Raw genomic sequence first — 48,387 nt, forward strand, 5'->3', positions numbered from 1 at the left:
ATGCGCACACCGTACCGCGTCAGGAGCTGAATTGTCAACCGAGGAATTGCAGAAAGAACAGCAATTCGTCTCACGGCTCTACGAGCGCCTCGACACGCTCCGGGAGCAGGCCGAGGCCGCACTCCAGGCATCCTTTACCCAGGTGGGCAAGGGTCTCCAGGCCCGCCTCGAACGCGATGTGATCGCCACCGAGCGGACCGACCGGCTCTCCGGGCTGAATTCCGTGGAGTCCGGGCTCTGCTTCGGGCGAATCGACTTCGCCGATGGCATACGCCATCACATCGGCCGTATCGGAATCCGGCAGGACGACGCCGACCGGACCCCGCTCGTCGTGGACTGGCGGGCCCCCGTCGCACGTCCTTTCTATCTCGCCACCGGGCATTCCCCGATGGGCCTGCGCCGTCGCCGGCACCTCACCACCGTCGGCCGCACCGTCACCGCACTGCACGACGAGGTCCTGGACCTCACCGACGCGGTGCGCACGGGACACGAGGACCCGCGCGGGGACGCCGTGCTCCTCGCCGCGCTCGGGGCCGCCCGCACGGGCCGGATGGCCGACATCGTGCAGACCATCCAGGCCGAGCAGGACGAGATCATCCGCGCCCCGCACCGGGGCGTGCTCGTCGTCGAGGGCGGGCCCGGCACCGGCAAGACCGCCGTCGCGCTGCACCGCGCGGCGTATCTGCTCTACGCGTACCGCGAGCAGCTGGCCCGCCGCGCGGTGCTGATCGTCGGGCCCAACCCGGCCTTCCTCGGCTATATCGGCGAGGTGCTGCCGTCACTCGGCGAGACCGGTGTGCTGCTGTCGACCGTGGGAGAGCTCTTCCCCGGCGTCGCCGCCACGGGGACGGACGGCCCCGGGGCCGCCGCCGTCAAAGGGCGGGCCGGCATGGCCGATGTCCTCGCGAAGGTGCTGCGCGACCGGCAGACCGTCCCCGACCCGGCCCTTCCCATCCAGCACGAGCGCGAGACGCTGCTGCTGGAGCGGGCCGTCGCCGAGGACGCCCGGCACTGCGCGCGCCAGACCCGGCTGCCGCACAACCTGGCCCGCGCCCACTTCGGCCGCTTCGTCCTCGACGCGCTCACCGCACAGCTCGCCGACCGGCTGGGCACGGACCCGTACGACGGGGAGAACTTCCTCGACCCGGCGGAGGTCGAGCAGCTGGGCCGCGAGCTCAACGACAACCCCGCGGTGCACGCCGCCATCGACGCGTACTGGCCCTACCTCACCCCGCAGCAGCTGGTCGGGGGCTTCCTCGCCGATCCGGTCCAGCTGCCGGACGCGGACGCCGAGTTGATCCGCCGCACCGGCGGCGGCTGGACCGTCGGCGACATCCCGCTGCTGGACGAGGCCGCCGAGCTGCTCGGCGAGGACGACCGGGCAGCACGGGCCGCGGCGGCGCGGGAGCGCGGCGAGCAGGTGGCCTACGCCCAGGGGGTACTGGAACTGTCCTACGGCTCGCGCTCCTTCGAGTTCGAGGACGGGGAGTCCGAGGTGCTGACCGCCCACGACCTCATCGACGCCGAGCGCTTCGCCGACCGGCACGAGGAGACCGACCGCCGCAGCGCCGCGGAACGCGCCGCCGCCGACCGTACCTGGGCCTTCGGCCACATCATCGTGGACGAGGCGCAGGAGCTGTCCGCCATGGCGTGGCGGCTGCTGATGCGCCGCTGCCCGACGCGTTCGCTGACCCTGGTCGGCGACCCCGCCCAGACCGGCGATCCGGCGGGCTGCGACTCCTGGCGGCAGATCCTGGACCCGTACGTCGGGGACCGCTGGAGCCATGTGCGGCTGGGCGTCAACTACCGCACGCCCGCCGAGATCATGGAGCTGGCGGCCGGGGTGGCGAGGGCCGCCGACCCGTCGTACGAGCCGCCGCGCTCGGTGCGTTCGACAGGAGTACGGCCCCGGGTGTGCGTCACGGACGACCTCGTCCGTACGGTCGCGGAGGCCGCCTCCCTGGAGACCCCGGACGACGGCCGGCTCGCGGTGATCGCGCCGCGGGCACTGCACGAGGCACTGGCCGGGAAGCTCCCGGGGGTGATGGCGGGCGAGGAGCCCGATCTGACGCAGTCGCTCGTGCTGCTCGAACCCCGGCAGGCCAAGGGGCTGGAGTTCGACTCGGTGATCGTCGTCGAGCCGGCGCTCATCGTCTCCGGTTCCGCGCGCGGAGCCAGCGATCTCTATGTCGCCCTGACCCGTGCCACCCGGTCACTGGCCGTGGTGCACACCGGCAGCCTTCCGGAGGGCCTGGAGGAGTGACCGCCCGGAAGCGGGGTCGGCCGGGACGTCAGGACGGCAGCCCGGCCAGCAGGGCGTCGGTGGCCGGGCGGAGCAGCCGCGCACCGTCCTCGGTGGCTTCCAGTCCGATGACCAGGGCGAGGCAGATGTCGGCGGCGTCGGCCGGGTCGGGCGGACCCGTGCCCGCTTCGGCGAACACCCCGATCAGCAGGGCGCGCAGGTCGGCGGTGAAGCCGTGGCAGATGTCGCCGAACAGCCGGGCTTTCTCGTCGAGCAGTTCGGCGGTGTGCGGGGAGTCCCCGGCGAGTTCCAGCACCAGGTCGAGTTTGGCCGCCAGGATGCCGCGGATCCGTTCCGGGGCCGGGGCGTCGGCGGCCGCCGCCCGCCGGGCCCGCTCGAGCGCCCGGATGTGCAGGCGCTCGGCGAGCCGGCGGAAGGCGTCGTCCTTGCCGCGGACGTACTGGTAGACCGCCGACCGGGACACCTCCATCGTGGAGGCGATGTCGTCCATGGTGGTGCGCCGTACGCCGTACCTGGTCAGGCAGGTGTAGGTGGCGTCGAGCACCTCGGTCAGCCGGTCGGTGGGCATCGTACGGTCAGCCCAGGGCCTTGAGGAGCTCGGCGGCGAGCGGCACGGACGAGGCCGGGTTCTGACCGGTGATCAGGTTGCGGTCGACGACCACGTACGGCGCCCACGCGTCGCTCTCCTGGAAGTCCGCGCCGATCTCGACGAGCCGGTCCTGGAGCAGCCACTTCGCCTTGTCGGCGAAGCCCGCCTGGGTCTCCTCGACGTTGGTGAAGCCGGTCAGCCGGTAGCCGGCGAACGGCGAGGTGCCGTCGGGGCGGGTGGCGGCGAGCAGCGCGGCAGGGGCGTGGCAGACCACACCGAGCGGCTTGCCGGAGTCCAGGGCGGCGGTCAGCAGCCGGCCCGAGTCGGCGTTGACGGCCAGGTCCTCCATCGGGCCGTGGCCGCCCGGGTAGAAGACCGCGTCGTAGTCGGCCAGTTCGACCTCCTCGAGCTTGACGGGCTTCTTCAGGGCGGTCATCGCGGCGAGCTCGGCGACGATCGCGTCGGCCGCCTCCTGGCCGCCGTTCACCTCCGGCGCGAGGCTTCCCCGGTCGACCGTGGGGACGACTCCGCCGGGGGTGGCGATCACGATCTCGTGGCCGGCACCGGTGAAGGCACGGTAGGGAGCCACGGCCTCCTCGGCCCAGAATCCGGTGGGGTGCTTGGTGCCGTCGGCCAGCGTCCAGTGGTCGGCGCCGGTCATCACGAACAGGATCTTTGCCATGTCACATCTCTCGGTGGGGGCGACGGTCCGACATTCCGTACGTGGAGTGTCAGATCGCTGTCGATCTCGAACGTAGGCCGCCGATCCATCGAAATCCAATAGAATCACCACCATGAGCCATAGGAATCCCGATGGATCGGAGCTACCAGGACCGGGGCCCGTACCCCCTCCCCTGGACCTCACCCTGCTGCGGACCTTCCTGGCCGTGCACCGTGCCGGCTCCTTCACCGCGGGAGCGAGGCTGCTCGGCCTGTCGCAGCCGACGGTGACCGCCCAGGTGCGGGCCCTGGAGGAGCGCCTGGGGCGCCAGCTCTTCGACCGGCTGCCGCGCGGCGTCGCGTCCACAGCGGTCGCCGACCAGCTGGCGGCGGATGTCTCGGCACCGCTGGACGCCCTCGCGGGGATCACCGGCCGGGACCACTCGGACCGGCGGATACCCGCAGAGCCGGTGCATCTGGCCGGGCCCGCCGAGCTGCTCTGCCTCCGGGCGCTCCCGGCGCTGGCTCCGCTGACCGGCGAGGGAGTGCGGCTGCGGATCACCACCGGCCTCACCGACGACCTGCTGGAAGGGCTCCGCGCCGGCCGCTACGACCTCGTCATCTCGACGGTCCGGCCGCGCGGCCGCAGCGTCACCGCCGTCCCGCTCATGGACGAGGAGTTCGTCCTCGTCGCGGCACCCTCCTGGGCGGAGCGGATCGGCTCCGGCGCCGTCGCGGCCGAGGGACCGGCCGCGCTGCGCGCCGCTCCGCTGATCACCTACGCGGAGGACCTGCCGATCGCCCGCCGCTACTGGCGCCATGTGTTCGGCACCCGGCTGTCCGCCCAGGCCGCCATCACCGTCCCGGATCTTCGCGGCGTTCTCGCCGCGGTCGTCGCGGGAGCCGGTGTCACCGTCCTGCCGCGCTACCTCTGCGCCGCCGAACTCGCCTCCGGTGCCCTCGTCGCACTCCTCGAACCCGAGGACCCGCCCATCAACACCGCCTACCTCGCCCAGCGCCCCGGGGCCGGCGAACTCCCGCATGTCGCGCTGGTCCGCGACCAGCTGCTGCGGGCGGGGCGTACCTGGTAGTCACCCAGCAAAGATTGGATGACTTCGCACGTCATGTGCGGGCGAACAGTGGGGAATTGCCGTGGAGCGGCGTGTATCCGGCAACTTCTCTTGACGGTTGTCGTCAACCACCACTAGACATCGGATGAAAGCTTCGCGTTCTGTCATAGCCCTGCCATCGTTCTGTCCTGCGAATGAGCCCTGTCCCCGCATCAACGGAGATGCCCATGAGCCGCTCAGCACGCACCCTCCACCTGGCACTCGCCTTCGTGGTCGCCCTGGTCACAGCCATCAGCCTGACCGGCGGCCCGGCCACCGCCGCCGCGACCCCCACCGCCGCGCCGGCCACCGCCGGCCCCGGCACCAACTACGCCTACGACGACCCCTTCACCAGCGCCCGCACCCAGTGGTGGCGCGACGACCACTTCGGCATGTTCATCCACTACGGCGCCTACTCCCAGCTCCAGGGGACGTACACCCGCCCGGACGGCTCGGTCTGCCGGGACGCCGAGTGGATCGAGCGCGACTGCGCCATACCCAAGGCGCAGTACGAGGACATCGCCGCACAGTTCAACCCGGCGTCCTTCGACGCGAACGCGATCGTGAAACTGGCCAAGGACGCGGGCCAGCGCTACATCGTGCAGACCGCCAAGCACCACGAGGGCTACGCGATGTGGCCGACAAAGGTCAACACCTGGAATCTGCGCGACCACTCGTCGTTCAGCAAGAGCCGCGACATCCTGGCCGAGATGAAGGCCGCCGCCGACTCCCAGGGCATCAAGTTCGGTCTGTACTACTCGATCTGGGACTGGCACAACCCGAACTTCACGGCCGACTTCCCGCAGTACAAGAAGGACATGTACGCCCAGCTCAAGGAGCTCGTCGACAACTACCACCCGGCGGTGCTGTGGTTCGACGGCGAGTGGGCGACCGACAACCCGACGAACCCGTGGTCGACCGCCGACGGCGAGGCGCTGCAGACCTATCTGCACGGCCTGGACCCCAACCTGGTGATCAACAACCGGGTCGACAAGCGCCGGGTCGTGGACGGCGACTACGGCACTCCGGAGCAGGAGATCCCCCCGGCCCCGGTCGGCGGGCAGCTCTGGGAGTCCTGCATGACCCTCAATGACCACTGGGGGTACGCCGGTTACGACACCAACTGGAAGTCCGCGACCACACTGACCCGTAACGTCGTCGACATCGCCTCGCGCGGCGGCAACTACCTCCTCAACATCGGCCCGGACAAGACCGGCGCGGTGCCCTCGGGCGCGGTCGACCGGCTGCGCTCGATGGGCTCCTGGCTCTCCGCCAACGGGCAGGGCGCCGCGGTGTACGGCGCGGGCGCGGCCAGGAACGTGGCCACTCCCGCCTGGGGAGCCGTGGCCTCGGCACCGGGCAACAAGCTGGAGGCGTCGGTCTACACCTGGCCGGGCGCCGGCAAGCCGCTGCATCTGAAGGCCACCGCGCCGCTGACCATCACCGGGGCGCGGGTGCTGGGCAGCAGCCAGCAGGTCACCGTGAAGGCCGCGGGTGACGGCTACGACATCACACCGTCGGGAGCGGCGGTCAACGCGACCGCCACCGTCATCGAGCTGACCTACGCCCCGCCGCAGCCGGCGAACGGTACCGGCACCGGGCTGACCGCACAGTACTGGGACAACACCTCGTTCAGCGGGGCGCCGAAGGTGACGCGGACCGACCGGACGATCAACTTCGCCTGGCGCTACCTCGGTTCACCGGACCCGGCCGTCCCGACCGACAACTTCGCGGCACGGTGGACCGGCTCCGTCCAGCCCCGCTACAGCGAGACGTACACCTTCCTGACCGTCTCCGACGACACGGTGCAGGTCTGGGTCGACGGCAAGCAGATCATCAGCAACACGACACCGCACGATGCCGCCGTCAACACCGGCACCGTGACCCTGCAGGCCGGAAAGAAGCACTCGATCCGTATCGACTTCACCGAGCGCACCGGCGAGGCGGCCATGAAGCTGCTCTGGTACGCGCCCGACGAGGCACAGCGCATCGTGCCGGCAGGTCAGCTCTACCCGTCCTGACCGCACGACCGGGTGCGGCGGGCACCATACCGGTGGCCGCCGCACCCGTCCCGCTCAGTCCTTCGGCGGAATGAACGGGGTACCGGTGCGCGAGGAGACGGCGAGGGTGTGGACCTTGCCGTCGGCACCGATCTCGATGACGGGTACGGCCTTGTCCGTCGGAGAGCCGTCGTTGGCGAAGGAGATGTACCCGCTCGCCCCCATCACCGCGTCGACCCCGTGCAGCGACTGCCAGATCTGGATCATCTGCGAGCCGGTCACCCGGCCATTGGCTCCCGGGGAGCGCCCCACCGTACGGGCACCCTTGACCGCCGCACTGACCGCGTCGTAGCCCATCATCGCCTGGCCGTCGTCGAGCCCCTCCAGCGGGAACGTCGCATGGTAGTAGCCGTGCTTGCCGAGAACGGCGACGTCGTCCCGCACCGCGGCCGAGTACGCGTCGGGGCGCCTCTCCCAGGCCTCGGGGTGGGCGAGACCGGTGTACAGCAGCCGGACGGTGCCACTGCGCAGGGTTTCCTTGATCTCGTCGAAACCGGCGGCCTGGGCGGCCTGCGAGGCATCGTCGCCGGAGAGCACGATGAGCTTGCGGGCGGAGCACGGCCGGTTCTTGAGCGGCGCGAGGAAGCTCGGCAGGTTCACCCCGCGCCCGGCGAAGTAGATGACATCGGGCTTGACCGCGCACAGGTTCGCCATCCGGGTCGCGAACGCGGTGGCGACACCTTCCTGCGAGGAGTCGTACTGCTCGACCTGGCCGACCAGCCGCTCCTCCGGGAAGGCCGCCAGGAACGCCTTGCCGAGGGTGCGGCTGTACTGGTCGTCCGGCCGGGCGTCCTGTATCACCATCACCTTCAGCGCGGAGTACGGCGGCTGCTTCAGGAACGAGGCGGCGGCCGCCGCCTCGTCGGTGTTGGTCGGGGCGGCGCGCACCAGTCCCGGAATCCCGGCGAGCGTGTCGGCGGAGAGGACGGAGCCGACCGCGCCGAGCTGCAGCCCGCCGGAGTCCGTGTTGCCCGTCACCTTCCCTATCATCCGCGCGGTCGCGTCCGTGCTGGTGCCGAGCCCCGCGACGGCCACGATGTGCTGCGGGCCCACCCGGCTGCGGATCTCCTCCAGCGTGGCGTCCCGCTGCTCGTCGGTACTGCCGCAGTTGGCCAGCAGCAGCCGGATACGGGGGACGTCGCCTCCGCCGAGCGTGTTGTTCTTCTCGTACAGGGCCGCGTACGCGCCCTGGATCTCGTGCCGTACGGAGTCCGGGGTGTTGGTGTCCTTGGGGCCGGGGACCAGGGACATGAGGTAGACGATGCTGACGAAGGAACGGTTGTCCTGGTCGACCGCGGCGTTCTGCGTGTGGATCAGGTCGGAGACCGCCGCCAGGTTGTCGGAGAAGTGGAACGAGCCGTCCGTCACCCCGACGCAGCTGCGGTCGGCCCCGACGTGTCTGACCCCGTCGGCGCACGAGGTGTCCTCCGGCCACAGCGTCCAGGTGAGCGTGCCACCGACGAGTGCGAGCACCAGCACGGCCAGCACCACGTTCCACGGCCACCGCATCCACAGATGACGGCCGGTCACCCAATGGCCCCGGGTCGACATCACGCGCTCCTCCTCAGCAGGGATCGATCGGACGGACCGGCTTCGGTCCTCAGTCGGTGAACCGGGCGGCCTCGTCCAACAGCGTGTCGGTGTCGGCGTCCGCCGCCAGCGCCAGCTGCCGGAACATGGCGCTGATCTTGTAGTTGAGTTCGGGGCGGCCCGGTGGCAGCCGGTTGCGGGGATCGCCCGCGAGCCACAGCGCGGCCGCCAGCTCGGCCAGCGGACGGCCGGTGACCGGATCGGCGTACGCGGCCGGCGCGTGCTCACGGGCCAGCTGTCCCGCGTTGTGCGACGGCTGATCGTCCGTGAGCTGCGCGCGGTGCATCGGCGCCGCGGTGACGTGATAGAGCTCGCGCAGCCAGGGCACCGCGTCGGCGGCACCGAAGCCACGCGCGAAATGCATGACCACCGTGTCGAGTTCGTTGAGTGCGAGCCGGTGGTAGAGGGCGTCCAGCGGACGGCTGAGCCGCTCGTGCCACGCACACAGCGCCTGGTGCGCGTGCTGCCAGGCGGCCGGTCCGCCTACCGGAGCCGGCCGCCCGGCGAGTTCCTCCAGCAGCAGCAGTCGCAGCCACGGGTGCAGGACCGGGCGCTCCTCGGGGGCACCGGGCGCCACCAGATAGCCGGACGGGCCGCGTCCACCGCGGGTGTTGGCGTCCTCGGGGATGGGCGCGAACAGCCACAGCTGGTTGCGCAGTTCCAGCATCACGGTGTCCCGGGCGTGCTCGGACAGCTCGTTGAGCAGCCCGGAGTTGACGGCCGCCGCCGGGGTCCTGGCGGCGGCGACCGGTACGGCGGCGGCCCGCTGGTCGGTGGTCAGCCCGTCGAGCAGGTAGTCGCGGACGACGGCGCCGAGCGGCGGCCTGCGCACCGGATCGCCGCCGTCCCCGGGCACCGGGGTGTCCAGCAGGCCGTACAGATCTCGGTCGGAGACGCCCGCCGCGAGCAGCCCGCCGATGGCGGTGTGCACCTGCTGGACGCTCCAGGGGTGGCCGTAGGTGAGCCGGTGCACCAGCGGGGTGGCACGGGCCAGCCGGGTGGCGTGCACGGGATGGCGTCCCGCCTCGAGCGACACCTCGACCTCGTACAGGTCGCGCAGTCGCACCGGATACCACCAGTCGGCGGGCGGGGCGTCGGTGCGCGGCCGCCAGTCGGCGTACGAGGCGCGGTCGGCGACCTGGATGTACGGGTCGCCGGGCCGTCCGTCGGCGGGGCCGGGCACCGCGCGGGTGGTGGCACTCGTCGCCACGATCAGCAGCGGGTCGTACCTGCCCGGCTGCGACACCGCGTGCTCGGCGCGCAGCCGTACCAGCAGGTCCAGGAAGCGGGTGCCGTGGCTGTGGTCGATGTTGTCGAGCAACACCAGGCAGTTGTGGTCCCGGCGCGCGTGCCCGTACGCGGCGCGCAGATCGGCGAGGAACGCCTCGCACAGCCGCCGGTCCACCGCCTCCCGGTGTTCCTCCGCCGTGCTGCGGCTGCGCAGGTTCAGCTCGACCAGTTCGTCCATCGCGGTGGGCGGCCCGAGCGAGCCGTACCAGTGGTACGTCTGGTTGAGGAAGGTGCGGGTCGGCATGTACTCGAACCCGCGCAGCAGCACACCGATGATCAGGTCGGTGCCGGGGATCGGCGACAGGCCGAGCGAGTCGACGATCGAGCTGATCCCCTCGCCGGCGTCGACCGCGGCGCCGCGGCTGCGGGCCTGGCGTAACGCCTTGCGCAGTTCACGGGTGGCCTGTTCCCGGTCGGTCAGCGACAGTTCGGGCTGCACGGCGAGCAGCCCGAGCAGCAGCCGCGGGAAACGCAGCGGCTTGATACCGGTGTGCTTGCGCGCCAGCAGGAACGCCAGATGCACGGCCACCTCGTACGGCCGCTGTTCGTCCGCCGCCGCGAAGTCGACCCGGGCGGCGGGGGCCCCGCGCGTCACCGCCTCGAAGTGGTCGAGCGCGAACGTCTTGCCACTGCCGGGCCGTCCCAGCAGGGCGATCAGCGGCAGTGCGCGGTCCTGTGCCCGGGGCGGCCGTGACCAGCATTCATGCACCAATGCGTCGATCTCGCCCAGCCCAGGGGGCGGCGCCTGCACCATGCCCGTCCCCCTCGCGGTGCGCGTGATCGCGGAGACAGCATCGTGCCATGAAGAGCCTTGCGGGGCATGGGCTTTGACCGTTCCCGGACACACCCAGTGTCCATCCGGGCACGGCGAGTACGGCAGGGGGCCCGGCAGTCGTCACTGCCGGGCCCCCTGCCGTACGTCTACCTGTGCGGGTACTCGTTGGTCACCTCGTGCGTCACGGCTACCAGCGGTACCAGCGGCCACGGCTGCCGGATGCCCCGGTACCGCGCATCACGAAGCCGAGCAGCCAGACCACCAGGACGATCACCGCGACCCACCAGAGGATCTTCAGGGCGAATCCGGCGCCGAAAAGAATCAGCGCGAGCAGTAGGACCAGAAGCAGTGGACCCATGGTTATCAACCTCCTGACCAGCGCATGCCCCCAGGTGAACCGCTCATGCTTCCGGATTTCCGACCCCTCTCGGAGAAGCCGTGGGCCCTTGGCAGGCATGGGATGCGGGATCCCGGGCAGACGGAGTGTCGTCGGGACCGGCGAACGCGAATCACAGGGAGATACGACCTCATGGGCGCAGCAGCCAGGGCACAAGGCATATCGCGCACCGCCGTCGCGCCGGGTACGGCGCCGGAAACGGTGCCGGAGCTGCCCTGGGTGGAGGACGCCGGCAAGGTCGCCCCGACCGACGCACGGGCGCTCTCGAAGATCTTCTTCGATCAGCTGCAGGTGCTCGAAGAGGGCACACACGAGTACCAGTACGCGCGGAACACCCTGATCGAGCTGAACATGGCCCTGGTGAAGTTCGCCGCCCGGCGCTTCCGCAACCGGTCCGAGCCCTTCGAGGACATCGTCCAGGTCGGGACCATCGGGCTGATCAAGGCCATCGACCGCTTCGACCTGTCACGCGAGGTGGAGTTCCCCACCTTCGCGGTGCCGTACATCATCGGTGAGATCAAGCGGTTCTTCCGCGACACCAGTTGGGCCGTGCACGTTCCGCGCCGGCTGCAGGAACTGCGGCTGTCGCTGGCGAAGGCCATCGACGAGCTGTCCGCCGGGCTGGACCGCTCCCCCACCACCGCCGAGCTGGCCGCCCATCTGGACCTGACGACCGACGAGGTCGTCGACGGCCTGATGGCCAGCAACGGCTACACCGCCGGATCGCTGGACATGCCCGCCTCCGAGGACGATGAGCGGGGCGGCGGCCTCGCCGACCTGATCGGCGATCTCGACCCCGCCATGGCGGGCGTCGAGAACCTGCAGACGCTCAAGCCGCTGGTGGCGCAGCTCAACGAGCGCGACCGCCGCATCCTGCAGATGCGCTTCGGCGACGAGTTGACGCAGGCCCAGATCGGCGCGGAGCTCGGTGTCTCGCAGATGCACGTCTCCCGGCTGCTCAGCTCGGTGCTGGCCAGGCTGCGCGAGGGCATGCTCGCCGGCACCTGCTGAGCCGGGTGCCGCCGGAACATGTCCTTCCGGGCCGCGTCCGTCGCCGACCCGGCCGGCCGAACTCGTGACGCCGGCGCCCCGATGTCGCTCTAGAGTGATCCGATGGGACTCACACACCTCGGCGGGACCGCTGTCGGACGACGCGTCATATCGCTCAGGTCCCGCTCGCGGCGGGCCGCCGCGGTGGCCGCGATCACCGTATGGGCCGTCACCGGCACCCTGCTCGGGTCGGTACCGGCCCACGGTGCGGCCACTCCCCCGCCCCGCTTCCCGGTGCCGGTGACGGTCGGTTCCGCCCACCAGGTGATCAGCGTGCAGGCCCACGGTTCGTACGCGACCGTCATCGCCTGGCAGCAGACCGGCGCCATCTGGATCAAGAAGTACGTGACCACCGCGGCGCGGGTCGGCTCGCACGGCATCACCGACGGCGCCACGCGCAAGCAGGGTACGTACACGACACCCACCGGCACCTACACCCTCACCCAGGGCTTCGGCGTCGACGCCAACCCCGGCACCCGGATGCCGTACCACCGGGTCACCGCGGCGGACTGGTGGGTGGAGGACCCGGACTCCCGCTACTACAACCGGATGCGCCAGGCCGCGCAGGGCGGCTTCCCGCTGACGGAGGCCGGCGACCACGGCAGCGAGCACCTCGTCAACTACCCCGTGCAGTACCGGAATGCGCTGGTGATCAACTTCAACACCAACCCCGCGGTTCCGGGCCGCGGCGCCGGGATCTTCCTGCACGCGCTCGGTCCGAAGGCCGGGCCCACCGCGGGCTGTGTCGCGATTCCGCAGAGCGTCCTCACCAATGTGCTGCGCTGGGCCGACCCGGCGCAGCACCCGGTGATCGCGATCGGGTGACCGGCGGCCTGCTCTGCCGACCGGCGGTTTGCTACTGGCAGGTATAGGTCGGTGTCCCCAGGGTAGGAGAGGCCTCAGTGTTCGGGCCCGCGGGCCATCACGGCGGCAGGAGCGACATGATCGGGATCAAACGGCGTACGCCGGCCATGCCGCCGCCGGTGCAGGCCGCCACCCACCACCGGGCCGCGCACTACGACGGCTCGGTCGGCAGCATCGGCGCCGCCCGCCGGCTGACGGCCGACTTCCTGCACCAGCTCGCCGCCGAGTGGTACGCCCCGGTCGGCGCGGAACAGATGCAGGACATCCTGCTGGTGGTCAGCGAGCTGGCCACCAACGCGGAGCGGCATTCCGGCGGCCCCTACCTGGTGGAGCTGGCCGGCGACGCCGAGTCCGTCCACGTCACCGTGTGGGACAGCGGCAGCACCCTGCCGCGGGTCTTCGCCCCCGATCCGCTGCGGATCGGCGGGCACGGCATGGAGATCGTGCTGCGGCTCTGCGACGGTCTGACGATGGAACTCGTACCGGTGGGCAAGCGCGTCAGCGCCCGGTTCGACCTCACGTAGGCCTGCGTCCCCTCGCCCTGGCACCGCCGGGCCTTCCGGGTCGGCACGGACGGGCGATGAGATGTTGCCGCCCCGATCACCCGAGGAGAGGCTGAGCTCGACGTCACCAGGTCTCCGTGAGCGCGGGCGTGACCGCGCCGGGCGTGGTGGACGGAAGGAGCGAGTCCTATGAGGGTCATGCTGAGGGCGCATCTGGACACCCAGGCCGGGAACGCGGCGTTCAAGAGCGGCAGGCTGGGACAGGTCATGGAGCAGCTGTCGGAACTCCTCAAGCCCGAGGCGGCCTATTTCGGCCCCAGCGAGGGCGACCGGTCGTGCACCTTCGTCTTCGACATGACGGACAGTTCGCTGCTGCCCTCCATCGCGGAACCGCTCTTCGAGGAACTCGGCGCGAGGATCGAGATCCAGCCGGTGATGAACAGCGAGGACCTGCAGAAGGGGCTTGCCGCGGTACGGAAGGGCTGAGCACCCGGGCGGCCGCCCGGACCGGTCCGGGCGGCTCGGGGGCGATGCTCGCGCCTACTGCCCGCGGCGGCGCCGGTAGTAGGAGAGCGTGACCACGCCGAGCAGCGGACCCCACAGCAGCAGGGGCGCGTAGCAGGCGTCCATCACCACGAGGGCGAGTCCCGTCGGCGCTCGCTCCGCGCCTCCGAAGCCCTTCGCGTTGGGGATCAACAGCAGCATCAGGGCGATCGAGCCGAGCGCGGCCGGGATCACCGCCGCGAGCGGCGGGACCCGCCGGCCTCCGACGACCGGGATCCAGCGCGGAACCGTCTCGCCCCAGGGCCTGACCAGTCCCAGGGTGAGCATCGTCAGTCCTTCGATGCCCAGGCCCATCACGACGCACACGACGCTGAACCAGCCGGGGGCTCCCAGGCCGGTGGTGTCGAAGCCCACCGGGATGCCGAACCCCATCGTGATCCGCCATATCCCGGACGGGACGGCGGTGAGCGCCGCGACCTGCGCGGCGACGACCACCCATCGGGCGGGAAGCGGGCTGCGGCGGACGGCTGCGGGAATCTCGTGAGTGACCATGTGACCAGGCTGTCCCGACGGCCGCCGCACCGGATCATGCCCGGGAACGGACCCCGTCCCCCGCGCGGGGGACGGGCGCCTCGTACCCGGCGTCAGGCGGAGGGGCCGGCGCTTCCGGTGGGAGCACCGGAGGGGCGCTGCGGGAGCAGGACCCGGCAGGTCTGGTAGGCCTGGGCCGTCTTGGGGTCCGAGGTGTTGAAGCCGCGCGGGCCGCCGCTGCCCGGGGACGCGGAGGGCAGCACGACGCCGTGGTCCTTCAGACAGCTGGTGAAGGCCTTCATCGCGGTGCTGTCGCCGCCGAAACCGCCCCGGTTCCCGCCCTGACCGCCGGTCTTCGGTCGCAGGGACGCGCAGGCCTGCATCGCCTGCTGCCGGGCCGGATCGGCGGAAGCGCCGCCACCCCCGAAGCCGCCGAAACCGCCACCGGGCCGGCGGCTGCCCCCGCCGGCTCCCGGCGTGCCCTTGCCGCCTCCCGGCCGCGCGCTGCCGCTCGGCCGCGTCGGCAGGGTGACGCCGTGCTGCGCGAGGCACTGGCGGTAGGCGTCCATCCGGGCCGCCCCGGACGCCGACCCGGAGGCGGACGGCTAGGCCGCGGCGCTCGAAGCGGCCGAGGAGGAGCAGGCGGCGAGCAGCAGGACGCCGGAGGCGAGAACGGCGGCCGCCGCGGCGGCCCGGAGGGCCGGTCGCGCGGTGGACGGCCGGGCGGTGGACGGCCCGTCGGTGGTCCAGGTCATGGCCGTTGTCTCCTCGGAGCGTTGGACGGGGTCGGTGGTCTGCGACGTCAGGTCGGGCGCGGGCCGGGGACCCGCGGTGCCGGCGGCCCATGACTGAACCGCACGCAGGTGGGGGCTGCCAGGGGACTGGCTGTGAGTTCCCTGGCAGTCGGCGTCGCTGCGGGGCCGGGGAAGCGCGGATCGCGGTCCGTTCGGTGGGCTATCGTCCCTATCGCGCGGTATGCGGTCGTTCGGGCTCCCAGGGAACTCCCAGACTTCTCCCAGGAATTCAAAGGTGCGGACGGCCAGGATGTGCCGCCATGAAGGTGCTCCCACGACGGCGCAGGGCCGTCCTGATCAACTCGGCGCTCGGCGTTGTGGTCCTCGCGGGTGCCGGTGGCGCCTACGCGACGGTGAACAGCGGCAGCGACACCCCCGCACGGGCCGGCACGCGGACGGTGACGGTCGCCAAGGGCACGGTGCTGGCGACGGTCTCCGGTTCCGGGTCGCTCACCTCGCCCAGCGACGCCGGGGTGAACTTCACCACCGGCGGCCAGCTCACCGAGGTCGACGTCAAACCCGGCGACAAGATACCCAAGGGCAAGGTGCTAGCCAAGGTGGACGCGACAGCGGCCGAAGAGGCACTCGCCCAGGACCAGGCGTCGCTGATCGCGGCGCGGGCCGACCTCACCAAGGTGGAGGAGGGCCAGCCGAGTTCCACCACGACGGGTTCCGGCGGTGGGTCGCCCAGCGGGTCCTCCGGCGGCTCGGGCCGCTCCCAGGGCAACGCGACCCGACACCGGCCCCCACCCCGACGCCCACCGTGGATCCGGCCCAGCTCGCCCAGGCCCAGGCCCAGCTCACCCAGGCGCAGAACACCGTGGACGCGGCGCAGCGCGCGGTCGACGGAACGGTGCTGAGGTCCCCGGTCGACGGCACCGTGGCCTCGGTGTCCGGCAAGACCGGACAGTCGGTGTCCGGCACGGGCAACTCCACGGCGGGCGGCCCGTCCGGCAGTTCCGGCTCGGGCTCCGGGTCGGGATCCGGGTCGGGGAGCAGCAGCGCCACCGGTTCGTCGACCACGCCCACCGGCTTCGTCGTGATCACCAATCCGACCGGTATGCAGGTGACGGCCAACTTCTCGGAGTCCGACACCCTCAAGCTGAAGCCCGGCCAGACGGCCACGGTCACCCTCAACGCCGAGTCGGGCACGGTGCTCAACGCCAAGGTGCTCTCGGTCAGTTCGCTGCCCGTGAGCAGCGGGTCAGGCTCGAGCGGCGGCAGCGGTTCGGGAAGCGCCGTGCAGTACGCGGCGACCCTCTCCATCACCAGCCCGACCGAGGGCCTGCGCACCGGGCTCAGCGCCAACATCCAGGTCGTGACGAGCGAGGCCTCCGGGGCGCTGTACGTGCCGACGGCGGCGGTGTCCGGCACCGGCGCGAACCGCACAGTGACGGTGGTCAGGCCTGACGGCAGCACCCAGCGGACGAGCGTGACGGTCGGTGTGGAGGGCGACACCGAGGACCAGATCGCCTCCGGCCTCACCGAGGGCGAGCAGGTCCAGATCACCACCGTCTCCTCGTCGGGGACCAGCGGTTTCCCGAGCGGCGCGTTCCCCGGCGGTCTCGGCGGTGCCGGGCGGACCCGCACCGGCGGCGCCACCGGCGGTGGCGGTACCGGTGGCGGCGGTACCGGTGGCGGCGGTACCGGTGGCGGCGGGTTCCGCACCGGCGGCGGGGGTGGCCGCGGATGACCCCGGCTCTGGGGCTCCGGCTGCGCCGCCGCGAGGCGGCGGCGGGCGGGCCCGACCCACGTGCGGACGGCCCCTGGGGGCCCGCGCCGGTGATCGAGGTGCGGTCGCTGCTCAAGACGTACGGGCACGGCGACGCGGTCGTGCGCGCGCTCGGCGGCCCGCCGGACCCGGACAGCGGCACGGCGCCCGGCGTCGACCTCGTCGTGCGACAGGGCGACAGGGCGACATGGTGGCCGTGATGGGCAGTTCGGGGTCGGGCAAGTCGACGCTGATGAACATCCTCGGCTGTCTGGACGTGCCCACCTCCGGCCGGTACCTGCTGGACGGGATCGACGTGGGCGGCCTGGACGAGCACCAGCTCTCGCTGGTCCGCAACCGCAAGATCGGGTTCGTCTTCCAGTCCTTCAACCTGGTGCCGCGTACGTCCGCGCTCGCGCAGGTGGAACTGCCGTTGGCGTACGCCGGGGTGAAGACGGCCGAGCGGCGCCGCCGCGCGGTGGCGGCCCTGGAGCTGGTGGGTCTCGCCGACCGGATGGACCACCGCCCCAATGAGCTGTCCGGCGGGCAGCAGCAGCGGGTGGCGGTGGCGCGGGCGCTGGTCACGGCGCCGGCGATGCTGCTGGCGGACGAGCCCACCGGAAACCTGGACAGCCACAGCACCGAGGAGGTGCTCGCCATCGTCGACCGGCTCAACGCCTCGGGGCGCACCGTCGTGCTGATCACTCACGAGGACGAGGTCGCCCGGCACGCCAAGCGGGTGCTGCGGCTGGTCGACGGCCAGGTCGTGGAGGACGTACGGCAGGCGCCGGCGGACGGTCCGCCGCCCGCGCTGCGGGATCCCGCCGCCTTCGCGGCCGCCGCCCCGCACGCACCGCACGCACCGAACTCCTCGTCTTCCTCGCGGGCGCTGACCGGCGGAGGCAGCCGGTGAACCCGTTCGAGACGCTGCGCTTCGCCTTCGGCGGACTCGCAGCGAACAAGGTGCGGTCCGCGCTGACCATGCTCGGGGTGCTGATCGGGGTGGCCGCGGTCATCCTGCTGCTCGCGGTGGGCAACGGCTCCTCGCAGGCGGTGAAGGACTCCATCGAGAAGCTGGGCACCAACTCCCTGACCATCTCGTCGGGCGCCGGATTCGGCGGCGGGCGCTCCTCGTCGACCGTGAAACCGCTGACGGTCGCCGACGCCAAGGCACTCGCCGACCCCGCCCAGGCACCCAGCATCCAGGCCGTCGCGCCGGAGGTCACCACCTCCCAGACGGCGCTGTACCAGGGCACCTCGCACACGGTCGGCCAGGTCGTGGGCACCTACCCGGCGTACTTCGAAGCCTCGAACAGCAAGGTCGTCAAGGGCGACTACTTCAGCGCCGACGATGTGCTCAACTCCCGCAAGGTGGCGGTGATCGGTGCCACCACGGCGACCGACCTGTTCGGGACCGCCAGCCCGATCGGCAGGTCGGTGGTGCTCGGCGGCACACCGTTCACCGTGGTCGGGGAGCTGGCGGCCAAGGGCGGCACCGGATTCCAGGACCCGGACGACGTCGTGATCGCCCCCCTGACGACCGTGCAGAACGCGTTCACCGGCTTCGGCTCGCTGAACCAGATCCTGGTCGAGGCGAAGTCGGCCGACGCCACGACCCCGGCGCAGAACGAGATCACCGCCGTACTGATGGGGCAGCACGGCCTCAAGGACCCGTCGGCGCTCGACTTCCGGGTGAGCAGCCAGGAGTCGCTGCTGACCACCCAGGCGTCGACCAACAAGACCTTCACGGTGCTGCTGGGTGCGATGGCCGCGATCTCGCTGCTGGTCGGCGGGATCGGCATCACCAACATCATGCTGGTGACGGTGACCGAGCGGACCCGGGAGATCGGGATCCGCAAGGCGATCGGCGCCCCGCGGGGCGTCATCCTGGGGCAGTTCCTGGCCGAGTCGACACTGCTGTCGCTGGTCGGCGGCGGGCTCGGGGTGGCGGTGGGGCTCATCGGCTCCCACTTCACGATCGTCGGCATCAAACCGGTGGTCATCCCGGAGTCGGTCGTCGGCGCGTTCGCCATCGCCGTGGCGATCGGGCTGTTCTTCGGCAGCTACCCGGCCAACCGCGCCGCGAGCCTGCGGCCCATCGAGGCCCTGCGGCACGAGTGAGACGGCGGGTGCGACGCCTTCCCGGCGACGATCACTCCCCCGCTCGCCCACCCCGCCTCGATCATTCCCCCTCGACAGCACGGACAGGAGAAGCGGACATGGCCCGACGCCGCACCGATCTCGTGAAGGCCGACGCCCAGGATCCGGCGCCGTCCGACACCTACACCGAGTACGACCCCGGCTTCAGCGACCCGGACGGCACCACCCGTCTGCCGGTGGTCCCCGGCACCTCGGCAGCGGAGCCCTACGGTTTCGCGGAGGCGGGCCGGGCGGAGATCCTCGAGAGCTCCGGTGGCCGGCCGGCGGCCCGGCTCGGGGCCCGGGCTGACGCCCGAGCAGGCGGCCCGGGTCTTCGAGCGCTTCTACCGGGTGGACGCCTCCCGCAGCCGCCAGGAAGGCGGCGGCGCCGGGCTGGGCCTCGCGATCGCCTCCGCGCTGGTGTCGGCCCATCACGGCGAGGTGGAACTGGTGACCTCCCCCGGCGAGGGAGCCGTCTTCCGGGTGCTGCTGCCCTCTGCCGCGGAGCTGTGAGGGCCGCACCCGTACGACGGCCGGCCCGCGGCGGCCGGCTTCCGGCTACTGGACGTCGAACTCGTTGCCCTCCGGGTCGGCCATGGTGACGTGGCTGCCCCCCGGCTCGGACACGACGTTCAGTACGGTGGCGCCGAGCGCTTCCAGCCGCTTGACCTCCGCCTCGCGGGCCTCCGCACCGACGTGCAGGTCGATGTGCAGCCGGTTCTTGCCCTGTTTGGGCTCCGGGACGCCCTGGAAGAGCACCCGCCGGTCCAGGCCCATGCCGGTGGCGGCATCGAACGGGTCCTCCGGGTGGCGCACGGCCGCCAGCGTCGACCAGCCCCGGCGCCCTTCGGTATCGATCAGATCGGCCTCGGCGATCGCGCCGACGCCCAGCAGCCGCTCGATGAGCGCGGTGTGGTCCTCGACCTCGTAGCCCAGTGCCTGTGCCCAGAAACCGGCGAGCCGGTGGGGGTCGGCGCAGTCGATGACGAGTTTCCAGTGCAAGGCCATACGTTCCTCCTTGAGTGGGCGGACCAGGACATGTCCGGTCCCGCTTCGATGTAACCAGTTATGGGATGCGGTGACCGGCCGACGGGCTCACCCTGTCCCGGCTGCGGCATCGGGAGACTGCCAGGCCGCGGCACAGAGCGAGTTCTCCGCCACTTCTGCGTACAGCGCGGCGCCCAGCCAGGCACGGGCGAAGTGGGTCGTGTCGGCCGGGAGCAGACGGCCGAAGGGGTCGCGGGCGCGTTCGGTGGCGGCCTGTTGCAGTGCGGCCAAGAGGTCGGCGGCGGTGGGGAGGGCGGAACGGCGCAGGCGGTGGGCGTCGGACGACAGCGATCCGGGAACGGCGAGAAAGCGCCGCCCTGCCGCGACGGCCTGTTCGAGACGCCGGCGCAGGAGATGGAGCGGAGCCCGGTCCAGCGGTTCGGCGCCGGGGCCGGGCCCGGTCGGCTGCGGTGGCAGGGTGGGGAGGTCGGCGCGCTGGAGGCGGTCCAGGCCCATGTCGATGCGGCGGCCGGGATCGGCGGGGTGCGCGATCGCCAGCAGGTGCAGCCGGGGCTGGGGCGCCGGGACGAGGCGGCCGACGATCCGCAGTCGCGCACCGGGGAGCGCTGCCAGCATCCGGAGGTTGTCCCGGTGGGCCAGTGCGGGGTGGTCATGGGCCGCGGTGAGCCGGAGCGTCAGATCGTCGCACGCGGCGAGTAGGCAGTCCCCGCCGGTCTCGCGGGCTGCTCCCAGGATCGTGACGTCGAGGAAGAGCAGATCGGCGCCCGCGTGCGAGGTCTCCGCGCCGGGGGCGCGTGCGCGGAGGGCGCGGGCGACCTGCTCGGCGGCCGGTACCGCCCACAGCGCCCCGAGGGGTTCCGCCGTCCAGGCGGCTCCCGCCGCCCGCACCGCCTTGACCGCCGCGCCCGCGCCGAGCCGGCCGGTCGGCGAGACGGTGGCCCCCGACAGGGCGAGCCCCGCGTGGGAGAGCTCCCGGTGGGTGAGGGCGGTGTCGCCGAGCCGCACGGTGCGGTCGGCCGCGGCGGCGGCCCGGCCGGGGCCGCCGGGTGCGATGTCCGAGACGGTGTAGAGCCGGCCATCGGCGGCCGCGGCCCAGGTGGTGGCGCCGGCGTAACCGCCCGCGGTGATCAGCGGTTCGGTGAACAGCCCGTACAACCGCAGGGATCCGTCGGGCACATAGGCCTGCCGGGCGGTACCGCGCAGGGCGGCCAGTTCGGAGTCCTTCGCGTCGGGCAACCGGTGGGCGGTGGCCAGCAGTTCCCGTACCGCGGCGGTCAGGTCCCCCAGCCGGTGTGCCGGGTCGGCGGAGCGCGCGGCGCGCAGCCCGTTGACGACCGAGACGGCCGCCGCGGCCGGGCGGGGCAGCCCACCGAGCCGGGCCGCGTGGGCCGCCCGCAGCAACTCGGCCTGCAGGACGGCCCCGGCACCCTCGATACCCGCGTCGAGAACGGCGGCCCCGGCCGCCCACAGGGCGCCGGCGGCAGCCCGTTGCTCGGGCGTCGCAACGTCCTCGGTAGCGGCTTCCGGGGCCGGAGCGGCCCCGCTGTCCGTGGCCGTGTCCTTGGGCGAAGGCGCCGGTTCGTCGTCGGCCACGGGCGCCGCGGACGCGACGGCCGCGCGGTGTAGACAGTCCGGGGCGAGCAGACAACCGCAGCGGATCCCGCCCTGGGTGGTTACCACCCCGGCGGGGGCGTGGAGTTCCAGGCTGATCTCGTCGTCGACCGCGATCCGTACCGTGTCGCCGTCACGGACGGCGGGCCTGGCCGCGATCTTGACCGCGGCGGCGTCGAGGCGTTTGCGCAGCCGGGGCGAGAGGGCGCCGACGATCTCGGCGGTCACGGCGGGTGCGACGGCGGGGAGGTCCTGGCTCATGCGATCTTCTCCCCTACCCAGCGGGCGAGTTCGAGCGGGCTGAGGGCGGCGACCGGCATACCGGCGGCGACGAGCTGGCCGGCTACACCGGTCGAGTACCGGGGACGTCCGGCGTCGTCCAGGCTCGCGCAGCCGAGTACATGGCAGCCGGCCCCGACGAGGGAACGGACTTCGGAGAGCAGTCCGCCGAGCGGATAGCCCTCCTCGAAGTCGCTGATCACGACGACGAGGGTGCGGGACGGCACGGTCACCAGCGTGCGCGCGTGGCGCAGTCCGGCGGCGATGTGGGTGCCGCCGCCGACGCGGACCTCGAGGAGCAGCGAGAGGGGATCGTGCACCTGGTCGGTGAGGTCGATGACCTCGGTGGAGAAGGCCAGGAAGTGGGTGGACAGGGTGGGTACTCCGGCGAGCACCGCGGCTGTGAGGGCCGACCAGATGGTGGAGGACTCCATCGAGCCCGACACATCGGTGACCAGGACCAGCCGCCAGTCGGCGGCACGCCGCGCGCGGGAGCGGAAGACGGGCCGCTCGGGGATGACCTGGACGCTGCCGTCGGGTGCCCGGCGTGCGGTCGCGAGGTTGGCGCGCAGGGTGCGCGCCAGATCGAGCCGTCCGCCGGGGCGCCGGCTGGGGCGGGGCAGCGTCATGCCGGTCATGGCGGGCCGCAGTCGGGTGGCGAGTTGCCGGGTGAGTTGCTCGACGAGCCGGCGCACCAGCGGGCGGAGCGCACCCAGCCGGGCCTCGGGCAGCCCGCCGGCGTGCTGCAGGACGGTCTTGAGCAGATCCACGGAGGGCCGGACACTGCTGGGATCGAGTTCGGTCAGTACATCGCGGCGCCCGGACGCGGCCGCCGCCGCGAGCACTTCCTCGCGGATGCCGGGACCGAACAGCACGGCCAGTTCCTCGGACCATTCCCGGACCCCCGGGTACGGGGTCTGGCGGCCACCGCGGTTGCCCCCGGCACTGCCCGTGAGGTCACCGCGCGAGCCCTCGCCGCGACCGCTGCCGTACAGCTCGTCCAGGGCGGTGGCCAACGGCGCCGCTGACGGCGGCAGTTGATCGGTGCGGCGGCCGAGTACCAGCCGCCATCGGTCGGCCGGGGCCAGGATCCGGTCCTCGGCGGCAGGAAGCGGCGGCGACGGGGCGGCTGGGGCTGCCGGATCCGCCGCCCCGGCCGGGTCGGAGGGTTCGGCGGCTTCGGCCGGTTCGGTGACGGGCGGGGCCGGGAGCGCGGCGGGCAGCAGACCCAGCCGGCCCAGCGTCTCGCGGGCGGTGAGATCGGCCCGGGTCCACCGCGCCAGCGCGGCCGGGTCGATGCCGTCCGTGTCGGTGATGTGGCCCGTGTCGTCCCCGAGTCGTGCCTCCACGGTCGTCAGCAACCGGTCGCGGGCGGCCGGGCTGAGGGTGTCGAAGCCGCCGCGCAGCGCGGGCAGACGGTCCAGGAAGGCGCTGTCGCCGAGGTCCGTGATCCGGCCCAGCAGCGGGTCCAGGACGGGTGCCATGGTCTCCAGGAGCGGGCCCGCCGCGGTGAGCAGGCCGGTGAGACGGGCGGTCAGGGCGCCCCGGCAGCCGGCGTCCGCGGCCGCGTCGACCCAGGACGCGGCGCGGGTGCCGAAGGCGTGCGCGTCCTCGTGTCCGAGCAGAACGCGTACGGCTCCGGCCGCGGCGGACATGAGCGGTGAGCCGTCGGCGGCCAGCCGGGTGAGGGAGTCGGTGAGCCGGATGCCGCCGAAAGCGTCCGCGCGGTGGGCGAGTTCGAGCAGCGCGCGGGCGTCCGCCGGATCGTCGGAACCGGTGAGGCCGTCGACCTGGCGGACCGCGGCGGCGGTCAGCAGTTCGTTGACCGCCGTGGCTCGCTCACCGCGATCCGCGTCCACGCTGAGTCCGGCGACGTGGCCGGCCCTGATGCGGTCCAGCAGCGCGAGTGCGGTGAGCAGTTGGGGCAGTGTGCCGGTGGCGGGCACGCCCTGGCCCAGCTCCTCGAGCCGTTCGTCCGCCAGCCCGGGCAGGCCGCACGAGGCCGCCTCCGCCAGACCGTCGATGGTCTGGTCGGCGGTGGGGCCGCCCGCGTCGTGTTCTGCGCGGCGGCGTTCGCGCAGCAGCCCCTCGGCGGCCTGGCCCGGGGTGACGCCGCGGACACCGGCAGCGGCCAGCATGGCGGCGGTGGCCGGCGTCCAGCGCACCTCCCACCGGGTGGTGACGGCGTCGCTGCCGCCCGCACCCGTCACGGCCGTCGCCGAGGCGTAGGGGATGCCGCAGACCGTCAGCCGGCGCAGCAGCAGTTCCCGGCGGCGGTCGAGGTCCGAGCGCAGCGGGTCCAGCCGCAGATCGCGGGCGGCTGTGGTCCCCGCGTCGCCGGGGCCCGGCAGGCCCAAGCGGGCGACCTCCTCCTCGACGGCCGGTGCCAGACCGCTGCGCGGCGCGTCGGGGGCGGGCCGGCCGGAGCGGGTGCCGACCAGGACCCGTTCCAGCGCTCGGGCGACAGCGCGCCCCCGCCCGAGGGGCTCGCCCTGGGTGAGCACCGTCTGCACGGCCTCGATCAGCTCCCCGCGGCCGGGCGCGGGCAGACCGCGCAGCCTCGCGAGGTCGCCCGCCAGCCGCACGATCTCGCGGGCGTCCGCCGGGCCCGACGGGTGGTCCTGCGCGCGCAGTTCGGCGCAGATCCGCACCGCGGTCCCGAGGAGTGCCTCGTCGATCGCGGCCGGGCTGCCCGCCGCCCGCAGGACGAGGTGCTGCCATTCGGGGTCGCGGATGCCGGCCGGATAGCCGGACCGCTCGTCCAGCAGCGGGTAGGTGTACGGAATGAGCGACGCCGTCCACGCCGGGCCGTCGGGGGCCGGGTCGGCCGACGGGACCGGTTCGGTGTCCGGGCTCAGCAGCGCCGGGGTGTGGAAGGCGCCCACGACGACCGCGGCCCGGCGGCCGGCGGCCAGGACCTCGTCGATCCGGGCTCGCATCCACCGCTCGCGGGCCAGGTCCGACGCCTCCACTCCGCCGCCCCGTTCGGCGTCGTGCCGCAGCGCCCAGCCGGTGAGCAGGGCGGCGCGGCGCAGCGCCTCGGGTGCGGAGCCGGGTGCGGCGGCCTCCACGAGGCGGTCCCAGAGATCCTCTCCGGGACGCCCGGTGAGCCGGGCGTTCAGCGCGTCCCGCAGCCCGGGCCCCTCGCCGTCGGAGCTGCCCCGGCCGCCCGGCGCGCGGCGTTCGTGCCAGGCCGGGTCGGACAGCGGCAGGTCGCACGCGATGACGGGAACGCCGTGGCCCGCGGCCCAGCGCAGGGCGGCGAGCTCGGGAGAGAAGTCGGCGAACGGATAGAAGGCGGGGCCGCGCCCGTCCCCGCCGCCGGCGGCGGGGACGGCGGCCAGCGCGACCGGAGCCAGGGTGTCGGCATGGGCGAGCCAGGGCAGCCACTCCTGCAGGTCCGCGGGCAGCTCGACGAGCAGCACCTCCGGCCTTGCGGCGTCCAGCAGTTCCGGCATGACGGCGGCGAGCGACGGCGCGTGATGGCGGACGCCGATGAGGTACGGGGCGGCGGGGCCGGTCATGGCCGCTACCGCCTCGTCCGGAGTCATGGACGGTGTCAGGGGCGGAGTCATGGGCGGCGGCACGAAATCGGTCGTGGGCGGAACGGTCATGGCGTCAGCTCTCCAGGACCGAGCGCAGGTCCCACAGCGTGCGCCAGGTCGCGGAGCCCTGCTCGGCCCGGCGGCGCACCGCGCCGTCCCAGTAACCCAGCAACCGGGCGGCGTCCGCCGGATCGTCCTTGCGGACGACGCCGAGCAGATGGCCCGGGAGCAGGGACAGCACGTCGCGGTCGCCGGGGAAGTACGCGGCGGCCAGGGCGAGCGAACCGGCCACCGACACGGCCTCCGCGGTGCTCATCACGGTGGAGGGGCGTTCGACCTCCCAGCCCTCGGCCGACCGCCCGTCCCGCAGATCGCGGAAGGCCGTCACGAGGGCTTCGAGGATCGCGTCGTCCACTTGGAAGGGGGCGCCGGCCCGCGTGACGGCCGCGTGGGCCTGGCGGCGCACCAGGGCCGTCTCGGCGTCGAGATCGCCGATGGGGCCGACGGTCTCGAAGTTGAAGCGGCGTTTGAGGGCGGCGGACATCTCGGAGACGCCCTTGTCGCGGAGGTTGGCGGTCGCGATGAGCGTGAAGCCGGGTGCGGCGTGCGCGAGGGCGTCCTCACCGCCGGCCAGCTCCGGGACGGCGATGCGCCGTTCGGACAGCAGCGAGACCAGCGCGTCCTGGACCTCCGGCAGGCAGCGGGTGATCTCCTCGACCCGGGCGACGGCGCCGCGGGTCATGGCGGTGAGCACCGGGGACGGCACCAGGGCCTGCCGGGTGGGGCCCTGGGCCAGCAGCAGCGCGTAGTTCCAGCCGTACTTGAGCTGGTCCTCGGTGGTGCCCGCGGTGCCCTGCACCACCAGGCCGCTGGTGCCGCACACGGCTGCCGAGAGCAGCTCGGAGAGCATGGACTTGGCGGTGCCGGGCTCGCCGACGAGCAGCAGCCCGCGCTCTCCGGCGAGGGTGACGACGCAGCGTTCCACCAGAGCGCGGTCGCCGACGAACTTCTGCTCGACGACCAGTCGGCGCGGGAGCCCTTCGGGCGCCGCGGCGCTCTCCGGCAGCTGCAGGGACTCGCCGTTGCTGCCCATCACGAAGGTGACGACGGCGCGCGGGGTCAGCCGCCAGGAGGGCGGCCGGGGGCCGCTGTCGTAGGCGGCGAGGAAGGCCAGTTCGGTGGCGTGGCGGTCTTCGGGCGGGCTGACCTGGCGGCCCGGCGCTGCGGAGGATGCGGTCTCGGTGCGGATGTCGGTGCGGATGTCGGTGGTCATCGACGGCGGCCCTTCCGGGTGGCACGGGTGGTGAGTTCTTCGAAGGCGGGGGCGTCGCCGTCCTTCACGCGCCCCCAGGCGAGGGCGAACAGGGCGGGCACCGACAACAGCGGCACGGCCCGTACGTGATCGCGCAGCGGGTAGAGCCCTTCCTTCCAGGTCTCCACCGGCAGGGCGGACGACTTGAATTCGTGCCAGCCGCAGGGCAGGAACAGGGTCCGGCCCGCGCGGGACCGCTTGGCCTCCAGGACCAGGTCGGTGGCGGCGAGTTCGGCCCGTGCCTTCTTCAGCCGGGCGGGCTTCCAGCCGGTCCACCGGGCGCAGTCGCGGTCCGTCGGGTCGGGCAGGGCCAGCAGCTGCAGATAGATCACGGCCGCGTCCTCGCTCAGCGCGTGGGCGGCGGCCACCTCGGCGACCAGTCCCGGCACCGACCGGGTGGGGTCCTGCGCGTGTCCGGTGAAGTCGTCGGGTCCGGTTCCGGCGTTGACGGCCTGCTCCAGGTCGCTGCCGAACAGCGCCCGCACCGAGGCGAGCGTGCTGATCCGCCCGGAGCCGAGAAGCCCTTCGAGCAGCCCGAAGACGGGATCGTCGGCGCCGGTGATGCCTGCCGTGCGCACCAGGGTCATCTCGTTGTCGCCGTACCAGGGGCGCAGCACGAGGCTCTCCCCGACGCGGGTGAGACCGTCCGGTCCCGCTCCGCCGGTCGCGGGCAGGCCGTACGCCGTGCGCAGCGCGGCAGCGGTCGGGGTGCCCTTCTCGGTCCACTCCACGTCCAGGTCGAGGACGAGTCCGGGGTCGGTCAGCCGCCGGCGAACGGCGGCGAGTCCGGCGGGCAGATGGGCGCGCAGCGGGTGTCCGTACGGCAGCCCGTAGGCGAGCCCGCTGAGGGCGGCGACGGCACCGGTGAGGTCTCCCCGGCTGGGGAGGGCGGAGGGATCGTCGGGGACGAGATCGCCGTCCTTGTCGCGGCGCATGGCGGTGGTGCGGCTCAGCCACGCGGTCCGCGCGGGGTTGAGGACGGCCTCCGCCGCGTCCGTGCCGACGCCGTGCAGCACGTCCGCCAGATCCTCCGGCAGCCGGACCAGCGACCCCAGGCGCTCGGCCCAGACCCGGGCCGCTGCCTCGATGTCCGGTCCTGTCGCCCACAGTCCGGCCGGGTCTGCCGGGAGCAGTGCGTCCAGCAGCGCCAGCCGGTTGGCACGGCCGAGCGAGTTCAGCCGGTGGTTCGCCCGTTCCGCCTGGCGGGTCTTGAGGCCGATCAGGGAGAGCCCGGCCGTCTCCATCTCGCCGGTGCCGGCCGCGACCAGCAGGGCCGCCTGGACGGGCTCGATGCCGGTGGCGGTGTCGAGCGCGACGGCCGCCTCGGGCCGCCACGGGACGGCGCCCCGCTCACGGACGAGTCGGATCAGCGGCAGCAGGCGCTCGTGCGGGAACGCCGGCTCGTGGCGCTGCTCCTCGTGGAGGGTGAAGTCGGCGATCCGGCCGAACGTCCCCTCCGGGTCGTGGTCGAGGGCGAGCCAGTGCACGCGGCCGTTGCCCCGGTTGACGTTCTGCCGGCCGAGGATCACCACGGTGCGGCCACCGCGGCGCAGCACCTGGCCGACCCGTTCCCGCTTGGTGCCCTCCTCGCACAGGACGACCTGGCGCAGGGCGCCCGAGGGGTCGGCGAGAGGGCCGGTGGAGACCGCTTCGAGCAGCGTGAGCAGCGCCTCCCGGTGCTCGTCGGAGGTGCCGGGGGAAGCCGCGCGGTAGGCGAGCTGCCGCAGGGTGTCCAGGAAGGGCAGCCAGACCATCCCGACAGCGGGCACCGTGTGGGCCTCGCCGCTCCAGCCGTCGCCGAGGACCGGCAGCGGGGTGGGTTCGGGCAGCAGCCTGCCGTCGGCGGGCTTCCCCGACAGGACGTGATTGACCGACAGGATCTGCTGGAGGGCGGTCCACTCCTCGCCCTGTCCCCACCGCATGTAGCCACCGGGCGTGGCGATGCCGGCGGTGGCGGCCCGCAGCGTCGTGTCGTCGCCGTGTGGGGGCCGGTGCTGGGCGTACATGCCCTCGGTCTGCGGTGTCTTCGGCTGCTTGGGCTGCACGGGTGCGACGAACGAGGCGGTGGCGAGCACATGGTTGACGGCGGCCCGCACGATCGCGGTCACTCCCGTGAGCAACCGCGGGTCGGACAGCGCGGGAAGTGCCGCGGCGACGGCCGTCCTGGCCACTTCGTCCGCGGACGGACCGGTGTACTTCTCCTGTCCTGCGGCCGCGGCACGGCGCTCCGCCAGAGCGGTGATGGCCGCGCTGAGCAGGGACGCGATCTCCGCGTCGGTGACCGCGCGCAGACCTGCCGAGCCCTGCTCGTCGCGCGGGCGCAGAGCGTGCCAGAACGCCGGCGGCGGAACGTATCCGGTGCCTGCCGCGTACTCCCCGCCCTGGTCGGAGACGGCGACGGAGCCCAGCACACCCGTGTCGGATGTGGCGTCCGCCGGGTGGAGCTGGATCATGTTGCCGACCAGGGCGGCGACGGGGCCCGCTCCGCCCGGCAGTCGCAGCACGCCCAGCGGTACGGGGTGGTGGCCCTGGCCCGGGGCCACGGGAAGGGTGACGGTGCGCCCGTCGGGTGTTCCGGCGGTGACCCGCCGCTCGTGGTCGCGGCCCTCGGTCCGTACCCAGCGGCCCAGGACGGTGCCGTCGGTGCCGAACGGCGTGTTCTCCAGGCCGGGGAGCAACGGCAGGACCTCGCAGTCCGCGGGCGAGAGCCGGGCGTCCTCCCGGATCCCGGACTGCAGGAAAGCGGGCAGCGAGGCGCGTCCGTGCGTGCCGCCGGCCGGATCGTACTCGACCCAGATGTGCTCGCGGCCCTGCTTGCCCTGGCGCCAGTGTCCGGTCCCGTCGCCCAGCACGGGCCGGGAGGACGGCAGGGTCGTGTCACCCGCGTGCAGGGTCCGGCCGCCGGTGGCGCGGCCGCCGCCGGGCAACGGCAGCGACGGGGTGCCGGCCGACTGCGCGTTCCACCAGTACGGCAGCTGCTCTCCGCCGAGCGTGAACACCTCGGAGGGGCGGGCCGACCAGTAGGCGCGCTGTTTGCTGTCCTCCTGCCAGATGACGAGCAGTTCGCCGTCCGTGTAGCGGAAGTGCGGGCGCCGCCATTGGTCGAGGTCGGCCGGGAGGCGCAGCTCGTGTTCCAGCAGCACCCCTTCGGGGCCGACGACGACGGCCCGGTGCCGGTTCGCGACGATGAGAGCGGGCCACGCCTCGGCGACCACGATCCAGTGGTTCTGGTCGGCCTGACCGGCGTTGAGCTGTTGGTAGGCCTCTTCCAGGGCCGGCCAGCCCAGTTCGTCCACGACGCCCGCGCGCAGGGTGGCGGCGAGGATCGGGGCCAGGTCGTGTCCGGCGACCTGGGCGACGGCCAAGGCGTTGACCTGGGCGGCCACCGGGCGGAACGGTGCGATCCGGCTGAGTGCCGCGCGCGAGCCGGGCAGTCCGGTCGCTCCGGTGAACTCCTCGGCGCGGTCCCGGAGCCAGTCGTGGAGCACGTCGCTCAGGACCGGGTGGCCGGCGATCGCTTCGAGCACGGAGGTCTCCGCCCGGTGACCGTTGAGGCCGCTCAGGGCGTCGTACAGCAGCTCGCGGAAACGGGGGCGGCCCGCGACGGCGGTCAGGTCGCGGCGGCCGGGCACGTCGTCGGAGAGCCAGCCCTCCAGCGGGAGATGGACCGAGGCGCCAGGGGCCGGCTCGGTGAGCGGAATACCCCAGGTCAGGCAGCCGTCGAGCAGGTCGAGGTCGGCGCCCGCGTGCCAGCGCCCCTGGAAGAGGTCGACCGGACGTCCGTCGGAGCGCAGCCGGGCGGCCATCCGCTCCACGAGCGCGAGTGTGGCCGGGCACCGCTGGGAGCTGGACGAACCGTGCTTGCGGTGCAGGGCCCAGCGGCTGAGCCAGTCCGCCGGATCGGCGCCCGCCGTACCGGTCTCCTCGGTGAGCAGGGTGTCGGCGCCCGTCTCGGCGAGCAGCGCGAGCCAGGACTCGTCGGCGGACCGGCCGCTCCCGAGGCCGGTCGGCATGATCTCCAGCAGCCGGGCCCGGACGGCGGGTTCACCGGTGGCGAGCACCACGAGGGTGGCGCGGTAGGCGGTCCAGAACGATGCGGGTGCGCGGACGATGCTGGGTGAGGCGAGCAGATCGGCGACGAACGCCGACTCCTCGGTCACCCGGTCGAGACCCGCGGCCTTGATGAGCCCGCGGGCGTCCTGCGGCAGGGCGGCGTACGGCGGCATCCCGGCCGCACACCGTTCGACGGCTAGCTGACGGAACTGCGCCCACGCCTCGGCCGGGTCGAGCCGCCGGGAGAGGTCCTGGACATGGTCCTTGAGCGCCTTCACGGTCAGCGCGCCGGCGAAGGCGAACTCCAGGAAGACCGCCCGCTGCCGGTCCTCGTCGACCGCGAGGCCGTGGACGCGCTCGGCGGCACGGGCCTTGCCGAAGAGGGTCGCGGCGTAGGTGCTGTTGTCGTGCTGGAGGAAGACCCGGGCGGCCTGCTCGTAGAACGTCGGCAGGAAGTGCGGTACGGCCCGGCCGAGCCGGGTGGCGAGAGCTTCGAAGCCGTCCTTCGCCGCGCCGGCACGGGACTTGGCCTGGCGGGCGAGCCGCTCCATGTCCTTGACGAGGGCGAGGGCGTGGTGGCCGTTGGCGGGGTCGTTGACCAGCGCCCAGGCGGGGAAGCCCAGCGTCTCGCGGCGGACCTGTCCCACCTCGGGGGCATCGGGTTCACGGACGAGCCCGAGGAAGTCCAGCGCCAGATCCTCGGCCTCGCCGAGGGTGCCCGCCACCAGGCGCACCACGCGCCGGTCGTCGAGCGCCGGGTGTGTGTAGGTGCGGGCGGTGAGCGCGTCGGCGTCGTCACGGGTGACGGTGCCGGGGCGCAGGATCGCGCCGGCGTCGAGCAGCGCCGCGGCCCGGGTGATGTCGTCGGTCTTCATGCCGCCTGCTCCTCGTCCTCGATGTCGCGTCCCGCGTACAGGGCCGCCGCCATGCGCATGCCTTCCGACCAGGCGACCGGGCCGACCTGGCCGGCCGTCAACGCCCGTCCCGCACCGTCGGTCCAGGTCAGCGAGCCGGTCTCGGTCTGCTCGTAGCTCTCGTAGTCGCCGATCCAGATCCGCGCCTCGACGGTTCTGCCGTCCTCGACCACCGGGCAGACCGCCTGGCCGCCGCGCGCCCGGTACCCGAGCTGGGTGGCACGGCCGTGCAGGAACCGCAGTTCCTTGAAGGTGCCGCCCGCGTAGTCGTCGACCGAGGCGGTCTCCGCGTCCAGACCCGCCGGGCGGCGCCACACCTCGCGGAAGAGCTGCTGCACCCGCTGGTTCACGGTGAGCTCGACCGCGAACTCCCGGAGTTCTTCGAGGTCTTCCAGCAGCACGGGGTGCGGTATGCGGACCAGCTCGGGGCTGATGCGCACGGTGTCACCGTCCAGGTCCACCAGACCGAGGCCCCGGACGGGGTCGGCGTCCCGCAGGAACCCGGCGACGTCGCCGTTCTCCCCCATGACGACGAGGTCGCGCAGGGCCGACCGCCAGGCGGTGTCCTGCCACACCTGGGCGACGGCGGCGACCGGGACGGGCAGCGAGCGCACCATCCACCGCTCCACGTCGGCGACGCACTGCCGTTCGTGCCGGTCCAGCCACTCCACCAGCTGGCGCAGTCCGACCACGGCCGGATCGTCGGCCAGCTTCGGCGGTACCGTCTTCAGCCGGCGCCCCGCCGCGTTGCGGCAGACCACTTTCCCGTCGTCGAGGGCGACTTCGTAGTCGCCGGCCGGAACCCACCCCATGTGCTGTCTCCTTGGTCAGACGGCCTGTTCCGGGGCATGGCACACCTATGGCACACCGCACGCCACACCCCCGGTCGCAGCGCCGCCGCGATCACGTTGGTGCGACTCTAGGGGGAGGCTCGGACAATGCCTCCGGCAGCACCGGCGGGCCTGTGGACAACCGGATCGCGAGGGGTTCAGACGGTGCGTCCGGTGCCCTCCGGGGCGGTGAAGTCCCAGCTGAGCAACAGGATGGCGAGGTCGTCCAGATGCCGTCCGGCGTCCAGTTTCCGGGTGACGGTGGTCAGATGGTCCACCAGCGCCCGCCCGGTCGTCCGCGGTGCGCTGTCGATGATCGACAGCAGGCCGTCGGTCCCCAGGCGTTCGTGCCCGGGCCCGCTGTGTCCCTCCACCAGACCGTCGGTGTGCAGCAGCAGCGAGGCGGCGGCCGGGAGTTCGGTCCGGGTGGTGTGCCGGCCGCCGCCGGGACCGATGCCCAGGGCGACGCCCGGCCGGGACGGCAGCGGGCGGGCCGTGCCGTGCTGGACGAGGAGCGGTTCGTCGTGACCGGCCAGCGTGACATCGATCCGGCAGGCGTCCGGGTGGAGCGAGATCATCGCGACGGTGGCGAACATCGCGGAGTAGGGGCGTTCCGCGACGAGGACCTGCTCCATCAGGGCCAGCAGGCCGGACTCGCGGCGCTGGGACCGTACGTGGTGCAGTTCGGTGCGCGCCCGGTCGCGGGCGGCCTCCAGGTCCTTCTCCAGGTGGGAGGTGCTGACGCGGATGGCGTTGAAGTCCTGCCGGCCCTCGTCCGCCCGCTCGGTGGCCAGGGCCACCGGGGCGCCGGCCGGCGCGGTGGCCACCGGCCGGCCGAACCGGGACTGCCAGGTCTCGGCGCGCGCGAGCACCTCGTCCAGGTCGGCGACCGTTGACCGGTCACCGGCCAGCAGGGTCCGCAACTGCGCGGTGGCGTCCTTCTGTTGTCGCAGGCCCGAGCGGTAGGGCTCCAGGAAGCCCGGTTCCCCGGTCAGCCCGTAGCCGCGCGCCCCCGTCTCCTGGTTGACCAGCGCGCTTTCCAGCCGCACCGAGGCCACCAGCGCCGGGGTGCTGCCGTCCACCAGCCGGTCCGAGATCGCCGTGGAGCGGGCGAAGACCCACACCCCGGTCGCCGCGAGGACGGCGAGGACCACGAGCGCGGCGCAGGCGCCCGCCGTCAGCCAGCGCCGCGTCGTCCAGTCCGCGGTGGGACCGCCGGCCCGGCCGGCCCCAGCCGCTCCGGAGCGTGGGTGCTCGGCCGGATCCTCGTGGCTGCGCGCCCCTGCAAGGCCTGTCACTGCGACTCCTCGATCACCCCGCCCCGCCGCGGCAGCGGCAGGGCCAACCGCTCCCGCCCCGGGGTACAGCCGCGCCATCGTACCCAGCGCGCCGACCATGATTGTCGCCTCATCGACACGACCGTAGGGTGGGCGCATGCGCCGCGAGGAGTCCACCGTCCAACTCGGCCATGCCCAGTTGACGGCACCGGCCGAGCAGGGCGGGACGGCACTCCCCCACCGGCCGGCCACGGAGACCCTCCGCCGCGGGCACCCCCTCAGTTCCGTCCCGCCGACCTCCGCAGGAGCGAACCCGTGAACGCCCTCGCCTCTCCCCGCTCCTACAGCATCCTGCTCGTCGAGGACGACGCCGCCGATGCGATGCTCATCGAGGAAGCCCTCGCAGAAAAGGGGATGACCCGGGCCATCGCCCGCGCCAACGACGGTGTCGCCGCACTGGAACACCTGCGGGACCCGGCCAACGACCGCCCCGATCTCATCGTGCTGGATCTGAACATGCCCCGGATGAACGGCCGCGAACTGCTGGCCGTCCTCAAGGACGACCCGTCTCTGGCCACCATCCCCGTGGTCGTCCTGACGACCTCGTCCACGCCGGACGACATCGCGGACGCCTACCAGCACCACGCCAACGCGTACGTCACCAAGCCGGTCAACCTCGACGACTTCCTGCACTCCGTGCGGGGCATCGACGCCTTCTTCCTCGAGATCGCCACCCACGTGCCCCGCGACTGAGAAGGAGGCGGCACCCGCGGGCCTCCCGTAGCGGAAACACCGCGCCTGCCGGTCCAGACACCATTCCCACCTCGTATACACGAGGAACAGGAGCGCTTTTAGGTTGCATCTACGATTCTCCGGACGGACGATTGGGCAGGACGTTGTGAGCAGCCGCCGCGTGCACCGCCCGGAGGGGGAATCGGATGAGCCGACCCAGTACGCCGCAGCGCGCCGCGCCGCCGCGCACCCGGTCCTTCCTCCTGCGCGGCGAGGTGCACCGGCCGGCCACCCTGACCGTCGCCGATCTGCGGAACGGCTGGGAGCAGCACCGGGCCGACGTGGTCTTCGACTGCGCGACGAACGGGCCGCAGCACCACCGCTTCGAGGGGCCGCTGCTGCGGGAGGTCGTCACCGCCGCGGAGCCCGCCTTCGACGCCCGGCGGCGTAAGGACCGCTCGCGTTTCCTGCTGACGGTCACCGGCGGGGACGGGCACCACACGGTGCTGTCCTGGGCGGAGATCGACGCCGACTTCGGGGACACGCCCATCCTGCTGGCCACGCTCCTGGACGGCGGGGCGCTGGACGAGTCCGGCAGCCAGCTGGTGGTGCCCTCCGACCGCTGCGGGGCCCGCTACATCAGCGACATCAGCAGCGTATGGGTCGGGGCCTGCCCGCCTCCCGGCGCATCCGCGGCCACGGGATAGGGCCGGGTGTCGCCGGAGAACGGCGCCGGACCCCGCGACGGGGCCGCCGCGCAGAACGACAAGGCCACCCAGGCGTGGGACGAATTCCTGCGGGCCGACATCATCGAGGAGCCGGGCGTGGCCTACGCCGCCGCGCTCCTGGGGCCGGACGGGCGATATCTGCACACCGCGTCGGCGTCGGCCGGGGACGACGGGTCGGGGTACTTCCGCCAGGAGGACGCCGCAGCCGCCCTGTCCGTGCGGGACGCGGCCCGCGGCGGACCCCCGGTCGCCGAGCCCTTCGCCCTGAGCGGGCGCCGGGTGACGATCGGCCCGATCGCCGGTGACGCCGACCTGTGGGCGACGCCGCTGATCTGCGAGCGCACCGGCCTCAATGTCGGGGTCATGGGCGGCACCCCGAGGGGATATGTGGTCGTCGCCCTCTGCCATCCCATGAGTGACGACATTCCCGTGCCGGGCGTCTACGGCGCGGAGATCTCCACCTGGAGTGTTTTCCAGAGCCGGATCGGACTGGCGCTTCTCACCGCCTGACCACCGCCATTGGACCTTTCACTAAGGGCGGGGCAGTTGCCATGGAGATTCGCATCATGAATTGCAAATGCCAGGGAATTGCCCCTAACGTGTCGCACATGCAGTCCTACACGATGGGTCAGGCGGCGCGCCTGCTGGGTGTGAGCCCGGATACCGCGCGCCGCTGGGCGGACGCCGGCCGGGTGACGACCCACCGCGACGAGGGCGGCCGCCGACTGATCGACGGCCGGGACCTGGCCGCGTTCTCCATCGAGATCGCCCAGACAGGCACCGGTGAGGAGGACACCTCCTGCATCTCCGCCCGCAACGCGTTCCCCGGCATCGTCACCGCGGTCAAGCTCGGCGACGTCGCCGCACAGGTGGAGATCCAGGCCGGTCCGCATCGGCTGGTGTCGCTGCTGACCCGTGAAGCCGTCGAGGAACTCGGCCTGGAGGTCGGCATGCGGGCCACCGCCCGTGTGAAGTCCACCAGCGTGCACATCGACCGCACCTGACCCACCGCTCCAACCAGCGGCGTCGTCCGTCCCCGACGCGGCCTCCACCAACCGCTCGGGCGACACCGGTCGGCCCGAACAGCCACGTCACCAGGGAGTTCAACCCTCATGTCCTTTGCCTTCGACAGACGCCGCGCCGCTGCCGCGATCGTGACCGCCGCCCTGTTCGTTCCGCTCGTGGCGGCCTGCGGCAGTGACGACAAGAAGGACGCCGGTTCCACGGCGACCCCGTCCGCCAGCACCTCCGGAGCGCCCAAGGCCGCGCTGACGGTGCTCGCCGCCTCCTCGCTGACCGATGTGTTCAAGACCGCCGGCGCCGCGTACGAGAAGAGCCACCCGGGCACGACGGTGAAGTTCTCCTTCGCCGGCTCGCAGGAACTCGCCGCGCAGGTCAAGCAGGGCGCGCCGGCCGACGCCCTGGTGACCGCGGACACCAGGACCATGGACGGCCTGAAGTCCGACACCGGCACCCCGGCCATCATCGCCAAGAACCGCCTGGTGATCGCCACCGGTGAGGGCAACCCGCTGAAGATCACGGCCCTCAAGGACCTGGCCGACACCAAGTTCAAGGTCGTCCTCGCCGCGCCCACCGTCCCGGTCGGCCGGTACAGCAAGCAGGTCCTGGACGCGCAGAAGATCGTGGTCAAGCCGGTCTCGCAGGAGCCGAACGTCCGCGCCGTCCTGAGCAAGGTCGAGCTCGGCGAGGCCGACGCCGGCATCGTCTACGCGACGGACGCCGCGACCGCCACGAACAAGGTCGACGCCATCGAGATCCCCGACGCGCAGAACGCCGTCGCCTCGTACCCGGCCGCTACCTTGAAGACCACGAAGAACAGCGAGGCCGCCGCCGCGTTCGTGGCATGGCTGAGCACCCCCGAAGCGCAGAAGATCCTGCAGGCGGCGGGCTTCCAGCAGCCGTAGTCCTGTGCGGGAAGCGGCAGCTCCCCCTGTTGTGAGGGCTGTCCGGATCGGGGGACCGGACAGCCCTGTCACTGCCTTCGCCTGCCCCGATCCCAGGAACCGCCGATGAGACGCATCCGCAGCCGAGCACGCGGCGCGCGCACCCCGGTCGCGCTGGCGCTGCCCGCACTGATCGCGATCGCGTTCCTGCTGATGCCGCTGGTCGGCATCCTGTCTCGCACCGACTGGGGTGCTATCGGGACCGATCTGACCAGCCCTGACGTCACCACCGCGCTGAGGCTGTCACTGCTGGTGTCGTTCTGGGCGCTGGGCCTGTCGCTCGTGCTCGGGGTGCCACTGGCATGGCTGCTGGCCCGGGTCGACTTCCCCGGCAAGTCGCTGGTGCGCTCCCTCGTACTGCTGCCGATGGTGCTGCCGCCCACCGTGGGCGGTGTCGCGCTGCTGCTCGGCTTCGGGCGGCGGGGGCTGCTCGGGCCGTGGCTGGAGAACACGTTCGGGATCGTGCTGCCGTTCCACACCTCCGGGGCGGTGGTCGCGGCGACCTTCGTGGCGATGCCGTTCCTGGTCATCAGCCTGGAAGGGACCCTGGCGGGGCTGCGCCCCAGCTACGAGGAGACCGCCGCCTCACTGGGCGCCCCGCCGGTGCGGGTGTTCTTCACCGTCACGCTGCCCATGGTCGCCCCCGGCCTGGTGGCGGGCGCAGCGCTGACCTGGGCGCGCGCCCTGGGCGAGTTCGGCGCGACCATCACCTTCGCGGGCAACCTCCCCGGCACCACCCAGACCCTGCCCCTCGAGGTCTACCTGCTGCTGCAGGACTCGCCCGAAGCGGCCACGTCCGTCTCCCTGCTGCTGCTCGTCATCGCCATGGCCGTACTGATCGCGCTGCGCGGCCGCTGGGCCGGCGGGGCGGTGACCCGGGAGAGCAGCTCCAAGCGACCCGTGGACGACGGCCCACCGCCGGCCGATCCGTTGACGGACTCCCCCGCAGCGCCGAATCTCCTCAAGGGCGGATCTCCGGCGGACGGTTCCCCCTCGGACGGAACTCCCGGCCCGAAGTCCTCCGCCGCACCGGACCGTTGGTCCCTGCACACCGACGTCACCGGGTTCAACCAGCTGACCCTGGACGCGGAGCCCGGCACCACCATCGCCATCGTCGGTCCCAACGGCGCCGGGAAGACCACGCTGCTGCGCGCCCTGCTCGGCCTCACCCCCCGCGCGCACGCCGAACTGCGCCTCGGCAGCACCGACGTCACCGACCTGCCACCGCACAAGCGCGGTGTCGCGTGGGTTCCGCAGGACGGCGCGCTGTTCCCGCATCTGACGGCGCTGTCCAACACCGCCTACGGTCTGCGCACCCATCACGTCCCGCGCGCCGAGGCGCGCCGCACTGCCCAGCAGTGGCTCGACCGGCTCGGCGTCGGCCATCTCGCCCACCGCAGGCCCGCGCAGCTCTCCGGCGGCCAGGCCCAACGCGTCGCCCTCGCCCGCGCACTCGCCGCCCGGCCCCGGCTGCTGCTGCTCGACGAACCGCTGGCCGCCCTCGACCAGACCACCCGTGCCCATGTCCGGCACACGCTGCGCACCCACCTCGACGGCTTCGGCGGCGTCTGTCTGATCGTCACTCACGACCCCGTCGAGGCGGTCGCCCTCGCCGACCGGGTGCTCGTCCTCGAAGACGGCCGCGCCCTCCAGGACGCGTCGCCCGCCGACGTCACCCGCCACCCCCGCTCCCCCTGGGTGGCCCGGATGCTCGGCCGCAACGCGTGGCCCGGTACGGCGACCGCCAGCGGCCTCGCGCTGGCCGGCGGCGGACAGCTCGTCGTCGCCGACACCCTCACCGAAGGGGCACGGGCGCTGGCGATCATCGCGCCGGAGGCGGTCTCCGTGCACCGTGACCGACCCGCCGGCAGCCCCCGCAACGTCTGGCCCGGCACGATCCGCGAGATCACCTCCTCCGGCAGCCGGCTGCGCCTTCTCATCACCTCCGACCAGGCACCCGATCTCGTCGCCGAGATCACCCACCAGGCCGCCGCCGAACTGGGCCTCACCGACGGGACCTCGGTCTGGACGAGCGTCAAGGCCACCGAGGTCACCCTCGTCACCCTCTGAGGCCGACCGCGCCGCCCGGCAGTGCCCTGCATGACGGATAAACTGCGACGCCGCCCCCCGCCGGACCCACCGCGGCACGGCGGGCCCACCAGCCCCGCGAGGGAAGCGAACGGCGAACGTGACACGACATGTGCTCATCCTGGGCGGCACCACGGAAGCGCGCCGGCTCGCGGCGGCGCTGGCCGCCGATCCCGCGCTGCGGGTGACCAGCTCGCTGGCGGGGCGGGTGGCCGAACCACGGCTGCCCGCCGGCGAGGTACGGATCGGCGGGTTCGGGGGCACCGAGGCGCTGGGCCGCTGGCTGGCCGAGCACGCGGTGGACGCGCTGATCGACGCCACCCACCCGTTCGCCGGCACCATCAGTTTCCACGCCGCGGAGGCGGCGGCGTCCGCCCGGGTCCCGCTGCTCGCGTTGCGGCGGCCCGGCTGGGTGGCGGGCCCGGACGACCACTGGCATCCCGCGGAATCCCTGGCCGAGGCCGCCGCGCTGCTCCCGGGACTGGGCCGGCGGATCTTCCTGACCACCGGCCGGTCGGGGCTGGCCGCCTTCGCCGGAACGACCGGTCTGTGGTTCCTCGTCCGCTCGGTCGACGCCCCGGGGCCACCGCTTCCGGAGCACTCCGAAGTCCTGCTCGACCGGGGGCCCTTCACCCTCGAAGGGGAGACGGAACTGCTGCGCCGCCACCGCATCGACGTCCTCGTCACCAAGGACAGCGGCGGACCGGCCACCGCGGCGAAGCTCACCGCCGCCCGCGAGGCCGGCATTCCGGTCGTCGTCGTCCGCCGCCCGCCGGTGCCCGGCGGGGTGCCCGTGGCGGCGACCACGGAGGAAGCGGCCGCGTGGCTGCGCGCCGTACTGATGTAGCCCGCAGCCGGGTCAGGCGTCGTCCCGGTCGCCGGCGGGCGTCCTGCGCAGCAGATAGGTGTCCATGATCCAGCCCTTGCGGGCACGGGCTTCGGCGCGCAGCGTCTGGATGCGCTCCGAGACGTCGGGCAGCCGTCCCGCGACGAGGATCTCGTCCGGTGTGCCCAGGTACGCGCCCCAGTAGATCGTGACGTCGTCACCGCCGTCCGGAAGGTGCGCGAAGGCCTGGTGCGCGTCGAGCATGACGACGACGTCGTCGGCGCCCTCGGGGAAGCCCGCGGCCAGCTGCCTGCCGGTGGTGATCTGCACGGGCCGCGCGGGCCGGTTCAGCCCGGTCCGGTGCTTGGCGGCCAGCGCCGCGACGCTGCTGATGCCGGGGATCACCTCGTAGTCGAACGCGACCGTCCCCCGGCCGAGCACGTCCTCCAGGATGCCCAGAGTGCTGTCGTACAGGGCGGGGTCGCCCCACACCAGGAAGGCGCCGCACTCGTCGTCCGCCAGCTCCGAGGTGATGAAGTGCTCGTAGATGTCGGCCCGGCGATGGCGCCAGTCACCGACGGCCGACGCGTAGACCGGTGACGGCGCCGTACGGTCCCGGTCCGGGTCCTGGGCCGACACCAGCCGGTGCGGACGCGTCACATGCTGTTCGATGATGTCGTGGCGCAGCTGGACCAGGTCCGACTTCTCCTCGCCCTTGTCCAGGACGAAGAACACGTCGGCCTGATTGAGCGCCTTGACCGCCTGCAGCGTCAGATGGTCCGGGTCGCCCGCGCCGATACCGATGACAAAGATCTTCCTCACGGCATCGAGTCTGCACCATGCGGTCGGGGCGTGACGCCGCCGGGGGCGGCCTGCGGGCTGCCGCCCCCGGCGGGCCGGGGGTCAGAACGCGGTCAGGGTGAAGACGACCTTGTCACCGGTCCTGATACGGAACTGGCAGCCGCCCACGGGGGTCGGCGTGCCGTTGACGGAGATGTTCCGGTACTCACTGGCACCCGCCGTGCCGGCGGCTGTGCGACTGACCGCGTAGTCGTCGAACGAGGGGTACCAGGTGCCGTCCCAGGAGAAGTGCGCCCGTCTCGCCGCGTCGTCGAGCGCCGCGGTCGGGGTCGCGACCCGGCTCGGGCTCACCGTCCGGTGGCTGAACAATGCTGACCCGGCCGCCCTTTTGGCCATAGGCTGGACGGTGCAGCTGGTTCGCCCTGTCCGCCAGACAGGTGCGTCGTAAGAGGGAACCCGGTGGAATTCCGGGACTGCCCCGCAGCGGTGAGTGGGAACGACCGCCGTCATACGCACTGGGACCCGAGCCGGGATCTGGGAAGCGACGGCCAGTAGGTGTCTCGTGTCCGTACGAGACGTGCCCGCGAGTCCGAAGACCTGCCACTGCCCGCGCGCCCCCAACGGCGCACGGTGATTCCGGAGACCTCGAGGGCGGGTCGGAGTACACATCAGACGGGCACGTGCGGCGTTCCGGCGCTTCAGTGACGTGATCCCGTCCGGTCTGTGTTCCCTTCGCGCCGTCGATTCTCCCGGGGTCCTATGGGAGACACTCGCGAAGGAGAGTTCCATGACCAGCACGTCCGCCACCGCACGTTCCACCGTGCACGGCTACCCCCGGCAGGGCCGGAACCGGGAGCTGAAGAAGGCGATCGAGGGCTACTGGAAGCGCGACGTCAGCGCCGACGCCCTGCGGGACGCCGCCGCCGCGCTGCGCCGCACCAACTGGCGGCAGCTCGCGGACGCCGGCATCCAGGAGGTCCCGACCGGCGACTTCTCGTACTACGACCACGTCCTGGACACCAGCGTCATGGTCGGCGCGATTCCCGCACGGCACCGCGCCGCGGTCGCCGCCGACGCCCTGGACGGCTACTTCGCCATGGCCCGCGGCACGCAGGACGTCGCGCCGCTCGAGATGACCAAGTGGTTCGACACCAACTACCACTACCTGGTGCCCGAACTGGGCCCGGACACCGTCTTCAGCGCCGACTCCACCAAGCAGGTCGCCGAGCTGAAGGAAGCACTCGCGCTCGGCCTCACCGCGCGCCCGGTGCTCGTCGGTCCGATCACCTATCTGCTGCTCGCCAAGCCCGCCCCCGGCGTCGCGGCGGACTTCGAACCGCTGACGCTCCTCGACCGGCTGCTGCCGGTGTACGCCGAGGTGCTCGGCGATCTGCTCGCCGCCGGAGCCGAGTGGGTGCAGCTCGACGAGCCGGCCCTGGTCCAGGACCGCACCCCGGGTGAACTCAACGCCGCCGCACGCACCTACCGAGTGCTGGGCGGTCTCACCGACCGGCCGAAACTGCTGGTCGCGTCCTACTTCGACCGGCTGGGCGAGGCCCTGCCGATCCTCGCCAAGGCGCCCATCGACGGGCTGGCGCTGGACTTCACCGGTCCCGCCGCGGGCAACCTCGACGACCTCGCGGCCGTCGGCGGGCTGCCCGGCAAGCGCCTGCTGGCGGGCGTCGTCAACGGCCGCAACACCTGGATCAACGACTACGAGAAGTCGCTGTCCGTCCTCGGCACGCTCCTCGGGCTGGCCGAACGGGTCGACGTCGCCTCCTCCTGCTCCCTGCTGCACGTCCCGCTGGACGCCACGGCCGAGCGCGACATCGACCCGCAGATCGCCCGCTGGCTGGCCTTCGCCCGGCAGAAGACCACCGAGATCGTCACCCTGGCGCGCGGGCTCTCCCAGGGCACCGACACGATCGCGGCCGAACTCGCCGCCAACCGCGCCGACCTGGCGTCCCGGGCCGGTTCCGCCCTCACCAACGACCCGGCGGTCAGGACCCGCGCCGCGGCCGTCACCGACAGCGACGCCCGCCGCTCCCAGTCCTACGAGGAGCGGGCCGCTGCCCAGCGCGCCCACCTCGGGCTGCCGCTGCTGCCGACGACCACGATCGGCTCGTTCCCGCAGACCACCGAACTGCGCACCGCACGGGCCGATCTGCGGGCGGGGCGCATCGACACCGCCGCGTACGACGCCCGTATCGAGACCGAGATCCGCGAGGTCCTCTCCTTCCAGGAGAAGGCCGGCATCGACGTCCTGGTGCACGGCGAGCCCGAACGCAACGACATGGTGCAGTACTTCGCGGAGCAGCTGACCGGCTACCTCGCCACCCAGCACGGCTGGGTCCAGTCCTACGGGACCCGTTACGTCCGGCCGCCGATCCTCGCCGGGGACATCTCCCGCCCCGAGCCGATGACGGTCCGCTGGACACGGTTCGCCCAGTCCCTCACCGCCCGCCCGGTCAAGGGCATGCTCACCGGGCCCGTCACCATGCTGGCCTGGTCCTTCGTCCGTGACGACCAGCCGCTCGGCGACACCGCCCGCCAGGTCGCGCTCGCCCTGCGCGACGAGGTCAACGATCTGGAGGCGGCGGGCAGTTCGGTGATCCAGGTGGACGAGCCCGCGCTGCGCGAGACGCTGCCGCTGCGCGCCGACGGGCATGCCGAGTACCTCGGCTGGGCGACCGAGGCCTTCCGTCTCACCGCCGGCGGGGTCCGTCCGGACACCCAGATCCACACCCACATGTGCTACGCGGAGTTCGGTGACATCCTCCAGGCCATCGACGATCTCGACGCCGACGTCATCAGCCTGGAGGCCGCCCGCTCTCACATGCAGGTCGCGGGCGAACTGGCCACCGCCGGTTATCCGCGCGAGGTCGGTCCGGGTGTCTACGACATCCACTCCCCCAGGATCCCCAGCGCGGCGGAGGCGGCGGCCCTGCTCCGCAAGGGCCTTGAGGCGATTCCCGCCGAGCGGCTGTGGGTCAACCCGGACTGCGGTCTGAAGACCCGCGGCTGGCCGGAGGTCAGAACCTCCCTGGAGAACCTCGTCACCGCCGCCCGCGAGGTCCGGAGCACGCTGCCCGGCGCGTCCTCCTGACGCGGCCGTGGCCGGGCCGGGCACCCCTGGTGTCCGGCCCGGCCACGCGCTAGCGCAGTGCCTCCCGCCGGTCCGTGAGGGACCGTCCCGGTTCATCCTTTCGGGTTAAGCAAGGAATGTTTGTCCCGGGCCGCATCCGGAGGGGCGCTCTGATGGGGGCGCGGCGCCGCGCCGACCGTCGTGGACGCGGCACGGGACAGCGATCGAACGAGGTGCGGGGGAATGGGCTCTGTTGCTCTGGGCGTCTGGCTGCTCACCGCCTCCCTGGGGGCGTACCTGTTCACGATCTGGCTGCGCCACGGTGGCCTGCGGCAGCGCGAGGCCGGCATCACCCGGTTACCGGTCTCGCTGATCCTGGGGCACATCCTGCTGGCCGTGGTCGGCCTGGCCGCGTGGACGGTCTTCCTCTTCGGCGACCTGATGGCCTCCGCGTGGGCGGCTTGCGGCGTCGTGCTCGTCGTGGCGTCCCTGGGCCTGATGATGCTGTTCCGCTGGCTTCCCAGCCCCGGGCGCCATGCGCACGCCGAGCGGACCGCCGAGCGGCACTTTCCCGTGACGGCGGTCGTCGCCCACGGCATCTGCGCGGTCGTCACCGTCCTGCTGGTGCTGGCGGTGGCGGTCCACTCGGCCTGAGCGCCGGAGCCGGGCCGGGCGGGCCGGCCGGCCCGCCGTAGATCGCCCGTAATGCGAACCCTGTCCTCTGCGTAGATCCTGAAGGTGTAGTCCATCACGCGAGGAGGTCCGACATGTCCATGCTCGACAAGATCAAAGGCATGCTCAAGGGTCACGAGGATCAGGCGAAGCAGGGTGTCGAGAAGGCCGGCGACGTCGTCGACCAGAAGACCCAGAACAAGTACAGCGGCCAGGTCGACATGGCTCAGGAGAAACTGAACGAGCAGATCGGCGGCACGCGTCCGCCCACCGACGAGGCGGGCAAGTAGCCGGCCGGCGCACCTGTCAGCGACCGGCGACCACGCTCCAGGTCACCCGGGGCGGGTGAACCGAGGCGCACAGGGGCAGGCCGAAGCCGTCGGTCAGTCCCAGGTCCGCCCGGAGGCAGCCGCCTCCGGCGCGGGCGGCCGCCAGGTTCTCGGCCGGAATGTCGCCCAGGTGGAGCTTGGCCCGGCGGAACATCGCGAACGCTCCGCCGGGCGGCTGTTCGCCCCACATCAGATAGAGGAACCGGCCGCCGCGGCGGCCCTGGACATGGGGCCCGCGGAAGTCGGCCGTTCCGTCCGGCGCGGTGAGCAGGGTGACGGCGGTCTCGAAGACCACCTCAGCGGCGTCCGCCGACACCACGGCGTCCGGTACCGACCCCCGCTGGATCCCGACGTGGACGTCCTTGTGGTCGCCACAGGCGGCCCCGGGCAGCTCCCGGCCCACGATCCGCACGAGTACCTCTGCCATCGCCTCAGCCCTCAGTCCTCGGCCCTCACCGGATCCTCGTCCGTGCGTCCCGGACACGACGTGTCCACCGTACGGCGAGCCACTGACAGACCCCGGAAGGTACGCCCCGTGAACCCCGACTCCGGGTCCCCGCCGTCGCCTCCCGTCGAACCGCCCCGGCGGCACCGGTCACACACCTCGGCGTGGCTGGTGGCCGCGGGCCTCATCGTCGGCGCGGTGGGGAGTCACAGCGCTGCGGCGGCCCCGCGCCCGGCCGTCACGGGTACCGCCCCGACCGGCGCGGGTACCGCCCTGGCCGGCACGGACCGGCGGGCCCAGCAGGTCGTGGGGATCGTCAACGTGGAACGCCTGAAACACGGTTGCGGGCCTGTCACGGCGAACGGGAAACTCGCGGCGGCCGCCCAGGCGCACTCCGACGACATGGCCGCCCGTGACTACTACGAGCACGCGACACCCGACGGCAAGGACCCCGGCGCCCGGCTGACCTCCGCCGGGTACCCGTGGACGCGGTGGGGCGAGAACATCGCCAAGGGCGCCAAGGACCCGCGGGCGGCCATGGCCGCGTGGATGAAGAGCGCCGCCCACCGTTCCACCATTCTGAACTGCGCGTTCAAGGAGATCGGGGTCGGCGTGAGCATGCGCCCGAACGGTCCATGGTGGACCCAGGACTTCGCCGCCCGCTGACCGGGGCCGGCACCCCCGGAGCGACGCCCCCCGGCTGTCCCCCGACCGCCCCCGGGCCGCTCTCCGCGCGCGGTGGCGGTGACCCGTGCTTAGCGTGGGACGTAGAGCAGCCCAACGAAGGGACGACTCATCATGAGCGACAGCACAGCGCGGACCAAGCCCGAACCGGATCGCCCCAACCCCGGGAGCAAGGCGCCAGCGCGCGGCGATGCGGGATCACGCGGCCGGACCACCATCGCCGACGGCGTGGTGGAGAAGATCGCCGGTCTGGCCGCCCGCGATGTCGTGGGCGTGCACGCCCTGGGCACCGGCTTCTCCCGTACCTTCGGTGCCGTGCGCGACCGGGTGCCGGGCAGCGCCAAGTCCGTCACCCGCGGGGTGAAGGCGGAGGTCGGCGAGACGCAGACCGCTCTCGACCTCGACCTCGTCGTCGACTACGGCGTGTCCATCGTCGATGTCGCCAACGCGGTGCGGGAGAACGTGATCGCCGCGGTCGAGCGGATGACCGGGCTCGAGGTCGTCGAGGTCAACATCGCGATCGGCGACGTCAAGCTGCCGGACGAAGAGGACGACGAGGACGAGCGGGAGCAGCGGGTCCAGTGAGCGGCGGACCGGCGCGGGAGACGGTGGGCGGACGATGAACACGGCACTGGTCGGCCTGGGCGTGGGAATGGCCCTGGCGTTCGCCGGGTGGTTCGGCGGGTTCGGTGCGTTCCTGCTCGTGGCGGCGCTCGGCGCCATCGGCTTCGTGGCAGGGAAGTTCATCGACGGAGACCTCGATCCCGACGAGTTCTTCCGGAGCCGCAGCAGCGACCGCAGCCGCGACCGCAGCGGCACTGGTACCAGCAGCCGCACCCGCGACCGGGACGGCGACCGCCTGCGCTGAACGGTTCGGTACGGGCCGGCGCCGAGGGGTTCCCCGGCGCCGTCCCGGCCGGCACGCGCTCTCAACCCCAGCCGCGAACCTTACGGAACGTGCGCACGGCCGGACCTGCGTCCGGAGGCGCACCGTCCCTTACGCCCTCGGCAATGTGCTGGTCACCTTGCGGGGGTCCGGCTTCGCCATGCTCAATCACTGACAAACCGCGAGGCGCCGCGGATCGGGTCCGGTAACTGCGAGTTCGCGCCAATACCTGGCGTACTGACGAGTAATGCTCGCGACAGGTATAGACCAATGATAAATATGGGGAACGGATCTCACATGTGCGATCACCATGCGTCACTCCCGATGGGAAGGGATCACCCGCTGTGCCCCGTTCCTCCCGCTCCGCCCCGCCCGCACGTCCGCTCTACCAGCGGATCGCCGACCAGCTCCAGGCCGAGCTCGACAAGGGCCGCATAGCCCCGGGAGACCGACTGCCCGCCGAGCGTCTGCTGGCCGACCGCTTCGGCGTCAACCGGCAGACCGTACGCCAGGCCCTGCAGCTCCTGCGCGACCGCCGCATGGTCACCACCGGACGCAGAGGCACCCGCGCCGCGGTCGTCCCGGTTGCGCTGCCGGGCCAGTTGATCGATACGGCGCCCGTCACGCCCGAAGGGATCGACGACGACTTCGGCGTTCTGCGCACCGCGCCCGCCCCGGTCGACATCTCCTGCCTGCTCGGCCTCACCCCCGGCACCCCCACCCTCGTCCACCAGCGGGTCGAGCAGGCGCCCGGGGCCCAGTTGGCGAACGCGACGTCGTACTTCTCACCGGTCGCGCTCGCCGAGATACCGCGACTGGCCGAGCACCGCCGCGCCTCGCCCGAGCCGCACCGCGGCAACCTGCGCGGCCTGTACCAGTGGATGATCGACGCCGATCTGCGCCCCCACCGGCGCGACACCATCGATCTCACCCCGGTCCACAACCCCCGGCCCGCCGCCCCGGACCAGGCGAAGCTGACCATTCGCCGGACCATCGCGGATCAGCACGGCCGCGTCCTGGAAGTCACCGACCTCCAGTTGCCACCCGGCCCGGCCCAACTCGTCTATGAGTTCGCCCTGCCCGGCACCTGACCGGCGGGCACCACGAGCTCCGTCCCGGACGCCCTCCGCAGGGGCCCCGACCCGCTCGGACCTCCCCGTATGCGACCCACCGGGTCCCCGAGGATAGGCCGCCGCCGGCATGAGGACTATGGTCAATATCCCAGGACCACTACGACGAAGGGGCAGTCGGCAATGGCGCAGGACGAGGCCGTTATCGGCTGCACGGGGGAGCTTCTTATCGCCACGCGTGGATCCGCCGGACCCGGCGAGATCCTGGTGCGCGTCAGAGGAGGAACCGAGACCTTCCTCGCCTGGTCCGAGGAGCCCCTGCCGCGCGGGACGACCGTGCTCGTCATCGAGTCCCGCGGGACCCGGCAGGTCGGCGTCATCGAGTGGGCAGATCCCCTGGATGCGTTGGGCGGCGTCAC

General features: G+C 72.6%; 47 protein-coding genes and 1 riboswitch. Of the genes, 29 read left to right on the forward strand and 18 right to left on the reverse strand.

The genetic code is table 11. From position 1 onward, the window contains the following. Positions 1 to 31: 31 nt before the first annotated feature. Positions 32 to 2,263 (forward strand): HelD family protein, encoded by a 2,232-nt coding sequence (locus C6N31_RS29085; protein WP_232485791.1) that lies wholly within the window; start codon positions 32 to 34, stop codon positions 2,261 to 2,263. 28 nt (positions 2,264 to 2,291) lie between these two features. Here C6N31_RS29085 and C6N31_RS29090 read toward each other — a convergent pair whose 3' ends face one another. Continuing rightward, positions 2,292 to 2,831: a TetR/AcrR family transcriptional regulator gene (locus tag C6N31_RS29090; RefSeq protein WP_138354494.1), complete on the reverse strand. Its 540-nt coding sequence runs from the start codon at positions 2,829 to 2,831 to the stop codon at positions 2,292 to 2,294. A gap of 7 nt (positions 2,832 to 2,838) precedes the next feature. Next, on the reverse strand, positions 2,839 to 3,534 hold the full coding sequence (locus tag C6N31_RS29095; protein ID WP_138354493.1) for a type 1 glutamine amidotransferase domain-containing protein: 696 nt from the start codon (positions 3,532 to 3,534) through the stop codon (positions 2,839 to 2,841). 112 nt (positions 3,535 to 3,646) lie between these two features. On the opposite strand from C6N31_RS29095, the gene C6N31_RS29100 reads away from it, so the two are divergent. Further along, positions 3,647 to 4,603 carry a LysR family transcriptional regulator gene (locus C6N31_RS29100; protein WP_138354492.1) on the forward strand — a complete coding sequence of 319 codons (957 nt, stop codon included), beginning with the start codon at positions 3,647 to 3,649 and terminating at the stop codon, positions 4,601 to 4,603. Positions 4,604 to 4,803: 200 nt separating this feature from the next. Then, complete coding sequence (locus C6N31_RS29105; RefSeq protein WP_417792240.1) at positions 4,804 to 6,642, forward strand: alpha-L-fucosidase; 1,839 nt, start codon at positions 4,804 to 4,806, stop codon at positions 6,640 to 6,642. 54 nt (positions 6,643 to 6,696) lie between these two features. Here C6N31_RS29105 and C6N31_RS29110 read toward each other — a convergent pair whose 3' ends face one another. From C6N31_RS29110 to C6N31_RS29120, 3 genes are all read right to left on the reverse strand, one after another. Continuing rightward, positions 6,697 to 8,232 carry an ABC transporter substrate-binding protein gene (locus C6N31_RS29110; protein WP_138354490.1) on the reverse strand — a complete coding sequence of 512 codons (1,536 nt, stop codon included), beginning with the start codon at positions 8,230 to 8,232 and terminating at the stop codon, positions 6,697 to 6,699. Positions 8,233 to 8,281: 49 nt separating this feature from the next. Continuing rightward, a complete protein-coding gene (locus C6N31_RS29115) occupies positions 8,282 to 10,315 on the reverse strand; it encodes a hypothetical protein (RefSeq protein WP_198358558.1) in 2,034 nt (677 codons plus the stop codon). Positions 10,316 to 10,523: 208 nt separating this feature from the next. Further along, positions 10,524 to 10,694 (reverse strand): hydrophobic protein, encoded by a 171-nt coding sequence (locus C6N31_RS29120; RefSeq protein ID WP_138354488.1) that lies wholly within the window; start codon positions 10,692 to 10,694, stop codon positions 10,524 to 10,526. A 171-nt stretch (positions 10,695 to 10,865) separates the two neighbouring features. Between C6N31_RS29120 and C6N31_RS29125 the strand changes: the two genes are divergently transcribed. The 4 genes from C6N31_RS29125 to C6N31_RS29140 all read left to right on the forward strand — a co-directional run bounded on the left by C6N31_RS29125 (position 10,866) and on the right by C6N31_RS29140 (position 13,636). Beyond that, entirely contained in the window at positions 10,866 to 11,744 is an 879-nt protein-coding gene (locus tag C6N31_RS29125) for an RNA polymerase sigma factor SigF (RefSeq protein WP_138354487.1), read from the forward strand. Positions 11,745 to 11,846: 102 nt separating this feature from the next. Then, complete coding sequence (locus tag C6N31_RS29130; RefSeq protein ID WP_138354486.1) at positions 11,847 to 12,608, forward strand: L,D-transpeptidase family protein; 762 nt, start codon at positions 11,847 to 11,849, stop codon at positions 12,606 to 12,608. Between the two features lie 116 nt (positions 12,609 to 12,724). Then, positions 12,725 to 13,171, forward strand: a complete 447-nt coding sequence (locus C6N31_RS29135; protein ID WP_138354485.1) for an ATP-binding protein — start codon at positions 12,725 to 12,727, stop codon at positions 13,169 to 13,171. Between the two features lie 168 nt (positions 13,172 to 13,339). Then, positions 13,340 to 13,636 carry a DUF3303 family protein gene (locus C6N31_RS29140; RefSeq protein ID WP_187144750.1) on the forward strand — a complete coding sequence of 99 codons (297 nt, stop codon included), beginning with the start codon at positions 13,340 to 13,342 and terminating at the stop codon, positions 13,634 to 13,636. Positions 13,637 to 13,690: 54 nt separating this feature from the next. Here C6N31_RS29140 and C6N31_RS29145 read toward each other — a convergent pair whose 3' ends face one another. The 3 genes from C6N31_RS29145 to C6N31_RS29155 all read right to left on the reverse strand — a co-directional run bounded on the left by C6N31_RS29145 (position 13,691) and on the right by C6N31_RS29155 (position 14,940). Beyond that, complete coding sequence (locus C6N31_RS29145; protein WP_138354484.1) at positions 13,691 to 14,206, reverse strand: hypothetical protein; 516 nt, start codon at positions 14,204 to 14,206, stop codon at positions 13,691 to 13,693. A 92-nt stretch (positions 14,207 to 14,298) separates the two neighbouring features. Next, positions 14,299 to 14,754 (reverse strand): hypothetical protein, encoded by a 456-nt coding sequence (locus C6N31_RS29150; RefSeq protein ID WP_198358559.1) that lies wholly within the window; start codon positions 14,752 to 14,754, stop codon positions 14,299 to 14,301. 36 nt (positions 14,755 to 14,790) lie between these two features. Beyond that, positions 14,791 to 14,940, reverse strand: coding sequence for a hypothetical protein (locus C6N31_RS29155; protein WP_187144751.1), 150 nt, complete (start codon positions 14,938 to 14,940; stop codon positions 14,791 to 14,793). Between the two features lie 299 nt (positions 14,941 to 15,239). Here C6N31_RS29155 and C6N31_RS29160 point away from each other — a divergent pair, with 299 nt between their 5' ends. The 6 genes from C6N31_RS29160 to C6N31_RS44285 all read left to right on the forward strand — a co-directional run bounded on the left by C6N31_RS29160 (position 15,240) and on the right by C6N31_RS44285 (position 19,342). Further along, a complete protein-coding gene (locus C6N31_RS29160) occupies positions 15,240 to 15,839 on the forward strand; it encodes an efflux RND transporter periplasmic adaptor subunit (protein ID WP_138354482.1) in 600 nt (199 codons plus the stop codon). Continuing rightward, positions 15,743 to 16,672: an efflux RND transporter periplasmic adaptor subunit gene (locus C6N31_RS29165; RefSeq protein ID WP_198358560.1), complete on the forward strand. Its 930-nt coding sequence runs from the start codon at positions 15,743 to 15,745 to the stop codon at positions 16,670 to 16,672. Before C6N31_RS29160 ends, C6N31_RS29165 begins: the two co-directional genes overlap by 97 nt. After that, positions 16,669 to 16,911: a hypothetical protein gene (locus C6N31_RS29170; RefSeq protein WP_187144752.1), complete on the forward strand. Its 243-nt coding sequence runs from the start codon at positions 16,669 to 16,671 to the stop codon at positions 16,909 to 16,911. The genes C6N31_RS29165 and C6N31_RS29170 overlap by 4 nt, the downstream gene beginning before the upstream one ends. Continuing rightward, a complete protein-coding gene (locus tag C6N31_RS29175) occupies positions 16,911 to 17,603 on the forward strand; it encodes an ABC transporter ATP-binding protein (protein WP_232485792.1) in 693 nt (230 codons plus the stop codon). The genes C6N31_RS29170 and C6N31_RS29175 overlap by 1 nt, the downstream gene beginning before the upstream one ends. Then, positions 17,600 to 18,811, forward strand: coding sequence for an ABC transporter permease (locus C6N31_RS29180; RefSeq protein WP_198358561.1), 1,212 nt, complete (start codon positions 17,600 to 17,602; stop codon positions 18,809 to 18,811). The genes C6N31_RS29175 and C6N31_RS29180 overlap by 4 nt, the downstream gene beginning before the upstream one ends. A gap of 291 nt (positions 18,812 to 19,102) precedes the next feature. Next, positions 19,103 to 19,342 (forward strand): ATP-binding protein, encoded by a 240-nt coding sequence (locus tag C6N31_RS44285; RefSeq protein WP_381587235.1) that lies wholly within the window; start codon positions 19,103 to 19,105, stop codon positions 19,340 to 19,342. A 45-nt stretch (positions 19,343 to 19,387) separates the two neighbouring features. On the opposite strand, the gene C6N31_RS29190 is transcribed toward C6N31_RS44285, so the two are convergent. From C6N31_RS29190 to C6N31_RS29220, 7 genes are all read right to left on the reverse strand, one after another. Next, positions 19,388 to 19,837 (reverse strand): VOC family protein, encoded by a 450-nt coding sequence (locus tag C6N31_RS29190; protein WP_138354478.1) that lies wholly within the window; start codon positions 19,835 to 19,837, stop codon positions 19,388 to 19,390. An 87-nt stretch (positions 19,838 to 19,924) separates the two neighbouring features. Further along, positions 19,925 to 21,709, reverse strand: coding sequence for a hypothetical protein (locus C6N31_RS29195; RefSeq protein ID WP_198358562.1), 1,785 nt, complete (start codon positions 21,707 to 21,709; stop codon positions 19,925 to 19,927). After that, positions 21,706 to 25,278: a vWA domain-containing protein gene (locus C6N31_RS29200; protein WP_138354559.1), complete on the reverse strand. Its 3,573-nt coding sequence runs from the start codon at positions 25,276 to 25,278 to the stop codon at positions 21,706 to 21,708. Before C6N31_RS29200 ends, C6N31_RS29195 begins: the two co-directional genes overlap by 4 nt. 67 nt (positions 25,279 to 25,345) lie before the next feature. Further along, entirely contained in the window at positions 25,346 to 26,545 is a 1,200-nt protein-coding gene (locus C6N31_RS29205) for an ATP-binding protein (RefSeq protein WP_138354476.1), read from the reverse strand. Continuing rightward, positions 26,542 to 31,512: a hypothetical protein gene (locus tag C6N31_RS29210; RefSeq protein ID WP_198358563.1), complete on the reverse strand. Its 4,971-nt coding sequence runs from the start codon at positions 31,510 to 31,512 to the stop codon at positions 26,542 to 26,544. The genes C6N31_RS29205 and C6N31_RS29210 overlap by 4 nt, the downstream gene beginning before the upstream one ends. After that, positions 31,509 to 32,363: a DUF4132 domain-containing protein gene (locus C6N31_RS29215; RefSeq protein ID WP_138354474.1), complete on the reverse strand. Its 855-nt coding sequence runs from the start codon at positions 32,361 to 32,363 to the stop codon at positions 31,509 to 31,511. The genes C6N31_RS29210 and C6N31_RS29215 overlap by 4 nt, the downstream gene beginning before the upstream one ends. Before the next feature lie 176 nt (positions 32,364 to 32,539). Continuing rightward, complete coding sequence (locus C6N31_RS29220; RefSeq protein ID WP_198358564.1) at positions 32,540 to 33,679, reverse strand: SpoIIE family protein phosphatase; 1,140 nt, start codon at positions 33,677 to 33,679, stop codon at positions 32,540 to 32,542. A gap of 136 nt (positions 33,680 to 33,815) precedes the next feature. On the opposite strand from C6N31_RS29220, the gene C6N31_RS29225 reads away from it, so the two are divergent. The 8 genes from C6N31_RS29225 (at position 33,816) to C6N31_RS29260 (ending at position 40,017) form a co-directional block, all read left to right on the forward strand. Beyond that, on the forward strand, positions 33,816 to 33,977 hold the full coding sequence (locus tag C6N31_RS29225; protein ID WP_187144755.1) for a hypothetical protein: 162 nt from the start codon (positions 33,816 to 33,818) through the stop codon (positions 33,975 to 33,977). After that, positions 33,974 to 34,411, forward strand: a complete 438-nt coding sequence (locus C6N31_RS29230) for a response regulator (RefSeq protein ID WP_138354472.1) — start codon at positions 33,974 to 33,976, stop codon at positions 34,409 to 34,411. The genes C6N31_RS29225 and C6N31_RS29230 overlap by 4 nt, the downstream gene beginning before the upstream one ends. A gap of 185 nt (positions 34,412 to 34,596) precedes the next feature. Then, complete coding sequence (locus tag C6N31_RS29235) at positions 34,597 to 35,097, forward strand: molybdopterin-dependent oxidoreductase (RefSeq protein WP_198358565.1); 501 nt, start codon at positions 34,597 to 34,599, stop codon at positions 35,095 to 35,097. Between the two features lie 6 nt (positions 35,098 to 35,103). Then, the gene (locus tag C6N31_RS29240) at positions 35,104 to 35,628 is read left to right on the forward strand and encodes a hypothetical protein (RefSeq protein ID WP_138354470.1); all 525 of its coding nucleotides are present in this window, start codon (positions 35,104 to 35,106) and stop codon (positions 35,626 to 35,628) included. A 98-nt stretch (positions 35,629 to 35,726) separates the two neighbouring features. Then, positions 35,727 to 36,122, forward strand: a complete 396-nt coding sequence (locus C6N31_RS29245) for a TOBE domain-containing protein (protein ID WP_138354469.1) — start codon at positions 35,727 to 35,729, stop codon at positions 36,120 to 36,122. Positions 36,123 to 36,230: 108 nt separating this feature from the next. Continuing rightward, positions 36,231 to 37,043, forward strand: a complete 813-nt coding sequence (gene modA / locus C6N31_RS29250) for a molybdate ABC transporter substrate-binding protein (protein WP_138354468.1) — start codon at positions 36,231 to 36,233, stop codon at positions 37,041 to 37,043. Between the two features lie 105 nt (positions 37,044 to 37,148). Continuing rightward, on the forward strand, positions 37,149 to 39,152 hold the full coding sequence (locus C6N31_RS29255) for an ABC transporter permease (protein ID WP_198358566.1): 2,004 nt from the start codon (positions 37,149 to 37,151) through the stop codon (positions 39,150 to 39,152). Between the two features lie 118 nt (positions 39,153 to 39,270). Beyond that, complete coding sequence (locus tag C6N31_RS29260) at positions 39,271 to 40,017, forward strand: cobalt-precorrin-6A reductase (protein ID WP_138354466.1); 747 nt, start codon at positions 39,271 to 39,273, stop codon at positions 40,015 to 40,017. A gap of 12 nt (positions 40,018 to 40,029) precedes the next feature. Here the strand turns inward: C6N31_RS29260 and cobF are convergent, their stop codons facing one another. Further along, entirely contained in the window at positions 40,030 to 40,818 is a 789-nt protein-coding gene (cobF, locus tag C6N31_RS29265; protein WP_138354465.1) for a precorrin-6A synthase (deacetylating), read from the reverse strand. 81 nt (positions 40,819 to 40,899) lie between these two features. Then, positions 40,900 to 41,148: a DUF4430 domain-containing protein gene (locus C6N31_RS29270; RefSeq protein WP_138354464.1), complete on the reverse strand. Its 249-nt coding sequence runs from the start codon at positions 41,146 to 41,148 to the stop codon at positions 40,900 to 40,902. Positions 41,149 to 41,210: 62 nt separating this feature from the next. After that, positions 41,211 to 41,400: riboswitch (cobalamin riboswitch) on the forward strand. A gap of 184 nt (positions 41,401 to 41,584) precedes the next feature. Here C6N31_RS29270 and metE point away from each other — a divergent pair. From metE to C6N31_RS29285, 3 genes are all read left to right on the forward strand, one after another. After that, complete coding sequence (gene metE, locus C6N31_RS29275; RefSeq protein WP_138354463.1) at positions 41,585 to 43,903, forward strand: 5-methyltetrahydropteroyltriglutamate--homocysteine S-methyltransferase; 2,319 nt, start codon at positions 41,585 to 41,587, stop codon at positions 43,901 to 43,903. Positions 43,904 to 44,125: 222 nt separating this feature from the next. After that, entirely contained in the window at positions 44,126 to 44,536 is a 411-nt protein-coding gene (locus C6N31_RS29280; RefSeq protein ID WP_138354462.1) for a hypothetical protein, read from the forward strand. 113 nt (positions 44,537 to 44,649) lie between these two features. Next, positions 44,650 to 44,844, forward strand: a complete 195-nt coding sequence (locus C6N31_RS29285) for an antitoxin (RefSeq protein WP_138354461.1) — start codon at positions 44,650 to 44,652, stop codon at positions 44,842 to 44,844. A gap of 16 nt (positions 44,845 to 44,860) precedes the next feature. Here C6N31_RS29285 and C6N31_RS29290 read toward each other — a convergent pair whose 3' ends face one another. Continuing rightward, complete coding sequence (locus tag C6N31_RS29290; RefSeq protein ID WP_187144756.1) at positions 44,861 to 45,310, reverse strand: DUF5990 family protein; 450 nt, start codon at positions 45,308 to 45,310, stop codon at positions 44,861 to 44,863. Between the two features lie 108 nt (positions 45,311 to 45,418). On the opposite strand from C6N31_RS29290, the gene C6N31_RS45965 reads away from it, so the two are divergent. The 5 genes from C6N31_RS45965 to C6N31_RS29315 all read left to right on the forward strand — a co-directional run. Further along, on the forward strand, positions 45,419 to 45,994 hold the full coding sequence (locus C6N31_RS45965; protein ID WP_244808994.1) for a CAP domain-containing protein: 576 nt from the start codon (positions 45,419 to 45,421) through the stop codon (positions 45,992 to 45,994). A 132-nt stretch (positions 45,995 to 46,126) separates the two neighbouring features. Then, entirely contained in the window at positions 46,127 to 46,597 is a 471-nt protein-coding gene (locus C6N31_RS29300) for an Asp23/Gls24 family envelope stress response protein (protein ID WP_198358567.1), read from the forward strand. 34 nt (positions 46,598 to 46,631) lie between these two features. Continuing rightward, a complete protein-coding gene (locus C6N31_RS29305; RefSeq protein ID WP_138354458.1) occupies positions 46,632 to 46,880 on the forward strand; it encodes a hypothetical protein in 249 nt (82 codons plus the stop codon). A 362-nt stretch (positions 46,881 to 47,242) separates the two neighbouring features. Further along, a complete protein-coding gene (locus C6N31_RS29310; protein WP_138354457.1) occupies positions 47,243 to 47,989 on the forward strand; it encodes a GntR family transcriptional regulator in 747 nt (248 codons plus the stop codon). Between the two features lie 162 nt (positions 47,990 to 48,151). Beyond that, positions 48,152 to 48,387 (forward strand): NfeD C-terminal domain-containing protein (locus tag C6N31_RS29315; protein ID WP_198358568.1); only part of this gene is annotated, 236 nt, incomplete at its 3' end.

Source organism: Streptomyces fildesensis (assembly GCF_016107395.1).
In the GTDB taxonomy this organism is placed as follows: Bacteria; Actinomycetota; Actinomycetes; order Streptomycetales; family Streptomycetaceae; genus Actinacidiphila; species Actinacidiphila fildesensis.

What these genes read in the sequence shown, in the direction of transcription:
- C6N31_RS29095 (WP_138354493.1), bottom strand. Translation starts at nt 3,534, where the DNA reads ATGGCAAAGATCCTGTTCGTGATGACCGGCGCCGACCACTGGACGCTG.
- metE (WP_138354463.1), top strand. Translation starts at nt 41,585, where the DNA reads ATGACCAGCACGTCCGCCACCGCACGTTCCACCGTGCACGGCTACCCC.
- C6N31_RS29125 (WP_138354487.1), top strand. Translation starts at nt 10,866, where the DNA reads ATGGGCGCAGCAGCCAGGGCACAAGGCATATCGCGCACCGCCGTCGCG.
- C6N31_RS29280 (WP_138354462.1), top strand. Translation starts at nt 44,126, where the DNA reads ATGGGCTCTGTTGCTCTGGGCGTCTGGCTGCTCACCGCCTCCCTGGGG.
- modA (WP_138354468.1), top strand. Translation starts at nt 36,231, where the DNA reads ATGTCCTTTGCCTTCGACAGACGCCGCGCCGCTGCCGCGATCGTGACC.
- C6N31_RS29150 (WP_198358559.1), bottom strand. Translation starts at nt 14,754, where the DNA reads ATGGACGCCTACCGCCAGTGCCTCGCGCAGCACGGCGTCACCCTGCCG.
- C6N31_RS29100 (WP_138354492.1), top strand. Translation starts at nt 3,647, where the DNA reads ATGAGCCATAGGAATCCCGATGGATCGGAGCTACCAGGACCGGGGCCC.
- C6N31_RS29200 (WP_138354559.1), bottom strand. Translation starts at nt 25,278, where the DNA reads ATGACTCCGGACGAGGCGGTAGCGGCCATGACCGGCCCCGCCGCCCCG.
- C6N31_RS29300 (WP_198358567.1), top strand. Translation starts at nt 46,127, where the DNA reads ATGAGCGACAGCACAGCGCGGACCAAGCCCGAACCGGATCGCCCCAAC.
- C6N31_RS29170 (WP_187144752.1), top strand. Translation starts at nt 16,669, where the DNA reads ATGACCCCGGCTCTGGGGCTCCGGCTGCGCCGCCGCGAGGCGGCGGCG.
- C6N31_RS29195 (WP_198358562.1), bottom strand. Translation starts at nt 21,709, where the DNA reads ATGAGCCAGGACCTCCCCGCCGTCGCACCCGCCGTGACCGCCGAGATC.
- C6N31_RS29210 (WP_198358563.1), bottom strand. Translation starts at nt 31,512, where the DNA reads ATGAAGACCGACGACATCACCCGGGCCGCGGCGCTGCTCGACGCCGGC.
- C6N31_RS29120 (WP_138354488.1), bottom strand. Translation starts at nt 10,694, where the DNA reads ATGGGTCCACTGCTTCTGGTCCTACTGCTCGCGCTGATTCTTTTCGGC.
- C6N31_RS29245 (WP_138354469.1), top strand. Translation starts at nt 35,727, where the DNA reads ATGCAGTCCTACACGATGGGTCAGGCGGCGCGCCTGCTGGGTGTGAGC.
- C6N31_RS29255 (WP_198358566.1), top strand. Translation starts at nt 37,149, where the DNA reads ATGAGACGCATCCGCAGCCGAGCACGCGGCGCGCGCACCCCGGTCGCG.
- C6N31_RS29235 (WP_198358565.1), top strand. Translation starts at nt 34,597, where the DNA reads ATGAGCCGACCCAGTACGCCGCAGCGCGCCGCGCCGCCGCGCACCCGG.
- C6N31_RS29175 (WP_232485792.1), top strand. Translation starts at nt 16,911, where the DNA reads ATGGGCAGTTCGGGGTCGGGCAAGTCGACGCTGATGAACATCCTCGGC.
- C6N31_RS29190 (WP_138354478.1), bottom strand. Translation starts at nt 19,837, where the DNA reads ATGGCCTTGCACTGGAAACTCGTCATCGACTGCGCCGACCCCCACCGG.
- C6N31_RS29290 (WP_187144756.1), bottom strand. Translation starts at nt 45,310, where the DNA reads ATGGCAGAGGTACTCGTGCGGATCGTGGGCCGGGAGCTGCCCGGGGCC.
- C6N31_RS29285 (WP_138354461.1), top strand. Translation starts at nt 44,650, where the DNA reads ATGTCCATGCTCGACAAGATCAAAGGCATGCTCAAGGGTCACGAGGAT.
- C6N31_RS29205 (WP_138354476.1), bottom strand. Translation starts at nt 26,545, where the DNA reads ATGACCACCGACATCCGCACCGACATCCGCACCGAGACCGCATCCTCC.
- C6N31_RS29305 (WP_138354458.1), top strand. Translation starts at nt 46,632, where the DNA reads ATGAACACGGCACTGGTCGGCCTGGGCGTGGGAATGGCCCTGGCGTTC.
- C6N31_RS29090 (WP_138354494.1), bottom strand. Translation starts at nt 2,831, where the DNA reads ATGCCCACCGACCGGCTGACCGAGGTGCTCGACGCCACCTACACCTGC.
- C6N31_RS29140 (WP_187144750.1), top strand. Translation starts at nt 13,340, where the DNA reads ATGAGGGTCATGCTGAGGGCGCATCTGGACACCCAGGCCGGGAACGCG.
- C6N31_RS29110 (WP_138354490.1), bottom strand. Translation starts at nt 8,232, where the DNA reads ATGTCGACCCGGGGCCATTGGGTGACCGGCCGTCATCTGTGGATGCGG.
- C6N31_RS29215 (WP_138354474.1), bottom strand. Translation starts at nt 32,363, where the DNA reads ATGGGGTGGGTTCCGGCCGGCGACTACGAAGTCGCCCTCGACGACGGG.
- C6N31_RS29130 (WP_138354486.1), top strand. Translation starts at nt 11,847, where the DNA reads ATGGGACTCACACACCTCGGCGGGACCGCTGTCGGACGACGCGTCATA.
- C6N31_RS29160 (WP_138354482.1), top strand. Translation starts at nt 15,240, where the DNA reads ATGAAGGTGCTCCCACGACGGCGCAGGGCCGTCCTGATCAACTCGGCG.
- C6N31_RS29115 (WP_198358558.1), bottom strand. Translation starts at nt 10,315, where the DNA reads ATGGTGCAGGCGCCGCCCCCTGGGCTGGGCGAGATCGACGCATTGGTG.
- C6N31_RS29145 (WP_138354484.1), bottom strand. Translation starts at nt 14,206, where the DNA reads ATGGTCACTCACGAGATTCCCGCAGCCGTCCGCCGCAGCCCGCTTCCC.
- C6N31_RS29155 (WP_187144751.1), bottom strand. Translation starts at nt 14,940, where the DNA reads ATGACCTGGACCACCGACGGGCCGTCCACCGCCCGGCCGTCCACCGCG.
- C6N31_RS29105 (WP_417792240.1), top strand. Translation starts at nt 4,804, where the DNA reads ATGCCCATGAGCCGCTCAGCACGCACCCTCCACCTGGCACTCGCCTTC.
- C6N31_RS29225 (WP_187144755.1), top strand. Translation starts at nt 33,816, where the DNA reads ATGCGCCGCGAGGAGTCCACCGTCCAACTCGGCCATGCCCAGTTGACG.
- C6N31_RS29135 (WP_138354485.1), top strand. Translation starts at nt 12,725, where the DNA reads ATGATCGGGATCAAACGGCGTACGCCGGCCATGCCGCCGCCGGTGCAG.